The sequence below is a fragment of the Micromonospora sp. NBC_01392 genome (assembly GCF_045040125.1).
Taxonomy (GTDB): domain Bacteria; phylum Actinomycetota; class Actinomycetes; order Mycobacteriales; family Micromonosporaceae; genus Micromonospora.
Window position 1 is genome coordinate 3,974,025 of sequence record NZ_CP109549.1, and the last position, 54,967, is coordinate 4,028,991.

At 73.4% G+C, this 54,967-nt stretch carries 60 protein-coding genes, 1 tRNA gene and 1 pseudogene (2 of these 62 only partly in view); 17 read left to right on the plus strand and 45 right to left on the minus strand.

All coding sequences use genetic code 11. The features are described from left to right. The 14 genes from OG767_RS17215 to OG767_RS17280 form a co-directional block, all read right to left on the minus strand. A protein-coding gene (locus OG767_RS17215; RefSeq protein ID WP_405089485.1) for a globin domain-containing protein crosses the window boundary here: on the minus strand, positions 1-317 show its 5' portion. It extends 847 nt beyond the left edge of the window; the window shows 317 of its 1,164 coding nt (coding positions 1-317); it begins with the start codon at positions 315-317; its stop codon lies beyond the left edge, outside the window. Between the two features lie 8 nt (positions 318-325). Then, on the minus strand, positions 326-715 hold the full coding sequence (locus OG767_RS17220) for a group 1 truncated hemoglobin (RefSeq protein WP_405089486.1): 390 nt from the start codon (positions 713-715) through the stop codon (positions 326-328). A 392-nt stretch (positions 716-1,107) separates the two neighbouring features. Next, positions 1,108-1,698, minus strand: coding sequence for a MerR family transcriptional regulator (locus OG767_RS17225; protein WP_405089487.1), 591 nt, complete (start codon positions 1,696-1,698; stop codon positions 1,108-1,110). A 210-nt stretch (positions 1,699-1,908) separates the two neighbouring features. Further along, positions 1,909-2,373 carry a bifunctional nuclease family protein gene (locus OG767_RS17230; RefSeq protein WP_088647333.1) on the minus strand — a complete coding sequence of 155 codons (465 nt, stop codon included), beginning with the start codon at positions 2,371-2,373 and terminating at the stop codon, positions 1,909-1,911. Between the two features lie 215 nt (positions 2,374-2,588). Next, a complete protein-coding gene (locus OG767_RS17235) occupies positions 2,589-3,293 on the minus strand; it encodes a MerR family transcriptional regulator (RefSeq protein WP_405089488.1) in 705 nt (234 codons plus the stop codon). A 50-nt stretch (positions 3,294-3,343) separates the two neighbouring features. Beyond that, a complete protein-coding gene (locus OG767_RS17240) occupies positions 3,344-3,796 on the minus strand; it encodes an FHA domain-containing protein (protein ID WP_007071101.1) in 453 nt (150 codons plus the stop codon). 218 nt (positions 3,797-4,014) lie between these two features. Beyond that, positions 4,015-4,395 carry a glycine cleavage system protein GcvH gene (gene gcvH, locus OG767_RS17245; protein ID WP_107157839.1) on the minus strand — a complete coding sequence of 127 codons (381 nt, stop codon included), beginning with the start codon at positions 4,393-4,395 and terminating at the stop codon, positions 4,015-4,017. Between the two features lie 55 nt (positions 4,396-4,450). After that, positions 4,451-5,383: a DUF881 domain-containing protein gene (locus OG767_RS17250; RefSeq protein WP_405089489.1), complete on the minus strand. Its 933-nt coding sequence runs from the start codon at positions 5,381-5,383 to the stop codon at positions 4,451-4,453. Positions 5,384-5,393: 10 nt separating this feature from the next. Then, positions 5,394-5,726: a small basic family protein gene (locus OG767_RS17255; RefSeq protein ID WP_007071104.1), complete on the minus strand. Its 333-nt coding sequence runs from the start codon at positions 5,724-5,726 to the stop codon at positions 5,394-5,396. Beyond that, a complete protein-coding gene (locus OG767_RS17260) occupies positions 5,723-6,673 on the minus strand; it encodes a DUF881 domain-containing protein (protein ID WP_405089490.1) in 951 nt (316 codons plus the stop codon). The genes OG767_RS17255 and OG767_RS17260 overlap by 4 nt, the downstream gene beginning before the upstream one ends. Further along, a complete protein-coding gene (locus tag OG767_RS17265) occupies positions 6,670-7,305 on the minus strand; it encodes a CDP-alcohol phosphatidyltransferase family protein (RefSeq protein WP_405089491.1) in 636 nt (211 codons plus the stop codon). Before OG767_RS17265 ends, OG767_RS17260 begins: the two co-directional genes overlap by 4 nt. Before the next feature lie 298 nt (positions 7,306-7,603). Beyond that, positions 7,604-8,074, minus strand: a complete 471-nt coding sequence (locus tag OG767_RS17270; RefSeq protein ID WP_281941327.1) for a MarR family transcriptional regulator — start codon at positions 8,072-8,074, stop codon at positions 7,604-7,606. A 48-nt stretch (positions 8,075-8,122) separates the two neighbouring features. After that, a complete protein-coding gene (locus tag OG767_RS17275) occupies positions 8,123-9,310 on the minus strand; it encodes a PP2C family protein-serine/threonine phosphatase (RefSeq protein ID WP_281941329.1) in 1,188 nt (395 codons plus the stop codon). 87 nt (positions 9,311-9,397) lie between these two features. Beyond that, a complete protein-coding gene (locus tag OG767_RS17280; protein WP_405089492.1) occupies positions 9,398-10,144 on the minus strand; it encodes an SAM-dependent methyltransferase in 747 nt (248 codons plus the stop codon). A gap of 137 nt (positions 10,145-10,281) precedes the next feature. Between OG767_RS17280 and OG767_RS17285 the strand changes: the two genes are divergently transcribed. The 3 genes from OG767_RS17285 to OG767_RS17295 all read left to right on the plus strand — a co-directional run bounded on the left by OG767_RS17285 (position 10,282) and on the right by OG767_RS17295 (position 11,936). After that, complete coding sequence (locus OG767_RS17285) at positions 10,282-11,163, plus strand: universal stress protein (protein WP_405089493.1); 882 nt, start codon at positions 10,282-10,284, stop codon at positions 11,161-11,163. A gap of 93 nt (positions 11,164-11,256) precedes the next feature. Continuing rightward, positions 11,257-11,466, plus strand: a complete 210-nt coding sequence (locus OG767_RS17290) for a phosphatidylethanolamine-binding protein (protein ID WP_091056824.1) — start codon at positions 11,257-11,259, stop codon at positions 11,464-11,466. Beyond that, a complete protein-coding gene (locus OG767_RS17295; protein WP_405089494.1) occupies positions 11,463-11,936 on the plus strand; it encodes a hypothetical protein in 474 nt (157 codons plus the stop codon). Before OG767_RS17290 ends, OG767_RS17295 begins: the two co-directional genes overlap by 4 nt. On the opposite strand, the gene OG767_RS17300 is transcribed toward OG767_RS17295, so the two are convergent. Beyond that, the gene (locus tag OG767_RS17300) at positions 11,933-12,139 is read right to left on the minus strand and encodes a hypothetical protein (protein ID WP_405089495.1); all 207 of its coding nucleotides are present in this window, start codon (positions 12,137-12,139) and stop codon (positions 11,933-11,935) included. The two genes, OG767_RS17295 and OG767_RS17300, sit on opposite strands and share 4 nt — an antisense overlap. Before the next feature lie 129 nt (positions 12,140-12,268). Here OG767_RS17300 and OG767_RS17305 point away from each other — a divergent pair, with 129 nt between their 5' ends. Continuing rightward, positions 12,269-12,925 (plus strand): hypothetical protein, encoded by a 657-nt coding sequence (locus OG767_RS17305; protein WP_405089496.1) that lies wholly within the window; start codon positions 12,269-12,271, stop codon positions 12,923-12,925. 9 nt (positions 12,926-12,934) lie between these two features. On the opposite strand, the gene OG767_RS17310 is transcribed toward OG767_RS17305, so the two are convergent. The 9 genes from OG767_RS17310 to fdh form a co-directional block, all read right to left on the minus strand. Further along, positions 12,935-13,120, minus strand: coding sequence for a hypothetical protein (locus tag OG767_RS17310; protein WP_405089497.1), 186 nt, complete (start codon positions 13,118-13,120; stop codon positions 12,935-12,937). Positions 13,121-13,186: 66 nt separating this feature from the next. Next, the gene (locus OG767_RS17315) at positions 13,187-13,384 is read right to left on the minus strand and encodes a hypothetical protein (protein WP_107157830.1); all 198 of its coding nucleotides are present in this window, start codon (positions 13,382-13,384) and stop codon (positions 13,187-13,189) included. A 45-nt stretch (positions 13,385-13,429) separates the two neighbouring features. Then, positions 13,430-14,260: a hypothetical protein gene (locus tag OG767_RS17320; protein WP_405089498.1), complete on the minus strand. Its 831-nt coding sequence runs from the start codon at positions 14,258-14,260 to the stop codon at positions 13,430-13,432. A 30-nt stretch (positions 14,261-14,290) separates the two neighbouring features. Beyond that, a complete protein-coding gene (gene selB, locus OG767_RS17325; RefSeq protein ID WP_405089499.1) occupies positions 14,291-16,054 on the minus strand; it encodes a selenocysteine-specific translation elongation factor in 1,764 nt (587 codons plus the stop codon). 4 nt (positions 16,055-16,058) lie between these two features. After that, on the minus strand, positions 16,059-17,351 hold the full coding sequence (gene selA, locus OG767_RS17330; protein WP_405089500.1) for an L-seryl-tRNA(Sec) selenium transferase: 1,293 nt from the start codon (positions 17,349-17,351) through the stop codon (positions 16,059-16,061). 23 nt (positions 17,352-17,374) lie between these two features. Continuing rightward, a tRNA-Sec gene (locus OG767_RS17335) sits at positions 17,375-17,470 on the minus strand. A 46-nt stretch (positions 17,471-17,516) separates the two neighbouring features. Next, positions 17,517-18,677 (minus strand): NrfD/PsrC family molybdoenzyme membrane anchor subunit, encoded by a 1,161-nt coding sequence (gene nrfD / locus OG767_RS17340; protein WP_405089501.1) that lies wholly within the window; start codon positions 18,675-18,677, stop codon positions 17,517-17,519. Continuing rightward, the gene (locus OG767_RS17345) at positions 18,674-19,720 is read right to left on the minus strand and encodes a 4Fe-4S dicluster domain-containing protein (protein WP_405089502.1); all 1,047 of its coding nucleotides are present in this window, start codon (positions 19,718-19,720) and stop codon (positions 18,674-18,676) included. The genes nrfD and OG767_RS17345 overlap by 4 nt, the downstream gene beginning before the upstream one ends. Further along, positions 19,713-23,039, minus strand: a complete 3,327-nt coding sequence (fdh, locus tag OG767_RS17350; protein WP_405089503.1) for a formate dehydrogenase — start codon at positions 23,037-23,039, stop codon at positions 19,713-19,715. The genes OG767_RS17345 and fdh overlap by 8 nt, the downstream gene beginning before the upstream one ends. 332 nt (positions 23,040-23,371) lie before the next feature. On the opposite strand from fdh, the gene OG767_RS17355 reads away from it, so the two are divergent. From OG767_RS17355 to OG767_RS17365, 3 genes are all read left to right on the plus strand, one after another. Continuing rightward, positions 23,372-23,698, plus strand: a complete 327-nt coding sequence (locus OG767_RS17355; RefSeq protein WP_405089504.1) for a hypothetical protein — start codon at positions 23,372-23,374, stop codon at positions 23,696-23,698. Further along, complete coding sequence (locus OG767_RS17360) at positions 23,695-24,345, plus strand: nucleotidyl transferase AbiEii/AbiGii toxin family protein (protein ID WP_405089505.1); 651 nt, start codon at positions 23,695-23,697, stop codon at positions 24,343-24,345. The genes OG767_RS17355 and OG767_RS17360 overlap by 4 nt, the downstream gene beginning before the upstream one ends. Positions 24,346-24,481: 136 nt before the next feature. Continuing rightward, entirely contained in the window at positions 24,482-26,272 is a 1,791-nt protein-coding gene (locus OG767_RS17365; RefSeq protein WP_405089506.1) for a bifunctional metallophosphatase/5'-nucleotidase, read from the plus strand. Between the two features lie 31 nt (positions 26,273-26,303). Here OG767_RS17365 and OG767_RS17370 read toward each other — a convergent pair whose 3' ends face one another. Further along, the gene (locus tag OG767_RS17370) at positions 26,304-26,489 is read right to left on the minus strand and encodes a hypothetical protein (protein ID WP_343447184.1); all 186 of its coding nucleotides are present in this window, start codon (positions 26,487-26,489) and stop codon (positions 26,304-26,306) included. A gap of 210 nt (positions 26,490-26,699) precedes the next feature. On the opposite strand from OG767_RS17370, the gene OG767_RS17375 reads away from it, so the two are divergent. Beyond that, positions 26,700-27,734 carry an NAD(P)-dependent alcohol dehydrogenase gene (locus OG767_RS17375; protein WP_405089507.1) on the plus strand — a complete coding sequence of 345 codons (1,035 nt, stop codon included), beginning with the start codon at positions 26,700-26,702 and terminating at the stop codon, positions 27,732-27,734. Here the strand turns inward: OG767_RS17375 and OG767_RS17380 are convergent. Continuing rightward, complete coding sequence (locus tag OG767_RS17380; RefSeq protein WP_405089508.1) at positions 27,721-28,857, minus strand: geranylgeranyl reductase family protein; 1,137 nt, start codon at positions 28,855-28,857, stop codon at positions 27,721-27,723. The two genes, OG767_RS17375 and OG767_RS17380, sit on opposite strands and share 14 nt — an antisense overlap. A 137-nt stretch (positions 28,858-28,994) precedes the next feature. On the opposite strand from OG767_RS17380, the gene OG767_RS17385 reads away from it, so the two are divergent. Continuing rightward, positions 28,995-29,231 (plus strand): hypothetical protein, encoded by a 237-nt coding sequence (locus OG767_RS17385; RefSeq protein ID WP_405089509.1) that lies wholly within the window; start codon positions 28,995-28,997, stop codon positions 29,229-29,231. Between the two features lie 71 nt (positions 29,232-29,302). Continuing rightward, positions 29,303-30,763, plus strand: a complete 1,461-nt coding sequence (locus OG767_RS17390) for an MFS transporter (RefSeq protein WP_405089510.1) — start codon at positions 29,303-29,305, stop codon at positions 30,761-30,763. 91 nt (positions 30,764-30,854) lie between these two features. Here OG767_RS17390 and OG767_RS17395 read toward each other — a convergent pair whose 3' ends face one another. From OG767_RS17395 to rho, 4 genes and pseudogenes are all read right to left on the minus strand, one after another. Next, on the minus strand, positions 30,855-31,409 hold the full coding sequence (locus tag OG767_RS17395) for a hypothetical protein (protein WP_405089511.1): 555 nt from the start codon (positions 31,407-31,409) through the stop codon (positions 30,855-30,857). A 438-nt stretch (positions 31,410-31,847) separates the two neighbouring features. Beyond that, positions 31,848-32,573 carry a hypothetical protein gene (locus OG767_RS17400; protein ID WP_405089512.1) on the minus strand — a complete coding sequence of 242 codons (726 nt, stop codon included), beginning with the start codon at positions 32,571-32,573 and terminating at the stop codon, positions 31,848-31,850. 183 nt (positions 32,574-32,756) lie between these two features. Further along, entirely contained in the window at positions 32,757-33,842 is a 1,086-nt protein-coding gene (locus tag OG767_RS17405) for a DUF3626 domain-containing protein (RefSeq protein ID WP_405089513.1), read from the minus strand. A gap of 75 nt (positions 33,843-33,917) precedes the next feature. After that, positions 33,918-34,997 (minus strand): annotated as a pseudogene (gene rho, locus OG767_RS17410) (transcription termination factor Rho); the annotation flags it as partial. 361 nt (positions 34,998-35,358) lie between these two features. On the opposite strand from rho, the gene OG767_RS17415 reads away from it, so the two are divergent. Then, positions 35,359-36,198, plus strand: a complete 840-nt coding sequence (locus OG767_RS17415; RefSeq protein WP_405089514.1) for an MEDS domain-containing protein — start codon at positions 35,359-35,361, stop codon at positions 36,196-36,198. Between the two features lie 120 nt (positions 36,199-36,318). Here the strand turns inward: OG767_RS17415 and OG767_RS17420 are convergent, their stop codons facing one another. The 7 genes from OG767_RS17420 to OG767_RS17450 form a co-directional block, all read right to left on the minus strand. After that, positions 36,319-36,948: an MBL fold metallo-hydrolase gene (locus tag OG767_RS17420; RefSeq protein ID WP_405089515.1), complete on the minus strand. Its 630-nt coding sequence runs from the start codon at positions 36,946-36,948 to the stop codon at positions 36,319-36,321. Continuing rightward, complete coding sequence (locus tag OG767_RS17425) at positions 36,945-38,033, minus strand: S-(hydroxymethyl)mycothiol dehydrogenase (RefSeq protein ID WP_107157809.1); 1,089 nt, start codon at positions 38,031-38,033, stop codon at positions 36,945-36,947. The genes OG767_RS17420 and OG767_RS17425 overlap by 4 nt, the downstream gene beginning before the upstream one ends. A gap of 113 nt (positions 38,034-38,146) precedes the next feature. After that, entirely contained in the window at positions 38,147-39,424 is a 1,278-nt protein-coding gene (locus OG767_RS17430; RefSeq protein ID WP_405089516.1) for a nitrate/nitrite transporter, read from the minus strand. Continuing rightward, positions 39,421-40,074: a GntR family transcriptional regulator gene (locus OG767_RS17435; protein WP_405089517.1), complete on the minus strand. Its 654-nt coding sequence runs from the start codon at positions 40,072-40,074 to the stop codon at positions 39,421-39,423. Before OG767_RS17435 ends, OG767_RS17430 begins: the two co-directional genes overlap by 4 nt. A 79-nt stretch (positions 40,075-40,153) precedes the next feature. Next, positions 40,154-41,005, minus strand: coding sequence for an alpha/beta fold hydrolase (locus OG767_RS17440; protein WP_405089518.1), 852 nt, complete (start codon positions 41,003-41,005; stop codon positions 40,154-40,156). Beyond that, complete coding sequence (locus tag OG767_RS17445; protein WP_405089519.1) at positions 41,002-42,027, minus strand: SDR family NAD(P)-dependent oxidoreductase; 1,026 nt, start codon at positions 42,025-42,027, stop codon at positions 41,002-41,004. Before OG767_RS17445 ends, OG767_RS17440 begins: the two co-directional genes overlap by 4 nt. Next, a complete protein-coding gene (locus OG767_RS17450) occupies positions 42,020-43,519 on the minus strand; it encodes a flavin-containing monooxygenase (protein WP_405089520.1) in 1,500 nt (499 codons plus the stop codon). Before OG767_RS17450 ends, OG767_RS17445 begins: the two co-directional genes overlap by 8 nt. 112 nt (positions 43,520-43,631) lie before the next feature. Between OG767_RS17450 and OG767_RS17455 the strand changes: the two genes are divergently transcribed. Next, positions 43,632-44,300, plus strand: a complete 669-nt coding sequence (locus OG767_RS17455; RefSeq protein ID WP_405089521.1) for a TetR/AcrR family transcriptional regulator — start codon at positions 43,632-43,634, stop codon at positions 44,298-44,300. 15 nt (positions 44,301-44,315) lie between these two features. Here the strand turns inward: OG767_RS17455 and OG767_RS17460 are convergent, their stop codons facing one another. After that, positions 44,316-44,771 carry a hypothetical protein gene (locus OG767_RS17460; protein WP_405089522.1) on the minus strand — a complete coding sequence of 152 codons (456 nt, stop codon included), beginning with the start codon at positions 44,769-44,771 and terminating at the stop codon, positions 44,316-44,318. After that, the gene (locus tag OG767_RS17465) at positions 44,771-45,247 is read right to left on the minus strand and encodes a hypothetical protein (protein ID WP_405089523.1); all 477 of its coding nucleotides are present in this window, start codon (positions 45,245-45,247) and stop codon (positions 44,771-44,773) included. Before OG767_RS17465 ends, OG767_RS17460 begins: the two co-directional genes overlap by 1 nt. Before the next feature lie 44 nt (positions 45,248-45,291). Between OG767_RS17465 and OG767_RS17470 the strand changes: the two genes are divergently transcribed. Beyond that, positions 45,292-46,287 carry a helix-turn-helix transcriptional regulator gene (locus OG767_RS17470; protein ID WP_405089524.1) on the plus strand — a complete coding sequence of 332 codons (996 nt, stop codon included), beginning with the start codon at positions 45,292-45,294 and terminating at the stop codon, positions 46,285-46,287. A gap of 161 nt (positions 46,288-46,448) precedes the next feature. On the opposite strand, the gene OG767_RS17475 is transcribed toward OG767_RS17470, so the two are convergent. Genes OG767_RS17475 through OG767_RS17495 form a run of 5 tightly spaced genes read right to left on the minus strand, consistent with a single transcriptional unit; the run spans position 46,449 to position 52,391 of the window. Further along, positions 46,449-47,459 carry an ABC transporter ATP-binding protein gene (locus OG767_RS17475; protein ID WP_405089525.1) on the minus strand — a complete coding sequence of 337 codons (1,011 nt, stop codon included), beginning with the start codon at positions 47,457-47,459 and terminating at the stop codon, positions 46,449-46,451. Next, positions 47,456-48,502 (minus strand): ABC transporter ATP-binding protein, encoded by a 1,047-nt coding sequence (locus OG767_RS17480; RefSeq protein WP_405089526.1) that lies wholly within the window; start codon positions 48,500-48,502, stop codon positions 47,456-47,458. The genes OG767_RS17475 and OG767_RS17480 overlap by 4 nt, the downstream gene beginning before the upstream one ends. Before the next feature lie 15 nt (positions 48,503-48,517). After that, positions 48,518-49,507: an ABC transporter permease gene (locus tag OG767_RS17485; protein ID WP_405089527.1), complete on the minus strand. Its 990-nt coding sequence runs from the start codon at positions 49,505-49,507 to the stop codon at positions 48,518-48,520. A 58-nt stretch (positions 49,508-49,565) separates the two neighbouring features. Then, positions 49,566-51,311 (minus strand): ABC transporter substrate-binding protein, encoded by a 1,746-nt coding sequence (locus OG767_RS17490; RefSeq protein ID WP_405089528.1) that lies wholly within the window; start codon positions 51,309-51,311, stop codon positions 49,566-49,568. Positions 51,312-51,371: 60 nt separating this feature from the next. Beyond that, the gene (locus OG767_RS17495; RefSeq protein WP_405089529.1) at positions 51,372-52,391 is read right to left on the minus strand and encodes an ABC transporter permease; all 1,020 of its coding nucleotides are present in this window, start codon (positions 52,389-52,391) and stop codon (positions 51,372-51,374) included. Positions 52,392-52,787: 396 nt separating this feature from the next. Between OG767_RS17495 and OG767_RS17500 the strand changes: the two genes are divergently transcribed. From OG767_RS17500 to OG767_RS17510, 3 genes are all read left to right on the plus strand, one after another. Next, on the plus strand, positions 52,788-53,666 hold the full coding sequence (locus OG767_RS17500; protein WP_405089530.1) for a pentapeptide repeat-containing protein: 879 nt from the start codon (positions 52,788-52,790) through the stop codon (positions 53,664-53,666). A 125-nt stretch (positions 53,667-53,791) separates the two neighbouring features. Then, on the plus strand, positions 53,792-54,028 hold the full coding sequence (locus OG767_RS17505) for a preprotein translocase YidC (RefSeq protein WP_281941412.1): 237 nt from the start codon (positions 53,792-53,794) through the stop codon (positions 54,026-54,028). 36 nt (positions 54,029-54,064) lie between these two features. Then, positions 54,065-54,325, plus strand: coding sequence for a hypothetical protein (locus tag OG767_RS17510; protein WP_405089531.1), 261 nt, complete (start codon positions 54,065-54,067; stop codon positions 54,323-54,325). Here OG767_RS17510 and rnhA read toward each other — a convergent pair. After that, complete coding sequence (gene rnhA, locus OG767_RS17515) at positions 54,244-54,810, minus strand: ribonuclease HI (RefSeq protein WP_405089532.1); 567 nt, start codon at positions 54,808-54,810, stop codon at positions 54,244-54,246. The genes OG767_RS17510 and rnhA overlap by 82 nt on opposite strands. Positions 54,811-54,914: 104 nt before the next feature. Here rnhA and OG767_RS17520 point away from each other — a divergent pair, with 104 nt between their 5' ends. Further along, on the plus strand, positions 54,915-54,967 hold the beginning of the coding sequence (locus OG767_RS17520; RefSeq protein ID WP_405089533.1) for a tyrosine-protein phosphatase. It continues 718 nt past the right edge of the window; the window shows 53 of its 771 coding nt (coding positions 1-53); it begins with the start codon at positions 54,915-54,917; the stop codon falls past the right edge of the window.

Here is a 54,967-nt window from a genome sequence, read left to right on the forward strand (position 1 = left end):
GACCACCCGTCACCGCAGAAGTGCCGCAGCGTCTCCACCAGCGCCTCACCGACCGCCGGGTAATGCTCGGCACGCACCGCGAACTTACGGTGATCCGCGCCCAGCTGCCGCAGGAAACCGACCAGCCGATCCACCTGGTCCACGTGCGACACGATGTGCCCCAACGCCGACACCAACCGGTCCCGCTGCCCCGCCATGTTCGTGCCGAACATCTGCCGGGTCTCCGGATGCGCCAGGAACAACGTCGAATAGAAGTAGAGCGGCACCTGGTCACCGTGCGCGGCGACCACCGACCAGCTCTGCCTGAGCCGATCCACGTCCACGCTCAGGCGTTCCCCGCCGACACGATCTGACCCCGCACCTGCCCCAACACCACCTGCACGTCGGCGATCACCTCCGCCGGCACACCCAACTCCACCAACGTCGCGCTCAGGTGCTCACCGACCCTCGCGTAGTGCGCCCCCGGAATAGCCAACGGCTGATGCGCCTCCGCCAACCCCCGACCCGCGTAGTCGTCCGGCCCACCCAGCACCACCGTCAACATCAACGCCAGATGCCGCCGCTGCGCCACCATGTCCACGTCGGCGAAGTAGCCGACCAACTCCCGATCCGCCAACACCCGGTCGTAGAACAGCTCCACCGCCGCCTTCACCGCCGCCGCACCACCGATGCGGTCGTAGTGGGAGATCGGGGTGGCCTCATTCGTCACCGTCATGCTCGGTCCTTCCACCAAGGGGCCCCGCGGCGACGCCGCGGCACGGACAACGCCAGTCGACGCGACAACACGCACCGTGACATCGACGCGTCAACGACAGTGACGGACCATAGCGCGCCCGCCGCCACCGTTCACGCCTGCCCCAACCCCATCCCGACAACCCTCAACCACGGACAGTCAACAAAACCGCCCCAGGACACCCACCGGCCCGCCCACCGGACCACCCACGGTCCCTTTCGGACACCGCATCGCTACCCATCGCGACCTGCGCACACCCCACCCACCACCGAACCCGCCCCACCCCACCCAGCAGACTTACCCACCGTCACCAAACGAAAGATCGCGCCGGGCCGAAAAGCCACGACGCGATCCCAAAACCGAAACGCCGAGAATCACCCGGCACGACGCCGCGCACGACGCGCCGCCAACTCGTCCCCCACCGAATCCGCCTCCGGCTCCGGCTCCACCGGAACCTCCCGACCCGACCCACCCGCCGGCTCCGCCGGCAGATGCGACAACGAACCCTGGATCTCCTTGAACGCCCCACCGATCGCGATGCCGAACACGCCCTGGCCACCCTGCAACAGGTCGACCACCTCCTCCGGCGACCGGCACTCGTACACCGTCGTCCCATCGGAGATCAACGTGATGCCGGCCAGATCATCCACCCCACGCGACCGCAACGCATCGATCGCCCGACGGATGTTCTGCAACGACACCCCCGCGTCCAACAACCGCTTCACGACCTTCAACACCACCAGGTCGCGGAACGAATACAACCGGGACGTCCCCGAACCCGACGCGTCCCGAACACTCGGCACCACCAGCGACGTCCGCGCCCAGTAGTCCAACTGCCGGTAACTGATCCCCACCGCCGAACACGCGGTCACACCCCGATAACCCACCTCGCCGTCACCGAACGACTCGGGCCCCACACCCGCCTGCTGCTCCGAACTCGGACCAGGATCTCGCGGCTCGTGCATCCGGACCAACCTCCCCGCCCGTGCGGCGCCACGTCGACTTCCCCGTACGCGCACCCCTCGACACGGCAACCCTAACGCCGGACAGCCGACAACACCGGCAGGAGCACCCCGACACGCCGCGCCACCAACCCACAACAGCACACACGGCGGCCAGCCGCCACCACCGTGACAACCACCGCCGCGCACCCCGGCCAGCCGGCCGGCCACCAGTCAGCCCGCGAAATCCTCCGGCCGCACCTGCTCCAGGAACTCCCGGAACTTCTCCACCTCGTCCTCCTGCTCATCCGGAATCACGATCCCCGCCTCACTCAGGACCTGCTCCGCACAACGAATCGGCGCACCCACCCGCAACGCCAACGCGATGGAGTCACTCGGCCGCGCCGAGACCCGCACCCCGTCACCCAGCAGCAGATCCGCGTAGAAGACGTTCTCCTTCAACTCGGTGATCTCCACCGCCCGCAACGGCGCCTGCAACGCCGCCAACACATCCCGCAGAAGATCATGCGTCAACGGCCGCGCCGGCTTGACCCCCTGCTGCTCATAAGCAATGGCCGTCGCCTCGACCGCACCGATCCAGATCGGCAGATAGCGGTCCCCCTCGACCTCCCGCAGCAGGACGATCGGCTGGTTGCTCGGCAACTCCACCCGAACTCCGACCACGCTCAGCTCGCGCACCGCCGCCTCCGTGTCGTCGTCACCTGCGCACCGCGCCCTTCCCTGCACGGTACACGGACCAGGACACGAGAGTCCCACGCGCTACGTGCACCACGCCTCGACAGACGGGCTTACCCCGGCAAGCCTACGACACGCCCATCCCGGCCGATCTTTCCGCGCCCACCCACGACGAAGGGGGCCGGGCACCCACCGGCACCCGACCCCCACCGACAACCTCACCGACCCAACGTCGACCGCAGCCCTACCCGCACCAACGCCGCGTGCAACTGCTGCGACAACGCCATCAACTCCCGCGCCGTCTCCGCCGCCCGCGCCCGCGCCGCCGGATCACTCTGCCGCGCCAACGGTGCCACCAACTGCGCGAACAGGCCGACCTCCCGATCCGCCGCCGACCGGTACGCCCGCAGATGCCGCGGCTGGAACCCGTACGCCGCCAACCCCGCCACCGCACTCGCGATGATCAACGCATCCCCGTCGTACCACCCCGGCGGATCCGACACCAGCACACCGAGCCGCTCCAACTCGACCAACGTCGACTCGTCGACCCCGCTACGGGCAATCAACTCCGCCCGACCCAGCCGCACCTCCGGCGACTCCACCGGCTCCGGCGGCTCCCGACCCGGCACCACACCACCCGGACCGACCGCCACCAGATTCGGCCGCGCCCGCCCCGACGGCGACGCATCCGAGCCGTCCCACTGCGCCAACTGATCCCGGATCACCCGCAACGGCAGATACTGATCCCGCTGCGCGGACAACACGAACCGCAACCGCGCCACGTCGTCCCAGCCGTACTTCCGGTAACCCGCCGGCGTCCGCTGCGGCTCCACCAGGCCCTCGGCCTCCAGGAACCGCAACTTCGAGATCGTCACGTCCGGAAACTCCGCCCGCAACTGCGCCAGCACCTCGCCGATACTCATCAGCGCAGGCGCCCGCCCCGCCCCGGACGGCGTCGAAGCCGCAGGCTCGTTCACCCCCGGCCGGCCTCCTCCTCCGGGCGCGGACCAGCGATGAACACGACCCGGAACTTGCCGATCTGCACCTCGTCACCGTTGCTCAACGTCGCCGCCTCGACCCGCTCACGGTTCACATACGTGCCGTTCAGGCTGCCCACATCCCGCACCGTGAACGTGCCGCCGTCCCGATGGAACTCCGCGTGCCGCCGCGACACCGTCACATCATCGAGGAAGATGTCACTGTCCGGGTGCCGACCACTCGTCGTCACATCGTGATCCAACAGGAACCGGGCACCCGCATTCGGGCCCCGCCGAACCACCAGCAACGCCATTCCCGGCGGCAACGAACCGGACATGCGGCTCGGCACCACATCGGTGTCCGGCCCCTCCAGCACTTCGTCGAGCGAACCGAGATTGAGCGTCGAAGTGACGTCGAGCGGGGGGAACTCGTCGTCGGGCCGCGTCATGGGACCACCTCACGGATCTGTTCGGTCGGCGTCGGGGAATGGCGGGTCTGGCCGCCGGGCGAACCCACACCCGGCGGCTGGCTCCCCATGCCCGGGAAGGCGCATTCCGCAACGCTCAAACAATTGGTTCTCGGTCGACTGGGCGAGCCTAGCCAGCGCCGAAATGCAGGGCAACCGGACGCGCGGAACCAACTCCGCCCGCCCGGCACGACACGAACTCAGCTCTCGGTGAGCTCGCGGTACGCGTCAGCGGTCAACAGACCCTCGACCGCCGCCGGATCATCCGGAGTGATCTCCACCAACCAACCCGCACCGTACGGATCCGTGTTGATCACCTCCGGCGTGTCGGTCAACGCCTCATTGCGCGCCGACACCGTGCCACTCAACGGCGCGTAGATCTCCGACACGCTCTTCGTCGACTCGATCTCCCCCAGCGACTCACCGGCCGCCACCACCGCACCGGAGTCCGGCAGCTGCACGAACACGATGTCACCCAGGGCATCCTGCGCGAAGTGCGTGATACCGACGCGGACGACACCACCGTCACCACCGACCACCCACTCGTGCTCGGCGGTGTACCGCAGATCCTCAGGAATCACCAGCTGCGTCCTTCGTCATCGGTGCACCGGACGAACCGGCGCGGGCCGCGACCGGTCAGGAGACCGGCCGGGCGTGGTCCAGCTTGATCGGCGCGTGCAGCTGCGAAACCTCCACAACCTCACGATCCTCGGACGTCACGTTACCGGCGGCGTCCCGCACCGATGAGACCACCCCGCCCGGAATGTTCAACGCCGTACGCATCGTCGCCGGGTCACCGATCACCAGGATCGTGTACGGGCCACTCAACCGCCGCCCGTCCACCACCAGACCCCCACCCGACGCGTCCACGAAATACGTCGACGCGATGATCCGCACCGCGGTGCCGTCCGCGCCCTGGATCTGCATCGCCTCCGCGCCCGCACCCCGCAACTCCTGCACCGCGTCCAGGATCCGCGTCGACGACATCGCCTTCTCCGGCCCCGAGAACCGCACCTCAAGACCCGGCCCCACCGCCGGCAGCGTCCCCGCCAGGATGCCCAGCTCGTCCGCCCGCCGCGTCGCCTCCTCCAACGCCGCCTGCCGACCCAGCTCACCGGAGCGCAACTGACGCTGGCTCTCCTCCAACGCCTCGATGTCCTGCCGCAGCCGCCGCTCCCGCGAATCCAGATCCGACGAGATCCGCACCAGGTCCTCCTCCCGCGTCGCCGCGAGCGTCGGATCCGTCGACGTCGTCTTCAACTGCACCACCAGCGTGAAGCCCAACAACGCCAGCAACACCGCGATCATCGCGCCCGCCGACGTCAACCGGCGCGACACCGGCGCACGATCCGGCGCCGCCGCGGCCCCCGGCTCCTCCGCCGGCGCCGGCACGTCCTCCTGCTCCACCGGCGCCGCGGGCGATACCGGCTCCACCGGTGCCAACGGGCTCAACTCGTCCGGATCGGGCGCGTCCGGACGCGGATCCGGCTCACCCGCCGGACCCGACGGCCGCCCCGGCCCCACCGGCGACGGCCAGCCCGTACCCGTCTCCCTGTGTTCCTCGCTCATCCCCACCAACCTACGCCCGGAACAGGTGCCGGCGGATCGCCGCCACGTTCCCGAAGATGCGCACCCCGAGCACGACCACCACGCCGGTGGACAACTGACCGCCCACCCCCAACTGGTCACCCAGGTACACGATCAGGCCCGCCACCAGCACGTTCGAGATGAACGACACCACGAACTGCTTGTCGTCGAAGATCCGGTCCAGCTTCGCCCGCACCCCACCGAACACCGCGTCCAACGCGGCCACCACCGCGATCGGCAGATACGGCTGCAACGCCGCCGGCACCGTGGGATCCAGATACACCCCCAGCACCACCCCGGCGAGCAACGCCAGCACCGCGATCATCGGCCACCTCCGGAGGGACTGGGAGAAACACCCGAGCCGGACGGCCCGGGACTGGACGAGCCCCCGACACCCGAGCCCGACGGCACCGGACTCGGACTCGCCGGCGACTCGGCGTAGCGTAGCCGTGGCTCAGGAGCCGCCGGCAGGGTGAGGTCGTCGACCTCCTTCACCCCGAACGACAACCCCGTCGTCTTCGCCACCTCACGCATCAACGCCGCCGCCCGACCGTCGTCGAACCGGTCCCGCATCGACCCCGGCCCGATCGCCTGCACCTCGTACGGACTCGTCACCGGCCGGTAGTCCACCAGGATCGCCTCCCCGGCCTGCCGGATCGTCGACGTCGCCGTCAGCCGCTGCCCGTTGATCGACACCGCCTCCGCGCCCGCCGCCCACAGACCGTTCGCCACCTTCTGCAGATCCGAGTACAACACCTGCGACGGACCCGCCTCGGCACCCGTCACCGCGTCCTTGTCACGCGGCGCGTCCACCAACCGCACCACCACACCGTCGCCCCGCACCCGCCCCAGGCCCGTCCCCGCCTCAAGATTGCGCAACCGGGACGCCTGCGAGCCGCTCAACGCCGCGTCCCGCTGCCGACCGACCTCCACGCGCAACTGCTCCGCCCGCTGGGTCAACCGGTCGGTCTCCGCCTCCCGCTGCTTGATCTCCGCGATCAACCCGGCCCGCGCCGTCGCCCGGCTCGGCTCCTCCGCCATCGTCTCCCGGTACGCCACCGCGAACAGGAACCCGATCACCGCCAGGACCACCAGACTCACCGGCCGGGCCAGCACCTGCCGCACCCGCGACACCGGACCGACCGCACGCCGCGCCGCGGCGTCCCCGTACCCCGGATCCAACGGATTGCGGAACAACTCGGTCAGGAAGTCCGGCGCGTACACCCGCGCCGACGGGTCGCGTTCCCCGTCCCGCGGCGGCGCCGCCGTCACGCCGACACCCCCGCGCGCCGGGCCCGCATCGCCCGGACCAGCCGACGCGCCTGCACCACGTACATCGCCCCGGCGGCCCAGTAGAGGACCAACCCCCACCAGGCCAGGCCCCAGCCGATCGCCCCGGCGACGGTGGCCGCGCCCGGCGCGGCGTCGGCCAGCAGCAGGATCGGGAACGCCGCCAACAGCAGGAACGTCGCGGTCTTGCCCACGTAGTGCACCGGCGGCGGGCCGTAGCCGTACCGGCGCAGCACCCCCAGTGAGCCGAGCAGCAGCAGTTCCCGGGCCAACAGCGCCGCGGTGAACTGCCAGGGGACCACCTCGCGGGCGGTGAACGCGAGCAGCGTGGCGAGAATGTAGAGCCGGTCGGCAAGCGGGTCCAGCAACTCACCCAGCCGGCTCACCTGCTGCAGACGCCGGGCGATCCAGCCGTCCACCCAGTCGCTGGTGCCGCCCACCGCCAGCACCACGATGGCGACCACGTCGGCGCGGACCACGAGGAAGAGGTAGAGGAACAGCGGCACGCCCAGCAGCCGGACGAAGCTGATCAGGTTCGGCAACGTGAGGACGCGGTCCGCCGCGACCGTCGCCGTGTCCCCCGGGTGCTCCGCTGGAGCCGGCCGACGCGACACCCCTCACCCTCCCTCCGCAGCACGGTCCGGCGGCCGTCGAACGGCCGCCGGAGGAACGTACGCGTTGCCGGCCGGTCAGACGCCGGCAGCCTCTGCGATCCCGGGCTGGGACCTCCCCGTTGCGGCCCGCGGTCACAGCGACCCGGGCCGGCCAGTTGCGCTGCCACTATATCGGGCTTCCCGCGTTCTTCCGGCTGCCCTGCTGCGTGGCTGCTCAGCGTGGCGGTGGTGGGCAGCGTCACATCGCGTGAGGCATCCTAGGACACTGGTGGAGCGGCTGCGGCTTGCGCACCCGGGGTCACGCCGAGCGGGCGGTGGAGTCGGAACCCGACTGCGGCGCGGTCATGGTGGCCGCCTGACCGAACGCCAGCAACGCCAGCAACAACTCGTGCTGCACCCGGTTGGGCATCCGGTCGAGCACCGCCTGCACCGCCCGGTGCCGCCGCTCCTGCAACTCGCGCAGCAGCGACTCCGCCGCGTTCGTGGGCAGCAGCCGCACCTCGCGCCGGTCCCTCGGGTCGGCCACCCGGCGCAGCAACCCGACCGCCTCCAGCCGGTCGCAGAGCCGGCTGGCCGACGACGGCACCACGTCCAGCAGCTCGGCCAGCCGGTTCACGTTGGTGTCCGGGTGGGACATGATTAGCGACAGCACCCGCAACTGGGTGGGCGAGACGCTGAGGTTGTGCCGTGAGGTGGCCGAGTCGAGCACACCGATGAGCGCCTCGGCAGCCGCCTCGACGGCCGCGGCAAGATTCGGAGGTCGCTCCACTCGCTGTCCCCTGCGATCGTCCCGCTCGTGTTCGCCCCGCCGCCCCGGTCACCGCCGCGAGGCGTCGTCCGGCCGGCTGGAACCGCGCCAGTCCAGGCAGACGACGACCGCGTCGTCGCGGAGATCCGCGTCGGCATGGTACGCGTGCAGTTCGCGCATCACCGTACCAACTGCCTCGGTGGCCGGCTGCAGCCGAGTGGACCGCATCGCCCGCGCCATCGCCCGCGCGCCGTAGGGCTCCTGCTCGTCCGGCTCCGCCGCGTACACCCCGTCGCTGACGACGAAGAGCCGGTCGCCCGGCTCCAGGCCGAATTCCTGCACGTCGTACCGGGTCTCGGCGAACATGCCCAGCGGCAACTGCTGGTCCAGTGTGACCGGGGTGACCCGGCCGCCGCGCAGCCGCAGCACGTGCGGGGAACCCGCGTCCACCGCCCGGACCACGCCCCGCCGGCCGTCCAGCTCCAGCAGCAGCGTGGCCACGTGCCGGCTGCCCCGGTGCTGGTAGAAGATCGTGTCGGAGGCCAGCTCCGCCTGCTCCACCAGGCTGCCGCCGGAGCGGCGCGCGTTCCGCATCGCGTTGACGGTCACGGCGGTGAGCAGCGACGCGGACAACCCGTTGCCGGCGCCGTTGAGCACCGTGACGGTGAGCCGGTCCCCGTCGACGGACCAGTCGAAGTGGTCACCACCCACCGTGTACGCCGGCTCGAGCTGCCCGGCCAGCAGCACGTCACCGTGCCGGACGCTGCGCCCGGGCAGCAGGTCCCACTGCATCTCGGCGGCCATGCTGAGCCGCTCCCGGCGACGCGCCCGGCGGTAGCGGTCGGTCTCCCGGTCGGCCGCGCGGATCGCCACCGCCAGGTCGCCGGCGGCGTCCCGGGCCGCCGCCACCGTCGCCGCGTCCGGAACGGCCGGCAGCTCGACCATCAGCACCCCGAGCCGTTCGCCCCACACCGACAGCGGCAGGTAGGCCCGGCACCGGCCGTCGTCGGCGGTGTCCAGCACCGGCTCCTGGCTGCTGAAGCAGCGCTGGGCCACCCCGTGGGAGCGGAGCGGGCCGCCGTCGGGGCGCTCCGGGTCCAGCACCGGCCACAGGCCGCTGGACCGGTAGTCGGCGACGAACACCTCCGCACGCGCGGCGCCGAGCGTGTGGCGCAACACCGCGTCCGCGGTCTCCGCCAACTGGTCGGGGGGCGCCGTGCGCAGGGCACGCGACACCGATCCGGACGCCTCCGGCATGCTTCATCCTCCGATGACGACTATTGCTACAGAGCAAACATCATACGGAGGAGGACCGACACCGGACGCGCCACCTCGACCGGCGGCTCAGTCGGCCGGTCGACACGCCAGCGCGCCGTGAAACGCGTCCGGCACCGGCTCCGGTTCGCCCACCGGCCGCCACCGCGCGACCGGCACCACGCCCTCGGCCGTCGGACGCCACCGGCCGAGCAGCGGCGGGAACCGCTCGGGTTCGCGCATCCGGAACGCCGGCCCCATCATGGCCAGCGCCTCCGGGTACGCGGCGAGTTCCGGGCCGTCGAAGTCGATCGCCAGCCAACTACCCGGCGCCGCCGCCCGGCACAGCTCGTCGAGCGTCCGGGCGAGCGTGTCGTCGTCCAGGAACGCGGCCAGGCCCAGGAAGACCACCCCGACCGGTCCGCTCCCCCAGCCCGGCACGAAGCGACGCAGCTGGGCCGGATCGAGCGTACCGATGTCGCTGGCGTCACCGTGGCCGTAGCCGGCCCGGTCGCTGCCGGCCAGCAGGCGCTGGCCGAGCCGGACCGTCTCCGGGTCGGCGTCGGTGTAGAGCACGCTCGCCTCAGGTGCCACCTCGTGCACGTTTCCGCAGGTCGGCACGCCCGCGCCGAAGACGAGGAACTCGTCCACCCCGGCGGCGGCGACGGCCCGCACGGTGCGGCCGAGAAAGGCCCGCAACGAGCGGAAGATCGCCGCGCACGGCCCGTACGCCGCCTCGAACGCGGTCGCCGCGGCCACGTCCACCGGGCGGTGGTCCCGGCCGCCGAGCCAGTGGTCGATCATGCGGGCGGTGCTGGGCAGGTCCGGCTCGACCATCGACGGGGCTCCCTCCCGTGCGCGCTGGCGTCAGCGTACCGAGCGGGCGACTCACCCGGTATCGCCCCGGCGGGGCCGCGCCGGCCGCGATACTGGCGGCGCGGGCCGGCGGGGCGGCCGGCGGCGAGGAGGTACCGGTGAACTCGGCGAACGGCGCGGCGGTGGTGGTCGGCGTGGACGGCTCCGAGTCGGCGACGCGGGCCGTGCGGCTGGCCGCCCGGGAGGCCGCTCGCCGCAACCGTCCGCTGCGTGTGGTGCACGGCTTCATCTGGCCGCTGCTGCGGGTGCCGGTGTCGGCGCCCGCGCAGGCGCCACCCGGCGCCGGCCTGCGTCACCAGGCCGAACAACTGGTCGGCGACGCGGTCGCGACGGCCGAGGCGGAGTGCCCCGGGCTGCGGATCACCGGCGAGATCATCGACGGGGAGGCGGCCGCCGTGCTGCTCGGCGAGTCCCCCAGCGCCGCCCTGGTGGTGCTCGGCGACCGGGGCCTCGGCGGTTTTGCCGCGCTGGTGCTCGGCTCCGTCGCGGTACAGGTCGCCTCGTACGCCGACTGCCCGGTGCTGGTCGCCCGCGGCGCGGCCCGCGACGCCGGCCCGGTGGTGGTCGGCGTGGACGGCTCCCCGCTGTCGCGCGCCGCCGTCGAGTTCGCCGCCGGCACCGCGTCCTCGCGCGGGGCCCGCCTGCACGCGGTGCACGCCTACACCCACCCGGCCTCGACCGGGCCCGGCGACATGCAGCCCCTGGTGCACGACGAGGACCAGCTCCGCGGCGAGGAGGACCAGGTGCTGGCCGAGTCGCTGGCCGGCATCGCGGAACGCTGGCCGGACGTGCCGGTGACCCGCGAGGTGACGCACGCCCGGCCGGTCGCGGCGCTGGTCGCGGCCGCACGCGACGCCCAACTGGTCGTGGTGGGCCGGCGGGGTCGCGGCGAGCTGACCGGGCTGCTGCTCGGCTCGGTGAGCCAGGCCCTGCTGCACCGCGCCGACTGCCCGGTGGCGGTGGTCCGCGCCCCCGAGTGAGCGCCGGGCCAGGCGGCGCTGTCCGTTCCACGGTTGGCGCCGGCCGGGGCGGGTAGACGGGGCCGACAGCGACAGCGACCGGAGGAGGCAGCGATGCCAGGACCACGGCCGGGCAGCAACGCGTACGACAAGCAGCGGGCGCGGTTGCGCGACCGCGTCGAGCAGTCCGGGCGGGCCGCCGACCAGGAGGCGAACCAGGTGGCCAACCGGATCCTGCAGGACGACCGGGGTCAGCGCGGCGTCGTCCGGGGCGAACGGACCTACGGGCCCAAGGGCGAACGCGAACCGGGCGACCCGAAGTGAGAACGGCGCCCCTGGTCGACGGCGCCATCGCGGGCGCCGTCGGCAGCGCCGTGCTCAACGTGGTCAGCTACCTCGACATGACGCTGCGGGCCCGTCCGGCCAGCACCACGCCGGAGACCACCGCCGGCCGCCTCGCCGACGTGGCGCACGTCGACCTCGGGCCCGCCGAGGAGGCGGCGAACCGCCGCGCCGGCCTCGGGCCGGTGCTCGGGTACGCCACCGGCATCGCCGCCGGCGCGGTGTTCGGCCTGCTCGCCGCGCGCCGCCGGGTGCCGCTGCCGGTGGCCGTGACGCTGCTCGGCGGCGGCGTGATGGCCACCTCCGACAGCTCGATGACGCTGCTCGGCGTGACCGACCCGCGCACCTGGCGACGCGTCGACTGGGCGTCCGACCTGGTGCCGCACCTGGCGTACGGGCTGGCGGCCGCAGCCACCTGGCGGAGGCTGCGGCCGTCGTCGCCGCGCGGTTAGCGGTCGCTGGCGTCCTCGGCCACCGGCTCGCCGGCCGGGCCGTACGGCGACACCTGTCCCTTCGGCACCCGTCGACCGGCGTCGGCGTTGGACGTGCCCCCGCCCCGCGAGCGGTCACCGCCCGTGCCGGCGGACTTCCGGCTGTCCTGGCTGGTCGCGCCGAGATCGTTCCGGCGCAGTTCCTCCTGCTGGGGCTTGACCACAGGTCTCTCCCTTCCCGGTGGGAGCGCGCGGCCGTCGACCACGCACGTCGTCCGGGTACCCGCCGCCGACCGGCGCATTCCGATGCCGCCGACGGGTCTGGGCCGGCCCCGGGCGGGTAACCCGGTGGAATGCCTGACGATCGGAACGTGGCGCGGGCCCTGCTGGACCGACAGTCCCGCACGTACGCGGAAGAGGCCGGGATCACGCTCGCGGACCGGCCCGGGCCGCTCTACCAGTTGCTGGTGCTCACCACGCTGCTGAGCACCCGGATCCGGGCGAGCGTGGCGGTCGCCGCGGCCCGGGAGCTGTTCTCCGCCGGCTGGCGGACCCCGCAGGCGATGGAGGCGGCGAGCTGGCAGGACCGGGTCGACGCGTTGGGCCGGGGCCACTACCGGCGCTACGACGAGCGGACCGCCACCATGCTCGGCACCGGGGCCCGGCTGTGCCTGGACCGGTGGCACGGCGACCTGCGGCGGCTGCACCGGGAGGCCGGCGCGGACCGCGCGGTGCTGCGCCGGTTCCTCACCGAGTTCCCCGGCATCGGCCCGACCGGGGCGGACATCTTCCTGCGGGAGGCGCAGGCGGTCTGGCCCGACGTGCGCCCGTACGCGGACCGCCGCACCCTGGCCGGGGCGCGGCGGCTGGGTCTGCCGGCGAATCCGGGCAGCCTGGTCGGGTTGGTCGGGGAGGCCGACTTCGGGCGGCTGGCGTCGGCGCTGGTCCGGGTGGCGCTCGGCGAGGAGTCGGCCGGTGAGGTGAGCCGCTCCGCCGCGGCGGCCCGCTGAGCCGGCGGGCTACTTGGCCGGGCCGGGCCGGGTCAGGTGCCAGGCCAGCAGCGAGGCGAGCAGGGCGAGCAGCACCACGCCGCCGGAGATGCCACCGCCCTCCCCGCCGCTCGCGCGGTGCCCGGTGGCGCCGAAGTAGATCACGGCCAGCCCGGCGAGGACGGCGACGAACGTCCGCATGCCTCGGTCCTTCACGTCCCGGACGGTACGGCCGCCGACCGGCACGCAGTGCCGGTTCGCCCCGGTTGTCCCCCGTCCGGGTCAGTCCGTCTCCAGGTCGTCGAGGGAGACGGCGTGGGTCATCAACCAGCGGGCCAATGCGGCCATCCCGAACAGCCACAGCGGCGCCGACTCGGTGGTGCCGTTCGTGGCGAAGATGGCGAACCGCAGGTCCGGGGCCCGGTACGCCTCGATCCGCCACCTGTGGTTCTTGTCCCGCCAGACCGCGGAAGGGTCCATGGCGTCACGGTAGGTGACCGGGCCGGGCCGTCGTCGCCGGTTGGCTCACCCGCCCGGCACCACGTATCCGCCGAGCAGCATGCGCAGCGCCGCCACCGCGATCGACACCGCGATGCCGCCGACCAGCCACCAGCCCAGCCCGGCCCAGCCGGTGCGGCGTGCCCGGGCGGCCGGCACGTCCGCGCGCCACCGTTCCCGGTAGGCCCAGGCGAGCACGCCGAGGCCGAACGGCAGCAACCCGATCCAGAACCAGTACCAGCGTGTCCCTAGCACCGGTGGCGGGCCGGCGACCAGCGTGAGCAGCCAGCCGACGCCGATCGCCAGGGCGAACAGCGCGGCCGTGTTCGCGATCGTGTCGGCGCGGGTGTCGCCGCCGTGGGTGGTGGCGTCCCGGGCCCTCGGGTCGGCGAGCGGGTCGGGGCCCGGGTCGGGCCACCGGGCGTCGGCGTCGCCGGTCGGGTCGCCGCTCGCCGGGGTGGCGTCGCCGGTCGCCGGGCCGGGGTCGCCTGCGGCCGGGCCGGAGTCGCCGGTGGCCGGGCCGTCCGCGCCGGAGCCGCCGTCCGGGAGCGACGCGGGCGCGTAGGTGTAGCGGAACTGGCCGTCGGGACGGGCCCAGACCACCGTCGAGCCGCCCTGGGCGTACCGGGGCTCGGGACGGCGGGCCCACGGGCCGGAGTCGTCCCACCCGTCGGCACGCGCGATCGTCAGCACCCGGCCGGCGGCGAGGTCCCGTTCCAGTTCGGCGGCGTCGACCGAGCGCGGGGCCGACCACCAGGCGAGCGCCGCCCAGACCAGCCAGCAGACCAGCACCGCGAGCGGAACCACCCGGTTCGGCCACGCCCGGTCGGCCCGCACGGCGCGACGCACGTCGATCATGCGGCCAGCCTGCCACCGACGCGCAACCGCTCAGCCCGGCGGGCGGACCACCTCGCGGGCGTCGTCGGGCAGCCGGCGGGTGAGACCGCGCCGGTCCAGCAGCTCCAGCAGCGGCACCGCCACCCGACGGGTGGTGCCCAGCGCCTGCCGGGCCGCGCTGAGCGTGAACGGCTGCGGCAGGCCGGCCAGGACCCGCGCCGCGTCGTCCGGGGCGCCGGGCAGCAGCACCACGTTCTCGGCCAGCCGCACCAGCGCCCCGGCCCGCACCGCCGCACCGATCTCCTTCGGGCCCAGGCCGAGGCCGGCGAGGTGGTGCGCCTCGGGCGCCTGGAACGGCCGGTCGCCGTACTCGGCGCGCACCGTCGCCACCGCGCGGGCGACCGGGTCGGGCAGCGTCCCGGCCGGGGCGGCGGTGACCAGGCCGGCGTGCAGCCGCAGCGGCGGGCGCAGCAGCGCGGTCACCAGCGCCCGGTCGGGCAGGCCGAGGCGGTGGCGCAGCGCGTCGACCGGCACGCCGGCGGCGAGCGGGTGCGCGGCGGCGTACCGGGCGACCTCCTCGGTGAGCCGGCGGCCCAGGTCGCGCCAGTGGTCGGGGTCGGCCAGCCAGTCGCCGGCCACCGGCGTGACGGCCGGCGGCACGCCCATCCGGGTGAGCTGCCCGGCCCGGATCAGCCGCCGGCGGCGCAGCTCACCGGCCGGGTCGGGCCGCCCGTCCAGCCCGGCCAGCACGGCGGCGCGGGCAGCCGCCGCGCCGCGGCGACGCAGCGGCGGCGGGTCCACGTCCAGCACCGTCACGCCGCCGGCCACGTGGTGCCGGCCCGGGTCGCGCAGCAGCGCCCGGTCACCGATCAGCAGCGGCAGCGGGCGGGCCAGGCGCAGCCGGACCGTGTCCGGGCCCAGCGGCCGGACCCGGGCGGGCACCGCCGCGGAACCGACGTGCAGCGTGAGGGTGGCCGGCAGGTCGGCGGCCGGGTCGCCGGCCAGCCGCACGTCGAGCAGGTCGGTGCGGCCGAACCGGCCGGGACGCAGCAGCGCGTCGCCGCGCCCCACCCGGTCCCGGGGCAGGCCGCGCAGATTCACCGCCACCCGCGCCACCGCGTCGACCTCCGACCGCGCGACGCCCAGCGAGTGCAGGCCGCGCACCCGCACCGGCTCGCCGGTGGCGGCGAGTTCGAGTTCGTCGCCGACACGCAGCCGACCGCCGCCGAGCGTGCCGGTGACCACCGTGCCGCTGCCGCGCACCGTGAAGGACCGGTCCACCCAGAGCCGGACCGGGGCGTCGTGGGCCGGGTCGGGCAGCCGGGCGACCAGCCGGTCCAGCGCGGCGCGTAGCTCGGGCAGGCCCGCGCCGGTGACCGCCGAGACGGCCACCGCCTCCACCTCGCCGAGCGAGGTCGCGGCGATCTCCGCGCGGGCCCGCGCCGTGGCGGGCCCCGGATCGGCCAGGTCCGCGCGGGTCACCGCCAGCAGCCCGTACGACACTCCCAGCGCGTCCAGCGCGGCCAGGTGCTCGGCGGACTGCGGCATCCAGCCCTCGTCGGCGCCGACCACGATCAGCGCGGCCGGCACCGGGCCGACGCCGGCCAGCATGTTCGGCACGAACCGTTCGTGCCCGGGCACGTCGACGAACGCCAGCGTGCCGCCGGAGGGCAACGTGGTCCAGGCGAAGCCGAGGTCGATGGTCATGCCCCGGCGGCGTTCCTCCGCCCAGCGGTCCGGTTCCATCCCGGTCAGCGCCCGCACCAGCGTGGACTTGCCGTGGTCGACGTGCCCGGCGGTGGCCACCACCCACATGTGCTCAGCCCGCCACGCGCAGGATCGCGGCGTGCACGCGGTCGTCGTCGGCCTCCGGCACGGCGCGCAGGTCGAGCAGGAGCCGGCCGTGCAGCACCCGGCCGAGGACCGCCGGGTCGCCGGTGCGCAGCGGCACGGCGTAGCGCTCGGGCAGGCTCAGCGCCCAGGAGTCCAGCTCCACCCCGGGCGCGCCGCCCCCGCCGACGACCGCGGCGACCGGCACCACCTCCGCCTTGCACCCGTCGGCGCCGAGCCGGTCACGCAGCCGTTCGGTGCGGGCACGCAGCCGGCCCGCGTCGGCGTGCAGCGCCTCCCCGGTGGGGGTGGCCGGCGCGTGCAGCGTGGCGGCGAGCGCGGCGAGGGTGAGCTTGTCCACCCGCAACGCCCGGGCGAGGGGGTGCCGGCGCAGCCGCTCCACCAGGTCCGCGGCGCCGAGCAGCAGGCCGGCCTGCGGCCCACCGAGCAGCTTGTCGCCGCTGGCGGTGACCAGGTGCGCGCCGGCGCGCAGCGTGGTCGCGGCGTCCGGCTCGTCGGGCAGCAGCGGGTCCGGCCGGAGCAGACCGGAGCCGATGTCGGCGACCACCGGCACCCCGAGCGTGGCCAGCTCCCCCACCGGCACCGCCGAGGTGAAGCCGGTGACCACGAAGTTCGACGGGTGGACCTTGAGCACGAAGCCGGTGTCGGGGCCGATCGCGGCGGCGTAGTCGGCCCGGCTGGTGCGGTTGGTGGTGCCCACCTCGCGCAGCCGGGCTCCGGTGCTGGCCAGCAGGTCGGGCAGGCGGAACCCGTCGCCGATCTCGACCAGCTCACCGCGGCTGACCACGATCTCCCGGTCGGCGGCGAGCGCGGTGGCGGCCAGCACCAACGCGGCGGCGCCGTTGTTGACCACGTGCACGGCGGCGGCGTCGGGCACGGCGGCGGCGAGCGCGTCCAGCGCCTCCCGGCCGCGCCGGGCCCGCCGGCCGGTGGCCAGGTCGAGTTCCACGTCGGTGTGCCCGGCGGCGGCGACCAGCGCGTCCACGGCGGCCGGGGCGAGCGGGGCCCGACCCAGGTTGGTGTGCAGCACCACGCCGGTGGCGTTCAGCACCGGCCGGGGCGTCCGCCCGGGCAGGCCGGCCAGCGCGGCGTCGCGTACCTGATCGGGGGTGATCTCGCCGCGGCGGGCGCGGTGCTGGGCGGCGACGATCGCGGCCTTGACCCGGTCCCGGCCGACCGTGCCGGCGGCGGCCGTCAGCGCCGGGTCGGCGAGCAACGCGTCGGTGCGCGGCACCCGCCGACGCGGGTCCACCTCACGCATCGCACGCTCCCCCGGGGACGGTGTGGCGGAGACGGACGGGAATCGAACCCGCCTGGCCCGGATCCCGGACCACACCGGTTTTGAAGACCGGGAGGGGCACCAGCCGCCTGAACGCCTCCACGCAGCAGTCAACCACAGCGGCCCGCCGGCCGCCCGGGGGAGGCGTCAGGCCCGCCGGTCGAGGCGTTCGCGCTGCGGGACCACCGTGTACTTCGGGTCCCGCGCCGAGGCGACGCCGCCGTGGAAGATGCCGAAGCGGGTGCAGACGGCGGCGGCGAGCAGCGCGCCGCCGGAGGCCGCGGAGAGCAGCCGGCTGCGGCGGCCGACCAGCGCGCCGGCCACCCCGGCGGCGGTGAGCGCGCGCCCGGCACGCAGCAGCTTCCCGGGCGTGCCGTCGGCGTAGGGCTCGCTGAGCAGGCCGAGCCGGTTCTCCACCCGGTGCGCGCCCCACAGCTCCAGCGCCGCGCCGGCGACCGCCATCCGCCGTGCCGGGCCGGCCTGCCCGGGCGGCGCGGCCAGCAGCCCGACACCGGCGCCGCTGGCCAACGCGCTGCCCGCGAAGATGACCGGCAGTTCCGGGTACGCCTCGTGCCACGACGGCACCGCCGTGTCGGCCAGCAGCACCCCGGTGTACGTGGCCAACGCCGGCGCGGTGACGGCGGCGACGAGGCCGGCCGCGTGCCCGGTCGGGGGCAGCAGCCGACGACCCAGCCCGAGCAGCCCGCGCTCCGGCAGGCGGGGCGCGACCTCGGCGATCGCGGCCAGCCCGGCGGCCGGGCCGAACGCGCTGAGGATCCAGGTGCCCACCGACATCGGCGAGGTCACCTTCGCCACCCGCAACATGTGGTGGAAGCGGCTGGGCCGGCCCAGGTCGTTGATGAGGAAGTACGCGCTGGCGCTCACCGCCGCCAGCGACGTGACCCGGCCGGCGCGACGCAGCGCCGGTCGGCCGGTGAGCTGCCCGCCGGCGGCCAGCATCGAGGAGCCGGCGGCGAGCCCACCGGTGAAGAGGTACGCGGCGATGTCCCACCGCCACACCGGCGGCTTGAGCACCGGCCGGCCGTAGTAGGAGGTGAACTCCGCCGGGGGCACGGTGAGCTGCTCTCCGCCTCGGCCGCCCGTGCCGCCGCGTCGGCGACGGGCGGTGGGCGCGGTGTCGCGGGGCGGGTGCGGGGCCAGCCCCGCGTCGCGGGCGCCGGCGTCGGTGCGGCCGACGCCGGGTCCGGTGCCGGTGGCCCGGCTGCCGCTCTCGGCGGGTACGCCGTCGGCGGCCAGGCGGTCGCGGAAGCGGCGGAACAGGTCGCCCACCGGGCGGTCCGGGTTCACGACGATCCTCCGACGAACGCGGCGACGGTGGCCGCCGCCATGGCCAACGCGGCCAGGCCGGCACGCTTCCACATCTTCGGCAGGTCCCGGGTGGTGACCACCGGGTCCGGCGGCAGCCCGTACACCTCGGGCTCGTCGAGCAGCAGGAAGAACGCGCCGTCGCCGCCCACCCCGTCGGTCGGGTCGTGGCCGTAGAGCCGGGCCTCCGGCACGCCGCGCTCGTGCAGCGTGGCGACCCGCTGGGCGGCCCGGTCCCGCAGCTCGTCGAGCGGGCCGTACTGGATGGACTCGGTGGGGCACGCCTGCGCGCAGGCCGGCGTCATGCCGGCGCCCAGCCGGTCGTAGCAGAGCGTGCACTTCCACGCCCGGCCGTCGTCCTTGCGCTGGTCGATCACGCCGTACGGGCAGGCGGAGATGCAGTAGCCGCAGCCGTTGCAGATGTCCTCCTGCACCACGACGGTGCCGAACTCGGTGCGGAACAACGAACCGGTCGGGCAGACGTCCAGGCAGGCCGCGTGCGTGCAGTGCTTGCAGACGTCGGACATCATCAGCCAGCGGAAGTCGGTGCGGCTCTCCGCGCCGGTGCCCCGCCCCGGTGGCTGCGCGCCGGGCATGCCGAGGAACTCCGGGCCGGCCGCCATCCGCGCCGCCGGCTCGCCACGACCCGCCGGCAGGCCCGGGTTCGTGCCGGTGTCGGTGGCCGTGCCGGCGCCCACCGCCGCCGACGCCGGGCTGCTCGCCGTCGGGCCGGTCGGGTCGCCCGCGAACGGCGGCGTCCGGTGCCCGGCCGGGCGGGGCTGCTCGATGAACGCCACGTGCCGCCACGAGTTCGCGGTCAATGCGCCGGTGTTGTCGTACGACATGCCGAGCAGGTCGAAGCCCCCGTCCGGGACGCCGTTCCATTCCTTGCAGGCGACCTCGCACGCCTTGCAGCCGATGCAGACGCTGGTGTCGGTGAAGAAGCCCATCCGGGGCGGCGCGGCGACCCAGCCCGCGTCCGGGGCCGGGTCGAGCGGTCCGTACAGGCTGTTGGCGTCAGGCATGGTCTTCTCCGTCGCGCGCCGCGGCCTCGGGCGTCTGCTCGTCGGTGCTGCCGGCCGCGTTCTCCCCACCCAGCACGTCGGTGGTCACGATCGGCACCTTCCGGTCCGCGGTCATCCCGGCCCGCCGCTGGTAGTCGCCGACCAGGTCGAGCAACGCCGGCCCGGTGGGCCGCCGGCCCGGCCGGATGTCGCACGTGCCGATCTTGCTCTCCTGGATGAGCACGTTCGGGTCCAGCGTGATGCCGAACAGGTCGTTCGCCGAGTCGCCGGTGACCAGGCCCTCGCTGCCGAAGTGGTAGGGCAGCCACACCTGGTGGATGATCCGCCCGTCCACCCGCAGCGGGGTGAGCCGGTCGGTGACCAGCACCCGCGCCTCGATGGCGGCCCGTCCGCTGATCAGGTGGGCCCAGCCGAGATGCGCCAGCCCGACCTCGGCGGCCAGCTCCGGGGACACCTCCACGAACATCTCCGGTTGCAGCTCGGCCAGGCGCGGCACCGTCCGGCTCATCCCGCCGGCCGTGTGGTGCTCGGTGAGCCGGCTGACCGTGAACACGTACGGGAAGACCTCGCTGTGCGGCTCCGGCGGGCTCGGGTTGATCCGGTTCACCGGATGCTCGTAGATCTTGCGGGTCGGGTTGGCCTGCTGCCCGTAGAGCGGGTTGCGCATCGGCGACTCGGCCGGCTCGTAGTGCGTCGGCAGCGGGCCGTCGAGCACGCCGCTCGGCGCGTACAGCCAGGCCTTGCCGTCGCCCTGCATGACGAACGGGTCGTCACCGGCGAGCGCCTCCGGGCCGGCGGCGTCGTCCGGCGGCCGGTACGACGGCGGCTTGGTCTTCTCGAAGTCCGGCACGTCGTAGCCGGTCCACTCGCCGGCGTCCGGATCCCACCAGACGTACTTCTTGCGGTCGCTCCACGGCCGGCCCTCCGGGTCGGCGGACGCGCGGTTGTAGAGCGTGCGCCGGTTCGCCGGCCAGGCCCAGCCCCACTCGGCGGCCACCCAGTCCTGCTCGTGCCGGGACCTGCGGCGGGCCGCCTGGTTCACCCCGTCGGCGTAGACGCCGGTGTAGATCCAGCAGCCGATCGCGGTGGAGCCGTCGTCCTTCGCCTCGGCGAACGCGTTCAGCGGACGGCCGGTCGCGACGTCGTAGCCGTTGATCTCCTTGAGCACCGCCTCGGCGCTCGGCTCGGCGTGCGGGCCGTGCGTCGGATAGTCCCAGGTAAGATCCAGCAGCGCCCGGTCCCGGGGCGTGGTGGAGCCGGCCAGCTTCTCCCGCAGCACCCGGCCGAGGTGGTAGAAGAACCACAGCTCGGAGCGGGCGTCGCCGGGCGGGTTGACGGCCTTCTCCCGCCACTGCAACAGCCGCTGGGTCTGGGTGAAGGTGCCCTCCTTCTCCACGTGCGAGGCCGCCGGCAGGAAGAACACCTCGGTGCGGCACTCCTCCGGCACGATCTCCCCGGTGGCGATCTCCGGGCTGTTCTTCCAGAACGTGGCGCTCTCGATCAGGAACAGGTCGCGGACCACCAGCCAGTCCAGGTTGGCCATGCCGAGGCGCTGGGCCCGGCCGTGCGCGGAGCCGACCGCCGGGTTCTGGCCGAGCAGGAAGTACCCCTTCACGTGCCCGTCGATCATGTTGAGGACCTGCTGGTACGTTCCGTGGTCGCCGGTCATCCGGGGCAGGTAGCCGTAGCAGAAGTCGTTCTCCGGCGTGGCCGCGTCACCCCAGTACGCCTTGAGCAGGCTGGCCGCGAACGCGCCCGAGTTGCCCCAGAAACCCTTCTGGCCGGGGTGCCGGATGCTGTCCACCCACTTGTCGAACGTCGGGTGGTCGGCGTGGTGCGGCATCGGCAGGTAGCCGGGCAGCAGGTTGAACAACGTCGGGATGTCGGTGGAGCCCTGGATGCTGGCGTGCCCGCGCAGCGCCAGGATGCCGCCGCCCGGCCGGCCCATGTTGCCCAGCAGCGTCTGGATGATCGCCCCGGTGCGGATGTACTGCACGCCGACGCTGTGCTGCGTCCAGCCGACCGAGTAGACCAGGGCGCCGGTGCGCTCCCGGCCGGAGTTCTCCGTCCAGGCGCGGGCCAGCTCCAGGAACTTCTCCTCCGGAATGCCGCAGACCCGGGCCACCATCTCCGGCGTGTAGCGGGCGAAGTGCCGCTTGAGGATCTGGTAGACGCAGCGTGGGTGCCGCAACGTCTCGTCCCGCGGGGTCTGCGCCGGCACCGGCTCGCCGTGCGACTCGTGCTCCAGCCCGGAGGCCGAGTCACGTTCCTTGCCGGTGCCCCGGATCTTCGTGCTGCCCTCGTGCCCCTCGTACTGCCAGCTGGCGTGGTCGTAGGAGCCGGTCTCCGGGTTGTAGCCGGAGAAGAGCCCGTCCAGGTCCTCGGTGTCGGCGAACCGCTCGCTGACGATGGTCGCCGCGTTGGTGTACGCCAGCACGTACTCCCGGAAGTCCAGCTCGTTGTCCAGGATGTACCGCACCACACCGCCGAGCAGCGCGATGTCGGTGCCCGCCCGGATCGGCAGGTACGTGTCGGCGAGCGCGCTGGTGCGGGTGAACCGCGGGTCCACGTGGAAGACCTTCGCGCCGCGCTTCTTCGCCTCCATCACCCACTGGAAGCCCACCGGGTGGGCCTCGGCCATGTTCGAGCCCTGGATGACGATGACGTCAGCGTTGGCGAGGTCCTGCTGGAAGTCCGTCGCGCCGCCGCGACCGAAGCTGGTCCCCAGACCGGGGACGGTGGCGGAGTGTCAAATCCGCGCCTGGTTCTCGATCTGGAGCGCCCCCATCGCCGTGAACAGCTTCTTGATGAGGTAGTTCTCCTCGTTGTCCAGCGTCGCGCCACCCAGGCTGGAGATACCGAGCGTCCGGTTCAGCGGGCGCCCCTCGTCGTCGACGTCCTCCCAGGTCTCCGCGCGGGCGGCGAGGATCCGGTCGGCGATCATGTCGAGCGCGACGTCGAGGTCCAGGTCCTCCCAGTCGGTCGCGTACGGCCGGCGGTAGCGGACCTTGGTCTGGCGCAGCGGGCTGGTCACCAGGCTCTTGCTGGCGGAACCCTTCGGGCAGAGCCGGCCACGGGAGATCGGGCTGTCCGGGTCGCCCTCGATCTGGGTGACCCGGCCCTCGGAGTGGAAGACGCGCTGCCCGCAGCCGACCGCGCAGTAGGGGCAGACCGAGCGCGCCACGCCGTCGGCGGTCTCGGTGCGGGCGGTCAGCCCGGCGGAACGCGCCGACTGGGCGGCGGCGCCACGCCCCAGCGGGTCGGTGCCGGTGAGTTGCCGGTAGACCGGCCAGCCCTGGAGGAACGTCTTCAGACCCACCCGGGCACCCCCTCCCCGTCGAGAACGGCTGACGCCTAAGCACACTAGGCCAGCCGCACGACGCCCGCGAGTCGAGCGGGAAACAGCGCCGCCCCGGCCATGTCGGCCGGGGCGGCGCTGGGCGTCGGTGTGCAGGTCGCCTCTCGGCGAGTGGCGCGACGCGGCTCCAGCCGAACGGTATTCCGCGAAGGCAATTTAGGTGAGGCCCGGGGACACTGGTCACACCGACGCTCTGCACAACGGTACCGGGGCGGCCGTTCTTCCGCCGGTCGTCGTGACCCCGGTCACCGAGCTTGGCACTCGACACGCCGGTCAGGGGTTACCCTCATGGCATGTCGGCCACCGCCAGCGCGTACCTCGCCCGGCCCGGGCGTCCCGCCGTGGTCCCGCGCACGCTCGACGAGCTGGCCGGCCCCACCGGGGGCATCGTCGAGCTGCCGGTGCGCCTGATGTGGAACAACGAACGCGCCTTCGACCTCGCCGACCCCGACGAACTGCTCTGGATGTACGAGAACGTGCTGCGCGAGACCACCCGGGTGACGGACCTGCGGGAGCTGATCCACGCTCCGACGCTGCGCCGGGTGTGGCCGCTGCTCAACCTGCCCCGCGGCGTACGCCTGGCCTGGGAGGGCCGGCACCGGAGCCTGCGCACCGCGTGACGCATCCGCACGACTTCTACCGGGAGGTGGCCCGGGTGGCGCTCGCCGCCGCCGGCCCGCACCGGTTCGTGCTCGGCGGCGGGGTGGCCTGGGCCGCGCACGGCCTGGTCACCCGCCCGACCGAGGACGTGGACCTGTTCGCCGACGTGGAGGGCGCCGCCGCCGCGGCGGCGGCCGACGTGCGCGCCGCGCTGGAACGGGCCGGCTACCGGGTGGACGAGGCGGACCCGGACGGCCTGGGCGAGGTCTTCGACGGCTTCGACCGGGACCTGCGGGACTTCGTGGTGAGCCGCGGCGACCGGCAGATCCGGCTCAGCCTGGCCCGGCTGGACCGGCGCCGCAGCCCGGTGGTGATGGACTTCGGCCCGGTGATGGACGTGCGGGACCTGCTGGCCAACAAGACCGCCGCGCTGGTCAACCGTCGGGAGGTACGCGACTACATCGACGTGGCCGCCGCGCTGGACCGGTACCCGGTGGCCGAGCTGCTGGAGTTGGCCCACCAGGTGGACCCGGCGCTGGAGGACGTGGACGTCCGGGCGGCCGGCCGCTACCTCGACGGGCTGGCCGACCGCCGGTTCAGCCGCTACGGCCTGGACGCGGCCCGGATCGCCGAGGTGCGCCGCCGGATGTCCGTCTGGCCCCGCTGACTCGGCGGCTCCCCCGGAAAACAGCGGTGGGTGACGGGATCGGAAACATTTGGGGGCGTTGTGGCGCGTGTGACACCTGCTGGTTATGGTGCGCAGCGGCGCCCACGAGGCGCGTACCCCCATGGAAAGGCACCTCATGACCTCCTCCTCCGGCGCCTCGCGCCGCCAGGTGCTGGCCGTCGCCGCCGCCGCGGCGACCGCTCCGCTGCTCGCCGGCGCGCCCGCCGAGGCGAAGCCGAAGCAGCCGAAGACCTGGGACCTGACCGTCCTCGGCACCTCGGACACCCACGGCAACGTCTACAACTGGGACTACTACAAGGACGCCGAGTTCGACGACAGCAAGCACAACGACGTCGGCGTCGCGAAGCTGGCCACCCTGGTCAACCAGATCCGGACGGAGCGCACGGGCAGGGCGACGCTGGTCCTGGACGCCGGCGACACCATCCAGGGCACGCCGCTGGCCACCTACTACGCCAAGCAGGAGCCGATCACCAGCACCGGTGAGACGCACCCGATGGCCAACGCGATGAACGTGCTGCGGTACGACGCCGTCACGCTCGGCAACCACGAGTTCAACTACGGCCTGCCGCTGCTGGCCACCTGGATCAAGCAGCTCGGCTTCCCGGCGCTCGCCGCGAACGCGATCAATGAGAAGACCGGCAAGCCGGCCTTCCTGCCGTACGTGATCAAGGAGGTCCGGCTCGGCGGGCACGGCGCGCCGAAGCTGCGCGTCGGCATCCTCGGCCTGACCAACCCGGGCGTCGCCATCTGGGACAAGGCCAACGTCGAGGGCCGCCTGGTCTTCGCCGACATGGTCGCCACCGCCGCCAAGTGGGTGCCGGTGATGCGCCGGCGCGGCGCCGACGTGGTCATCATCTCCGCGCACGGCGGGGACAGCGGCACCTCCAGCTACGGCCCCGAGCTGCCGAACGAGAACCCGACCGCGCTGATCGCCGAGCAGGTGCCCGGCATCGACGCGATCCTGTTCGGTCACGCCCACAACGAGGTGCCGGAGAAGTTCGTCACCAACCTGAAGACCGGCAAGGCGGTGCTCACCTCCGAGCCGTCGAAGTGGGGCCAGCGGCTGACCCGGATGGACTTCACGCTGACCCGGGAGAAGGGCTGCTGGAAGGTCGTCGACTCGTCGGCCACCACGCTGAACACCAACACCGTCGTCGAGGACCCGGCGGTGCTCGCGGCCGTGCGCGGCCAGCACGCCAAGACGGTCGAGTACGTCAACCGGGTGGTCGCGCAGTCGAGCGTGGAGCTGTCCGCCGCCGAGTCGCGTTACAAGGACACCCCGATCCTGGACTTCATCAACCACGTCCAGACCGAGGTGGTCACCGAGGCGCTGGCCGGCGGCGCGTACGCGGGCCTGCCGGTGCTGTCGATCGCCGCGCCGTTCAGCCGCACCGCGGTCTTCCCGCAGGGCGACGTGCGGATCCGCGACGTGGCCGGCCTCTACGTGTTCGACAACACGCTCGAGGCGGTCGTGCTGACCGGCGCCGAGGTGAAGGCGTACCTGGAGTACTCGGCGAAGTACTTCGTCACGGTGCCGGTGGGCGCTGCGGTCGACCCGGAGACGATCAGCGACCCGGCCGTGCCGGACTACAACTACGACGTGTTCTCCGGCGTCGACTACGACATCGACATCTCGAAGCCGGTCGGCCAGCGGATCACCCGCCTGGTGCTGGCCGGCACCGGCACGCCGGTCGCGGCGGACGCGCAGTTCGTGGTGGCGGTGAACAACTACCGGCGCAGCGGCGGCGGCAACTTCCCCGGCATCGTGAAGACCCAGGTCTACAACGCGCAGCAGGAGATCCGCCAGCTGCTGATCGACTGGGCGCAGGCCAAGGGCACCATCGACCCGGCCGACTTCTTCGTGCCGAACTGGAAGCTGGTCCGCGAGGGCGTGCCGGTCTTCTGAGTCGCCCCGGCGGCTGGCGGGGTCCGCTCCGTCAGCCGCCGGCTCTCAGGTGCCACTCCGACTCGCCGCCGACCGGGTCGGGCCGGCCCGGGGGGACCTCGGTCTCGGCGGACTCCATTCGCTCCTCCGGACGCACCGGGGCGGGCAGCTCGCCGAAGCGGACATGCCGCAGGAACGCGTACTCCTCGTCGGTGAACGACGCGACCGGTTCGCTCATGCCCGCATTGTGCGCCACACGCGCGAAGACAGCCACAGCGTTCCACTCGCGGGTTGGGTGGAGCACGGGTGGAACGGTATGGGTGTCAAAACGGGCCGGAGACAGCCACCGTGCTCCACTCGTGCGCCCCGCCCGACCGGCGGCGGTATCAACCGAGACGGTGCGGGTATGCCGCCGCGACGGTCGTCGGCGACGAGGTGGGAGGTCGACATGCGCGCGGTACGGATGACCGCTCCGGGGGTGCTGGAGCTGACCGAGGTGCCCACCCCGGAGCCCGGCCCCGGTGAGGTGCTGCTGCGCGTCGGCGCGGTCGGCGCCTGCCACTCCGACCTGCACATCCTCGACGCCGAGGCGGGGATGTTCCCCACCCCGATGACGTTGGGCCACGAGATCGCCGGCACGGTGGAGGCCGCCGGTCCCGGCGTGGACGGCTGGTCGCCCGGGGACCGGGCCGCGGTCTACGGGATCATCGGCTGCGGCCGGTGCCGGGCCTGCCTGCGCGGCGAGGAGAACCGCTGCCGGGTCACCCCGGTCGGTGGCATCGGGCTCAGCCGCGACGGTGGGCTGGCCGAGCACGTCGTGGTGCCGGTGTCCCGGCTGCTGCACGTGGGCGAGATGGACCTGACCCAGGCCGCGCCGCTGACCGACGCCGGGCTGACCCCGTACCACGCGGTGGAGCTGGCCCGGTCCCGGCTGCGCCCCGGCACCACCTGCGTGGTGATCGGCATCGGCGGGCTGGGGCACATGGCGCTCCAGATTCTGGTCGCCACCACCGCGGTGCGGATCGTCGCGGTGGACACCAACGACGCCGCGCTGGACCTCGCCGACCGGCTCGGCGCCCACCACGTGGTGCGGGCCGGCGCGGACGCAGTGGAGAAGATCCGCGAACTGGTCGGACCGCCGCCGGACGGCGCGGACGTGGTGCTCGACTTCGTCGGCGCGCAGCCCACCCTGGACACCGCCCGGCAGGTCGTCGCCACCGGCGGTCAACTGCTGCTGGTCGGCCTGGCCGGGGGCACGTTGCCGGTCCGGCCGGTCGCCGACGCGCCGCCCCCGGTGCCGCTGGAGACCGGCGTGGTGGTGCCGTTCTGGGGCACCCGCGCCGAACTCCAGGAGGTCATCGCGCTGGCCCGGGACGGTCGGCTGCACGCCGACGTGCGGACGTTCCCGCTGGACGAGGCACCGGAGGCGTACGAGGCGCTGCGCCGGGGGGACATCCACGGCCGGGCGGTCATCGTCCCCTGACCGGGGGCAGGCGGTCGATCAGCGCCAGCCCGGCCCGTACCGGCCGCCGGTCGAGCGCCTCGGCGAAGCCGATCCGCCCCTGACAGAACCGGACGAACATCCGCCAGCCGAGCGGGCTGGCCAGCATCGCGTGGAACACGTCCGGTCGCCGCTCGAACGCGTCCAGCAGCCGGTGCCCGGCCCGCATCTCCGGCGTCAGCAGCCGTGCCACCTCCCGGGGGTACGCGTCCAGGTCACCGTCGGCGACCGCCGCGCCGGCCAGCCGGCCGGACCGCAACGCGTAGCTGATGCCCTCCCGGCTCCACGGCTCCAGCAGGCCGGCCGCGTCGCCGACGACGAGCACCCGGCCGTGGCGCAGCGGGGAGTCGTCGGCGCGGCAGCGGGTCAGATGGCCGGAGTCGTGGTCGGGCGCGATCCCGGACAGCCCCAGCCGGGCCACGAAGTCGCGCAGGTAGGCGCGGGTCCGCTCGCCGTCGCCGCGGGCGGAGATGACGCCCACGGTGAGCCGGTCGCCCTTCGGGAAGACCCAGGCGTACGAGCCGGGGACCCGGCCCCAGTCGAGCAGCACCCGGCCCCGCCAGCGGTCCCGCTCGACGGCGGGCACCGGCAGCTCCAGCTCCAGCCCCAGATCGACCTGGCGGAAGCGCACCCCGACGTGTCGGGCGGTCACCCCGGAGGAGCCGTCCGCGCCGACCACCGCACGGGCGCGCACCACCTCGCCGTCGGCCAGCCGCAGGCGTACCTCGTCGGGGTCCTGCTCCACGGCGCGGACCGCGACGCCCTCGCGGACCTCGGCGCCGGCGGACACCGCGGCGGCGCGCAGCCGGTCGTCGAACTCCTCGCGGCGGATCATCGTGATCACCGGCGCGCCGTGGCGGCGGGTGAACGCGCGTCGCCCGTCCCGGGTGAACGTGACCCGGTCGACCCGGTCCTGCGCGGGCACCTCGATCACGTCGCCGGCCTCGGCCAGCGAGGTGCCGATCAGGCCGCCGCCGCACGTCTTGTACCGGGGGTGGGTGGCCCGCTCGACCACCAACGTCCGCACGCCGGCCCGGGCCGCGGCACGCGCGGCGGAGAGGCCGGCGGGCCCGCCACCGACCACGACGAGATCCCAGATGATCACTGGTGCAGCCTAGGGCACCGGCGGGCCGGGTGGCCCGACACGACCCTCGATCGGGTGGGCATCATCGCCGGTCGCCCGGGTAAGCGCCGGTCGCCGACCGTCCGGCGGTCGGACGGTCCACGCCGAGGAGGGAAGCGATGCCTCAGGTCCAGTTGTCCGCGGTCGAGGAACGGGTGTACCAGGCGGTGTCCGCGCTGGAGGCGCGGGGAAACGTCCCCTACCCGGACCTGATCGCCGAGGAGACCCAGATGACCGAGGAGGAGCTGCGCGAGCCGCTGCACACGCTCACCGAGCGGGGACTGCTGCACCGCGAGGACTCACCGATGACGGGCCTGGACTTCGGGCCCCGCTGGTGCGCGCGCCAGACGGCCTGACCGCCTCGTTTGCCCCACCGGGGTCCGGGTAGCGATCGGGGATGCGTGATCGACGGTCTGTGGGGGGCACGATGAGTGGGGACCGGCCGTCGACGTCGTCGGCGGCGGACACCGGGTACGACGAGCGACGTCGCTGGCGGGCACTGAGCGTCGGCCTGGTCGCGGCGTTCATGACGCTGCTGGACGTCAGCATCGTCAACGTCGCCGTCCCGTCGATCGACCGGGCGCTGCACGCCACCCCGAGCGACCTGCAGTGGGTGCTGTCCGGGTACGCGTTGACGTTCGGCCTGGTGCTGGTGCCGGCCGGACGGTTCGGCGACGCGCGCGGCCGGCGGACCGCGTTCGTGGTCGGGGTGGGACTGTTCACGCTGACCAGCACGCTCGCCGGGCTGGCCACGTCGGCGACCTGGCTGATCGTCGCCCGGCTCGTCCAGGGCGCCGCCGCCGGCATCGTCAACCCACAGGTCAGCGGCATGATCCAGCAGCTCTTCCGGGGCGCCGACCGGGGGCGCGCGTTCGGGCTGCTCGGCGCCACCATCGGCATCTCCACCGCGGTCGGGCCGCTGCTGGGCGGGCTGCTCATCCAGCTCGGCGGCGCCGAGCACGGTTGGCGGTGGGTGTTCTTCGTCAACATCCCGGTGGGCATCGTCGCGATGGTGCTCGGCTGGCGGCTGATGCCCGCCCGGCCCGCCGGGCAGCCCGACCGGCACCGGCTCGACCCGGTCGGCGTGCTGCTGCTCGGCGCCGGGGTCACCGTGATCCTGCTGCCGCTGGTGCAGCGGGAGCAGTGGCAGGGGTCGACCAAGTGGCTGCTCATCCCGCTCGGCCTGCTGCTGCTCGCCGGCTTCGCGTTCTGGGAACGCCGGTACGCCCGGCACACCACACCCCTGTTCGACCTGCGGCTGTTCGGGCTGCGCTCGTACACGCTGGGTTCGCTGATCGGGCTGATCTACTTCGCCGGCTTCACCGCGATCTTCTTCATCTTCACGCTGTACCTCCAGATCGGGTTGGGCTACAGCGCGCTTGTCGCCGGCCTGGCGATCACCCCGTTCGCGCTCGGCTCGGCGGTCGCCTCCGCGCTGGGCGGGCGGGTGGTGACCCGGTACGGCCGGCCGCTGGTCGCGATCGGGCTGCTCGCCGTGGTGGTCGGGCTGGTCGCCACCGACCTGGTGCTGACCGGCGGACCGCACCAGCACGTGCCGCTGCGTACCGCGCTGCCGCTGCTCGTCGCCGGGCTGGGCAGCGGCCTGGTGATCGCGCCCAACCAGACGCTCACGCTGTCGGAGGTGCCGGTGCCGATGGCCGGCAGCGGCGCCGGCATGCTCCAGACCGGACAGCGGATCGGCTCGGCCGCCGGCATCGCGGCGGTGGGCGCGCTGTTCTTCTCCACGCTGGCCGACAACCGGGGCGACTGGTCGGTGGCGTTCCGGCACTCGCTGCTGCTCGCCGCCGGCATCATCGTGCTGGCGCTGGTCGCCGCCGTGGTCGACATCGCCGCCGGCCACCGGATGAAAGGCCGGGCCCCCCGTTAACGCCTCCGGTAGAGGAACGCGCCCCGCTTGACACCCACGGCGCACACGAAGGCCGGCACCCTCGGCGGGGTGCCGGCCTTCGCGCTCGGTCTTACTTGGTCCAGTGCTGGTTGACCAGGTCGGTGGCCTGCTTCTCCCACTGGGCGTACGCATCCGGGTAGGCGGACACCTGCACGGTCTGGGCGGCCTTGGTCAGCGGCATGTCCTGCCAGCCGTCGACCTGCTTCAGGCCCTTCAGGAACGCCAGGGTCGAGTACTCGGGGTCGGTGATCTGCTCGGGGGTGCCCCAGCCGGAGGAGGGGCGCTGCTGGAACAGGCCCAGCGAGTCGTGGTCGTTGCGGTCGCCGAGGTGGCCCAGGTTCTCCAGCTTCGACTCCTGCAACGCGGTGGCGATCGAGATGACCGCGGCCCGCTCGGGCAGCCCGGCCTTCTTCGTCGCGGCGATGATCGCCTTGACGTTGGCGGTCTGCTCGTCGTTGAGGTTGATCGTGGACTGCTCACCCTGCACGCTCGCGACCGCGACCGGCTTGCTGGCGGTGGCGGCGTGCGCGGACTCGACGTGACCGGCGATCGGACCGGCGAACACACCACCGGTGAAAGCCAGACCAGCAATACCCAGAACGCTCTTACGCAGCATCGTGTTCATCAGGGGGCTCCATTCGGGGGTCAACGCACCAGGGGGGGTGCGGGCACCGTCAGGCGCACAAGAAAAGTTCTGGCTGCTCGCGGGGCGGGGGCCTCGACGCGGGCGCCGGAAGACTGTGCAACGACCGGGGGTCCACCGTCATTCCCAGAGGGCTGGCGGGCGCTTGCCTTCCTCGGCCGTGCACCGGGATACAACGCCGCGACCCCCCGACCCATTCCACCGCCAGGGTGCCGCCCACCACCACCCAACCAGACAAACCGCGCTTCGGAAGCACACCACCGGCGCAACGGAGCGCCCGAGACCACACACGTAGCGTTCCACCCAAACGCCGCGAAGGGAACACCACGCGGCGTCCGAGCACTGTGCGGGCGTCGACCGGCCGCCGGACAGACGGACCGGCCGGCCCCGAATCGGGACCGGCCGGTCACGGGTGACGTCTCACCAGAGCTGCTGGACGATGTCCGCCGCCTGCTCCTCCCACTGCGCGTACGCGTACGGGTAGGCGGACACCTGGACGGTCTGCGCCGCGCTGGTCAGCGGCAGGTTCTGCCAGCCGCCGACGTTCTTCAGCGCGCCGAAGAACGCCTTGCTGGCGTACTCCGGATCGGTGATCTGCTCGGACGTGCCCCAACCGGACGACGGACGCTGCTGGAACAGGCCCTCCGAGTCGTGGTCGTTGTACGCGCCGAGGTGACCCAGGTTGTACAGCTTGGACTCCTGCAGGGACGTGGCGACGCCGATCACGGCGCCCCGCTCCCCCACGCCGGTCTCCTTGGCCGCCTGGACGATGGCCTTGGCGTTGTCGAGCTGCGCGTCGTCGAGCGGGATACGCGACTGCGCGCCCTCGACGCCGTGCGGCATGAGCTTCTCCCGCGCGGGCCGGTCGGCCTTGGTGGGCACCTTGTCGCTACCGGTGGTCAGGCCGGACGTGACCGCCTCGGTGGCGGTCTTCTTGCCGGTGGCCAGGTCGATGGCGGCCTTGGCGCCGGCGTGGGGTCCGCTGGTCACCGGCGCGGCGACGGCGGTGGGCGCGAAGGCCAGTCCGCCCAGGGCGGCCACGCCCGCGACGGTGAGTGCGGCGCGACGGTTCTGGGCGACGGCGGTGGTCCTCGCGACGGCGGTCTTCGCGATGGCGGGGAGCCATCGAGTGAGGTGCTGCTGCACGATGGTTGCCCTTTCGATCGTTACGACGCGCTCCGGGGTGAGCGCCCCTCGGGGGTGCCGGCACCGGTCGGGTGCCGGCATACCGGGGCACAACCAGGCCGGCCTGTCGGTCATTCCGGAGATGTCGGGTAGGCGCGGAGGCTGCGGTCCAGGTCACGCCACGAACACGGGGAAACGGGACGATCAGGCCGGCCCGCCGAAACGGACCAGGACGTGCCAGAGCTGCTTGAGGTGCTGCCAGGTCAGCTCCGCCGGGCCGCGGTCGGCCCAGCGGTGCGGCTCGCGTACCAGCGACGCGGCGGCCCGGCCGACCAGGGCGGCGTGCAGCGGCTCCCCCGGCCGGCCGAACTCGGCGTGCACGCGGACGGCAAGCGGCGGGATGTCCGGGCCGCGGAAGTCGGCGTCGACGCCGTCGACGGGCAGCTGGAAGCCGCAGTGCCAGCGCAGCGGAAAACCGTGCCGGCGGGCGAGCCCGGCGAGGCGGCGACCGGTCCCGGTGTCGCGGAACGACGGGTCGACCACCAGAGCCTCGACGTCACGGGCGAGGCTCAGCTCGCCGTGCACCTGGGCCTCGATGTAGTCGTCAAGCGCGCGACCGGCCCGCTCGGCGGCGCGCTCCCGGCGGGACAGCAGCGTCCGCAGCAGCGTGCCGGTGTCCATCCCGGACACGCCGAGGCTGACGCCGGTGCCGGCGGTGGCGACCAGCAGCGCGGCGAGGACCGGCTCGAAGACGGTGGCGGTGCCGACCTCGGTCGGCCCGAGATGACTGTCCCCGAAGGTGAACGTGGTCCGGGCCACCACCTCCGGACGCAGCCGCAGGTGGCAGGAGCCGAACCGGGGGCAGGCGCCGTCGGGATGGTCGAGCAGGTTGAGGCCGCCGTACTTCGGGCGCTCCGCGGCGGACACGCCCGGACGCTGGTACGCGCCGCCGAACATCGTCTCCTCCCAGCGGTCCCGGTCGCCGCCGGGGAACGCGGTGAGCCCGCCGTTGCCGATGCCGGTCTCGAACTGGCTGCGGTACACGCCCTCGTCGTCGAGCGCCTCGACCACCGTACGGCCGTCGCGCAGCAGCCGGTCGGGGTGGAAGTTGACGGTCAGCCGGCCGTACCCGGTGATCACCGCGCCGACCTCGTCGCAGCGGAGGTCGGCCCCGGAGCCGGCGAGGTGTTCCGCGATCACGGCGAGCGCGGCCGGGCGGTCCCGCAGCGCGACGCCGCGCACGTGTCGCAGGGCGGCGGACTGCGCGGCGGTCAGGGTCGGTCCGGGCATGCCGGCGAGTATCGCCGGGCCCGGTCCGGCGGGCCAGGGGAATTCCGCGAGGAAAGGGCTGGACCTGGGGTACGGCTACCGACCGGTCGTGCCGAGTCGGGCGAGCAGGTGCGCGTTGCCGCCGGTGGCGCCGAGCTGGCGCAGCAGGTGCTCCAGGGCGGCCTGCCGGTCCAGCGTGGACAACGCGGACCGCAACGCGCGAAGGCGTTGCCGTTCGAGGTCGGACAGCAGCGCCTCCTCCCGCCGGGTGCCGGAGGCGCGCACGTCGACCGCCGGAAACGTACGCCGGTCGGCGAGCCCTCGGTCCAGTTTCAGCTCCGCGTTGCCGGTGCTCTTGAACTCCTCGAAGATGAGCGTGTCGGCGGCCGAGCCGTTCTCCACCAGCGCGGAGGCCAGGATGGTCAGCGAGCCGCCCTCCTCGACCGCGCGAGCCGCCGCGAGCAGTTGTTTGGGCGGGGTGAGCGCGGCCACGTCGATGCCGCCGGAGAGCGTACGCCCGGCGGAGCGCACGGTGAGGTTGTAGGCGCGGCCGAGCCGGGTCAGCGAGTCGAGCAGCTCGACCAGGCGCTTCGCCCGCTCGATCGCCAGTTCCGCCACGGCGGTGTGGTCCCAGGGCGGGCGGTCGAACGTGGCGGCGACGACCTCGCCCTTGATCGACCGGGACATGTCGGTGACCTCCTCGGGTCGCTCGTCCACCAGCACCACCATCAGGTGGCAGTCGGGATGGTTGGTGGTGATCGCGTTCGCGATGGCCTGCAACACCATCGTCTTGCCGGCTTTCGGCGGTGACACGACCAACGCCCGCTGGCCCTTGCCGATCGGCATGACCAGGTCGATGACCCGGGTGGTCAGCACGTGCGGCTCGGTCTCCAGCCGTAGCCGCTCACGCGGGTGCACCGGGGTGAGCTGGTGGAAGTCGCGGCGCCGCCGGGCCGGCCCGGCGGCGAGGCCGTTGACGGTGTCCAGCCGGTCCAGCGGGACCGGCCGACCCGGGCGGGACTCGCCGGTCACCGTGCCGGTGACCAGGTCGCCGCGGCGCAGGCCGTGCCGGCGGACCTGGCCGGCGCTGAGAGTGACGTCGGCGGTGGACGGCAGGTATCCGTCCACCCGGAGCGTGTGGTGCCCGCCGACGATGTCGAGGACACCGCTGACGGGACGGTGCGCGGGGATCATGGGTGGCCTTTCGTCGGGAGTGGTGTCGGCGGACGCGGACACCGGGGAACGGCGCGGTTCGGGATCGGCCCGGCGCGGGCCGGGCGGTGTCACCGCGGCGGAGGAGCCGGCCGGTCGGACAGCCGAGCGGTGGAAAAGCCGGTCGGGCAGCCGAGCGGCGGAGAGGGCGGTCGGTGACCGGCCACAGGGGAGATGACGGACGACGGGCGGCTTCTGGCGCCGGCATCCGGGTCCACGAGCAGGCTAACCCGACCCGCCGCGGCGGGCAACCAGATCACCGGTGCCGCCGGGCCGGACGCTTCGTTAGAGTGAGGGCCCCCGCCGCATCGGGAAGGCCCGCACCGTGACTGCTACGACCGTGGTCGACCAGGTCGATCTGGGCGATCACGTCTGCTGGATCCACGACGACGACACCGACGCGCTGGAGGCCGTCGGTCGCTTCGCCGCAGCCGGTCTCCGCCGCGGCCACAAGGTGGTCTGTTTCACCGAGACGTCGACGCCCCAGGCGGTCCGGCTGCGGGTCGACGCCGTCGGGGTCCCCACCGAGACCGCCGTGGCGGCCGGGCAGCTGCGGATCCTGCCCGCCCTGGACGCGTTCCCGGGCGCCGGGCGACCCACCCCGGCCGCCCTGGCCGACACGGTCCGCCGCGAGGTCGACCGGGCCCGGCACGAGGGCTACCCCGGGGTACGCCTCAGCGGCGACATGGCGTGGGTGCTGCGGTCCGGCGTCAGCCTGGACGAGCTGCGACGCTACGAGCAGGCGCTGGCCCCGCTCTTTCCCGACGGCCGGGTCGCCGGCCTGTGCCTGTACGACCGCCGACGCTTCCCCGCCGAGCAGCTCCGCCTGCTCACCGCGGCCCACCCGGGCACCGCCGGGCCGCTCACGCCGCGCACCTGGTCGCCGCTGCTGCGTGCCTACCGGACCGGGGATCCGCCCGGGTTACGGCTGGTGGGGCAGGTGGATCGCAGCAACCGTGACGCGTTCGTGGCGCTGCTGGGTGAGCTGACCGCCCTGGCCGGCCCGGCCCCGGTGCTGGATCTGACGGAGCTGAGCTTCGCCGACGCCGGCGCGGCCACCGAGCTGGCGCGGGCCGGCCGGGCCAGCCGCACCGGCATCCGGCTGGTGGGATGCCAGCCGGCGCTGGACCGGCTGCTGCGCGTGTTGGACGGCGTGCCGGCCTGAGCGCCGCCACCGGCGCACCGCCCACCTGGACGAGCGGCACCGGTGGCCACCCGCCGGCCACGACCCGATGGTCAGGAGCCGGTGGCCACGCCGGTCGTCGAGGCCGGACGGGCGGGGTGCTCAGTGACCGCGCGCGATCCACTCGTCCAGGTGCGGCGCCTCCGCGCCGACGGTGGTGTCGTCGCCGTGCCCGGTGTGCACCACCGTCTCCGGCGGCAACGTGAGCAGGCGGGTGCGGATCGACTCGACGATCAGCCCGAAGTCGCTGTACGACCGGCCGGTCGCGCCCGGCCCGCCGGCGAAGAGCGTGTCGCCGGTGAAGACCACGCCCAGTTCCGGGGCGTACAGGCTGCACGCTCCCGGGCTGTGCCCGGGCGTGTGCAGGACCCGCAGCGTGGTGCCGCCGACGGTGACGGTCTGCCCGTCGGTGAGGTCGCCGTCCGGCGGCGTGTCCGGGTGGACCTGGTCCCACAGCACCCGGTCGGCGGGGTGCAGCAGCACCGGCGCCCCGGTGACGCGGGCCAGTTCGGGGGCGACCCGGACGTGGTCGTCGTGGGCGTGGGTGGCCAGCACCGCGAGCACCCGCCGGTCGCCGACCACCTTCCGGATGGCGGCCACGTCGTGCGGCGCGTCGACCACCACGCACTCGTGGTCGTCGCCGATCACCCACACGTTGTTGTCGACGTCGAACGTCTGCCCGTCCAGCGAGAACGTCCCGGACGTGACGGTGTGGTCCACGTGCGCGGTCACGGGAAGACCACCACCGAGCGGAGCACGTCGCCGTGGTGCATCCGGGCGAACGCGTCCTCGACCTGGTCGAGGGCGATCTCCTCGGTGACGAACGCGTCCAGGTCGAGCCGGCCCTGACGGTAGAGCTCGGTGAGCATCGGGAAGTCGCGGCTGGGCAGGCAGTCGCCGTACCAGCTCGACTTGAGCGCGCCACCGCGACCGAACACGTCGAGCAGCGGCAGCTCCAGCGTCATCTCCGGGGTCGGCACGCCGACCAGCACGACGGTGCCGGCGAGGTCGCGTGCGTAGAACGCCTGCTTCCAGGTCTCCGGGCGGCCGACCGCGTCGATCACCACGTCGGCGCCGAACCCGCCGGTGACCGCGCGGATCGCCTCGACCGGGTCGTCCTCGGAGGCGTTGACGGTGTGGGTGGCGCCGAACTTCCGCGCCCAGTCGAGCTTGCGGGAGTCGGTGTCGACCGCGACGATCGTCGTCGCGCCGGCCAGCGCCGCGCCGGCCACCGCCGCGTCGCCGACACCACCGCAGCCGATCACCGCGACGGAGTCGCCCCGGGTCACGTTGCCGGTGTTCATGGCCGCGCCGAGACCGGCCATGACGCCGCAGCCGAGCAGGCCGACGGCGGCGGGCCGCGCGGACGGGTCGACCTTGGTGCACTGCCCGGCGTGCACCAGCGTCTTCTCGGCGAACGCGCCGATGCCCAGCGCGGGCGTCAGCTCGGTGCCGTCGGTGAGCGTCATCTTCTGCGCCGCGTTGTGGGTGGCGAAGCAGTACCAGGGACGGCCGCGCCGGCAGGCCCGACACTGCCCGCACACGGCCCGCCAGTTGAGCACCACGAAGTCGCCGGGGGCCACGTCGGTGACGCCGTCGCCCACCTGCTCGACGACGCCGGCGGCCTCGTGGCCGAGCAGGAACGGGTAGTCGTCGTTGATGCCGCCCTCGCGGTAGTGCAGGTCGGTGTGGCAGACGCCGCAGGACTGGACGCGGACCACCGCCTCACCCGGCCCCGGGTCGGGCACCACGATGGTGGTGACCTCCACCGGCGCGCCCTTGCGCCGCGACACGACTCCCCGGACTTCCTGACTCACGGCAGTTCTCCTTCGTTCTCGGTCCCCCACCGAACCTACCGCCGATCATGACCGCCGGCGCAACGCCCGCCGATTGACGTGTCCGTTGGGCGGCGGCGGGGTCGTCGGCCCGCTCAGGCCGGCACCGCCACCGGCATCCGTTCGTCGGCCAACCGGCGGCGGGCGGCGTTGCGGTAGCGCAGCACCTGCACCGCCCCGAGCGCCCAGAGCAGGTACTGCACCGCGAACGCCCACCGGAACGCGGACAGCGGCGGGGTGTCCCGGCCGGTCGGGGTCGCCAGGTCGAGCACCACGCCGATGGCCAAAATCAGCAGGATGGAGGCGACGAACCCGCCGACGTTGACGATGCCGGTGGCGCTGCCGATGCGGTGCACCGGGTTGAACGTCCGGGCGTAGTCGAAGCCGATCACCGAGCCGGGGCCGTTGACCGCGAGCACCACGACCAGCGCGACCAGCAGCGCGTGCGGGGCACGGCCGGGCCAGAGCAGCACCACCGCCCAGACCGCGGCGGTGGCGGCGGTGATGCTGAAGACCAGCACCGAGCGGTGGAACGGGTGCCGGGCGCACAGGTGCGCGACCACCGGGCCGCAGACCAGCGTCACCACGGTCATCAGGGTGAGCAGCCCGGCCGCGGCGGTCGGCGTGAAGCCCTGCCCCTGCACCAGGAACGGGTAGCCCCAGAGCAGCGCGAACACCGAGCCGGAGAACTGGGCGACGAAGTGCGTCCACAGGCCCAGCCGGGTGCCGGGCTGCGCCCACGCGTCGGCGAGCTGCCGGCGTACCGCCGCCGGGCCGGGCGCCGGCGCGGCGACGTGCGCGGCGTGCGGGGTGTCCCGGACCACGACGAGGATCAGCAGCAGCACGGTGCCGCCGAGCGCCGCCGCGGTCAGGAACGCCGGGGCCCAGCCCGCGTGGTGCAGCAGCGCCACCAGGGGTACGGCGCCGAGCACCGCGCCGAGCTGGCCGATGGTGCCGGTGAGCTGCACCAGCAGCGGGTTGCGCCGGCCCGGGAACCAGAACGCCACGATCCGCAGCACGCTGATGAACGTCATCGCGTCCCCGAGGCCGACCAGCACCCGGGCGGCGACCGCGAGGCGGACGTCGGTGGCGACCGCGAACACGAGCTGCCCGGCGACCATGAGCGCGCCGCCGGCCAGCAGCAGCCGGCGTGACCCGTAGCGGTCCAGCAGCACCCCGACCGGGATCTGCATGGCCGCGTAGACGGCGAGCTGGGCGACCGAGAAGGTGGCCAGCGCGGCGGCGTTGATGCCGAAGCGGTCCGCCGCGTCGACCCCGGTGACGCCGAGCGAGCTGCGGTGGAACACGGCGGCCACGTACGCGGTCACGGCCACCGCGTAGATCAGCGCGGCGGGCCGGCGGGCGACGGTCACCGGAGCGTCCCGAGCATGGCGGCGGCGGAGTCGATGTGCCCGGCCACCGCGTCGCGCCACACCGCCGGGTCGTCGCCGTCGAGCGCGGCGAGCTGGGCGGCGTGCTCGGCGAGGGCGACCTCGGCCCAGCCGGGCGAGAGCCGGAAGCCGGCCTCGCCCATCCGCAGTTGCCGGTCACGCAGCCGGTGGTACAGCTCGGTCAGGATCTCGTTGCCGGCGGCCGCCACGACCGCCGCGTGGAAGGCCCGGTCGGCGGCCATCAGGGCGGTGAGGTCCCCGGCGGCGTGCGCCCGGCGCATCTCGTCGAGCCGGTCGGCCAGCTCGCCGCGGAGCGCGGCACGGCGCGGCCACACCCGCTCGGCGGCGTGCAGCTCCACCAGGCGGCGGGCCTCGATCACGTCGGCGGTCTCCCGGGCGGACACCGGCCGGATCAGCGCGCCGCGTTTCGGGTAGAGCTTGACCAGGCCCTCCGACTCCAGCCGCAGCAGCGCCTCCCGGACCGGGGTACGCGACACCCCGGTCGCCTCCGCGATCTCCCCCTCGCTCACCAGTTGGCCGCCGGGGTAGATCTGCTCCAGCACGGCGCGCTTGAGGTGGCGGTAGGCCCGCTCGGCCGCGGACCGGCCGGTCCCGGTGCTGGGATACGTCATGTATCTATGATGTGCCGGGCCGCTCCGGAGTCCCTGGCGGTGTGTCGGATGGTGGCCTGGACCACGCCGGGCCGGAGCGTCACCCGCCGGGCGACGCCCAGAAGTCGCGCAGCAGCGCCGCCACCTCGACGGTCCGCTCGATCTGCGGCATGTGCCCGGTGTCGCGGAACAGGTGGCTGCGCGCCCCGGGCAGCCGGGCCCGGGCGTACGCCAGGTGCACGGCCGGCAGGATCAGGTCGCGCTCGCCCCAGACCAGCAGCGTGGGCAGGTCGAGCGCGGCCACCGCGTCGAGCAGCTCGGCGCGCCAGCGGGGGCGTACCCCGCGCCATGTCCCCAGGTCGCGAACCAGCTCCCGCATCACCCGGGCCGCGTGCGGCTGCCGGGCCACCGCGAGCGCGGTGGCGATCCGCTCCTCGGTGACGTGGGCCGGGTCGACGAAGATGGCGCGCTCGGTGCGGCGGGCGATCGCCGGGTGCGGGCGCAGCAGCAGCCGCGCCAGCGGGGGCACCGCCAGCAGCCGCAGCGCCACGGTCACCTCCCGGCCGAAGCCGGCGCTGTTGAGCAGTGCCAGGCCGGCCGCCCGGTGCGGCGCGTCGGCGGCCAGGCGCATGGCCACCGCCCCGCCGAGTGAGTTGCCGACCAGTTGGGCCGGGCCGGTGATCCCGGCGGCGTCGAGGAACCCGGCGACCGCGCCGGCCAGGGCGGGCAGCGTGTGCGGTCCGGGCAGCGGCGCGGAGCCGCCGTGGCCGGGCAGGTCCACGGCGAGCACACGGTGGTCGCGGGCCAGCGCGGCGTGCAGCGCGGTGAAGTCGTCGAGGGTACGGCCGATGCCGTGCAACAGCACCACCGGCGGCCCGTCGCCGGTGATCCGGCAGCGCATCGGCAGACCGGCCACGGTGTGCTCGTCGGCCGGTGGCAGCCCGACCGTCACGCCAGGCGTCCCGGCTCCCGCCCGACCGCACCGTCGGCAACGGTCGACCCGGCCGCGTCGGCGGCAACGGTCGGCACGGGCGCGTCGGCGGCAACGGTCGGCACGGGCGCGTCGGCGGCAACGGTCGGCACGGGCGCGTCATGCGCACCGACCGGCGGGGCGGTCGGTGCCGGGCGGGGCGCGGGCACCCGGGCGGGTCGCGGGCGCATGCCCAGGGCCAGCACCCGGCCGTACCCGGCGGGGGCGAGGCGACCGAGCAGGTCGGGCAGCTTGGCCGACCAGCCGATCAGCACCCGGCCGCGCCGCCGCTGCGCGCCACGCAGGATGACCTCGGCGGCGACGGCCGGGTCGATGGTCAACAGCTTCTCGAACTGCCGGCGGCCGACCGCGTACTCCTCCAGGCAGACGCCGCTGCCCACCCGCGCGCTGGCGACGATGCGGGTCCGGATGCCGCCCGGGTGCACCGAGGTGACGCCGATCCCGTCGTCGACCAGCTCGTGCCGCAGCGCCTCGGTGAACCCGCGCACGGCGAACTTGCTGGCCGCGTACGCGGTCTGCCCGGCCGGGGCGATGAGACCGAAGAGGCTGGACACGTTCACCAGGTGGGAACCCGGCTCCGCCTTGAGCGAGGGCAGCAGCGCGTGGGTCAGCCGCACCACGGCCCGGAAGTTGATCTCGATGACCCAGAGGAACTCGTCCAGCGTCACCTGGTCGAACCGGCCGCCCAACGCGACGCCGGCGTTGTTGATCAGCAACCGGATCCGGGGATGCGCGTGGTGGATCTCGGCGGCGACCCGGTCGGTGGCCTCGGCGTCGGCGAGGTCGACCACGTAGGTGTGGATCTCCCGGGCCAGGTGCCGGGCCCGGATCGACGCGACCACCGCGGCCAGCCCGTCGGCGTCCCGGTCGAGCAGGACCAGGTCCGCGCCGCGTCGCGCCAGGCCTTCGGCCAGCGCCGCGCCGATGCCGCTGGCCGCGCCGGTGACGACCGCGGTGCCACCGGGAAAGTCGAGATCACGCATCGGTACCTCCGGAGGCGGCCACGGCCGCGGTGGCCGGCGCGCCGGCACGGGCGAACCGGACGCCGTCGGTCAGCGGCCCGTGCCGCATCAGGCGTACGTCGCGAGGATAGTTCTGGTGCAGCCGCCACGGCGCGCGCGGGCCCTGCTTCGGCAACTGGTCGACCGCGCGCAGCACGTACCCGGACTTCAGGTCGATGATCGGCACGAGATCGTCGGTGTCCGGGGCGAGCGGCGTGACGATCTGCTGGCCGGTGTCGTCGAGGTGGCGCAGCAGCCGGCAGACGTACGTGGCGACCAGGTCGGCCTTCAGCGTCCAGGACGCGTTGGTGTAGCCGATCGTCATGGCGAAGTTCGGCACGCCGGAGAGCATCATGCCCTTGTAGGCGATGGTGGCGGCGAGGTCGATGTCGACGCCGTCGACGGTCAGCGTCATGCCGCCGAGCGCCAGCAGGTTGAGGCCGGTGGCGGTGACCACGATGTCGGCCGGCAACTCGTCGCCGGAGGCGAGCCGCAGGCCGCGCTCGGTGAACGTGTCGATGGTGTCGGTGACCACCGACGCCCGGCCCTCGGCCAGCGCGGTGAACAGGTCGCCGTCCGGCACCACGCACAGCCGCTGGTCCCAGGGGTCGTAGCGGGGCGAGAAGTGCCTGTCGACGTCGTACCCGACCGGCAGTCGACCCTTCGCGGCGCGGCGCAGGAACCGCTTCACCAGGCCGGGCGCCCGGCGGCTGAGCTGGAAGTTCGCCACTCCCAGCGCGACGTTCTTCCCGCGCGCCACCGCGTACGCGGTGCGCGGGGGCAGCCAGCGCCGCGCGGCCTCGGCGAACCTGTCGCGCGACGGCAGCGCGATGACGTACGTCGGGGAGCGCTGGAGCATGGTGACGTGGGCGGCCCGCTCGGCCATGGCCGGGACCAGGGTCACCGCGGTGGCGCCGCTGCCGATCACCACCACCCGCTTGCCGGTGAAGTCGAGCCGCTCCGGCCAGTGCTGCGGGTGCACCAGCGTGCCGGCGTACCGCTCGACGCCCGGCAGCCGAGGCGTGTAGCCCTCGTCGTAGCGGTAGTAACCGGAGTTGGTGAACAGGAAGCCGCAGGTGATCGTGGTGTCCTCGCCGGTGTCGTCGCGGCGGGCGTACACGGTCCAGCGGGCGGTGGCGCTGTCCCACTCGGCGCGGGTGACCCGGTGGTGGAAGCGGATGTGCCGTTCCACGTCGTGCTCGCGGGCGGTCTGCCGGACGTACCGGCGGATCGACTCACCGTCGGCGATCGCCTTCGGGTCGGTCCACGGCTTGAACGAGTAGCCGAGCGTGTACATGTCCGAGTCGGAGCGGACGCCCGGGTAGCGGAACAGGTCCCACGTGCCGCCGATGGCGCCCCGGGCCTCCAGCACCGCGTAGGTCTTGCCGGGGCACTCGCGTCCCAGGTGGACGGCGGCGCCGATGCCGGACAGGCCGGCGCCGACGATGAGAACGTCGACGTGGTCGGAGGCCATGGCTTCTCCCGTTCTCCCGCGGTGACCGGACCCTATCCACCGCCCCGGACCCCGGTCAACACCCTGTCGAGTCCGATCGACAGGGTGTTGACCGGGTGTAGCATCGGCCGACATGACCACCGCCCGGACGCCGACCGGCACCACGCCGAACCGTGGGCGGCGGGCCGGCCGCTCCACCGGCGACGACCGGGAGGTGGCGATCCTGGCCACCGCCGAGCGGCTGCTACGGGAGCGCGCGTTCGGCGACATCTCCATCGACGACCTGGCGCGGGGCGCCGGCATCTCCCGGCCCACGTTCTACTTCTACTTCCCGTCCAAGGACGCGGTGCTGCTCACCCTGCTCGACCGGGTCACCGAGGAGGCCGACGCCGCCGCCGGCGACGTGCTGGACCGGCTCGCCGAGAATCCGCGCGCCCGGTGGCGGGAGCTGATCGCCCGGTTCCACGCCACCTTCGGTGGCCACCGCGACGTGGTGCTCGCCTGCGCCCAGGTGCGCGGCACCAACGCCGAGGTCCGGCGGCTCTGGGCCGAGGTGCTGGAACGCTGGGTCCGCGCGGTGCAGGCCGCGATCGAGATGGAACGCGCGCGCGGCGCGGCCCCGGACGGGCTGCCCGCCCGGGACCTGGCCATCGCGTTGAACTCGATGAACGAGCGGGTCTGGTACGCGACGTTCGCCGGCGACGGCCCGGCGGTGGCCGAGCGGGACGTGGTCGACGTGCTGCTCGACGTCTGGCTGACCGCGATCTACCGCACCACCGCGCCCCCGGTCGGGCCGCCCTGAGCCGCGGTACGCGCACTAGCCTCGCCGGGCGAACTCCATGATCCAGTTGGTTTCCCAGGTGCGTTCGCCGTCGGTGGAGAACGCCTGCTCCCAGCGGCAGGAGGCGGGGGTGATCGCCGACCAGATGAACCGGCAGCGCACCGGCCGTCCCTCGTCGGAGTCGTCGGCGTGGAACGTGCCGACGCCGTCGGTGAACCGACCCACCACCGGCGGCAGCTCCAGCACCCCGCGGCGGCTGTTCATCCAGTAGATCGACCAGAGGCCGGTCGCCGGGTCGAGGAGCCGCACGGTGGAGCCGGAGAAGCCCCGGCTCGGGCAGCGCATCTCGTCGAAACTGCCGGCGCCGTCGAAGAACGACCGCGCCTCGCTGACGCCGGCGAACTCGTCCCAGTCGTCGCTGCCCACGTGACGCTCGCGCAGCCGCCGGTTGGCCACGTCCCAGGCGCCGACGAGGAAGTCGAAGTCGCCCATCAGTGTCCCACCGGCCCCTCGGCGCGGGTGTCGGCCAGGTAGCCGGCCAGGTCGGGTTCGTCCGGCGCGAGCAGGTGCCGGACCCAGGCGGCGCGCTCGTGCTCCAGCACGCCCAGCTCCCAGACGCAGCCGACGCCGGGACGCGTCAGGTCGACGAAGTGTGCCGGGTCGTCGTCCGGACAGGCCAGCGCCGGTTGCCCGGCGATCGCGATGTGGCACTCGACGACGTTGTCGAAGAACCAGCTGTACGCCAGCAGGTACGCCCCGGTGTCCGCGCCCCGGTGCAGCACGGTCCAGCTCACCGGCGGCGTGGTGCCGTCCAGGCCGGGCAGCAGCGCCGGCAGGTACGCGTACGCGGCGGTGACCACCTCCGGTTCGAGACGGCGTTCGGGCTGGTCGATGTGATAGCGCTTGACGTGCCGGCCGGCGACCTCGACGGTCCCCGGCACGGTCAGCTCCTTGTCGTGGAAGGCCATGCGCGGACGGTAGGGCCACTTCCCTGACAGCTAGTGTCACCGGAATGCGGGCCAGTCGACTCCTGTCCATCCTGTTGCTGCTCCAGGCGCACGGCCGGCTCACCGCCGCCGACCTGGCCACCCGGCTCGACGTGTCGGCGCGCACCGTCTACCGGGACGTCGAGGCGCTGCACGCGGCCGGCATCCCGCTGTACGGCGAGGCCGGGCACGCCGGCGGCTACCGGCTCGTCGACGGCTGGCGGACCCGGCTGACCGGGCTCACCGCCGAGGAGGCCGACCGGCTGCTCTTCGCCGGGCTTCCCGGGCCGGCCGCCGAGCTGGGCTACCAGTCGGTCGCGGCGGCCGTGCAGCTCAAGCTGCGGGCCGCGCTTCCCGCCCCGCTGGCCGACCGGGCCGCCCGACTGGAGCAACGGTTCCACCTGGACACCCCGGGCTGGTACTCCGACGGGGACCCGTCGCCGCACCTGGCCGCCGTGGCCGAGGCGGTGTGGCGGGAACACCGGATCCGGGTCCGCTACCGGAGTTGGCGCGAGGAGGTCACCCGGGTGCTGGAGCCGTACGGCCTGGTGCTCAAGGGTGGCCGCTGGTATGTGGTCGCGGCCCGCCCGGATCGTGCCGGGCCGGCCACCTACCGGATCAACCAGATCCTCGACCTCGACCCGCTGGACGAGCCGTTCGAGCGGCCGGAGTTCGACCTGCCGGAATGGTGGCGGGCGCACGTGGTCGCGTTCCGGGCCGGGCTGCACCGGGACGAGGCCCACATCCGGCTCTCCCCGCGCGGGCGGGAGCGGTTGCACGAGATCGGCAGCGACGTGGTGGTCGGCGCCGTCGAGGCGAGCGCCGGCCCGCCCGACGCGGCGGGCTGGGTGCGGGCCGTGATTCCCATCGAGTCGCTCACCCACGCGCACGGTGACCTGCTGCGGCTCGGCGCCGACGTGGAGGTTCTCTCCCCCGCCGACCTGCGCGCCCGCCTGGCCGGGACCGCCGCCGCGCTGGCCGCCCTCTACTCCCCGGCCGCCCCCGCTCCGGCCGCCCGTTGACCAAGGAGTTCGCGTCCGGGGTCGAGACCGACCTCGACCCGAACTCCTTGATCGACCTTGGTCCCCGAAGCAGGGTGGACTTGCCGATCTCGGGCGGGCCGTTCAGACGGACGAGCCGCGTCACCCCCGTCCCGGCTGCCTCTGCGCGTCATCGTTGCAGGTCAGGTGCCCTCGTCGGTCGAGACGGTGATCGGGCCGCTCTCCGGGTGGTGGCAGGCGGTGAGTTGGGTGCCGCCGTCGCGGGTGGTCAGTGCGGGTGTCTCGGTGGCGCAGCGGTCGGTGGCTTTCCAGCAGCGGGTGCGGAAGCGGCAGCCCGATGGTGGGTTGAGGGGGGTGGGGACGTCGCCGGTGAGGCGGATGCGGCCGGCGGGGCCGAGGGTGGTGACGTCCGGGATGGCCGACAGCAACGCCCGGGTGTAGGGGTGCTGCGGTCGGGTGTAGATGGCGTTCCGGTCACCGATCTCGACGATTCTGCCGAGGTACATGACCGCGACGCGGTGGCAGAAGTGACGGATCACGGCGAGGTCGTGGGCGATGAACACGAACGCCAGGTCCAGGTCGCGTTGCAGGCCGCGTAGCAGGTTGATGACCTGCGCCTGGATGGAGACGTCGAGGGCGGAGACCGGCTCGTCGGCGACGATCAGCTTCGGTTTCAGCGCGAGGGCGCGGGCGATGCCGACGCGTTGACGTTGCCCGCCGGAGAACTCGTGCGGATACCTGTTGTAGTGCTCCGGGTTGAGCCCGACCAGCTCCAGCAACTCCTGCACCCGCCGCTTGACCCCGCCGGGTGGGGTGATGTTGTTGACCTGCAACGGCATCGCCACGATCCGCCCGACCGTGTGCCGCGGGTTCAACGACGCGTACGGGTCCTGGAAGATGATCTGCAAATCCTGCCGCAGGTCACGCAGATCCCGACGCCCCGCGTGGGTGATGTCCCGACCGGCGAACGTGATGCTGCCGGCGGTGGGCTCCAACAACCGCACCAACATCCGCCCGGTCGTGGTCTTCCCACACCCCGACTCCCCCACCAGACCGAGCGTCTCGCCCGGCCGCACGTCGAAGTCCAGGCCGTCGACCGCCCGCACCGCCCCCCTGCCACGCAGCCCGTCCCGCACCGGGAAATGCTTGGTCAGCCCCCGCACCGACAACAGCGGCTCGGTCTCGACGCTCATCGGGCCACCCCCACCCGGACGATCTCGTCGCGGTAGATCCGCTCCCGGTCCCCCGCCGACAGATGACAGGCGACCAGATGCCCCGACTCACCGGCGTCCCGCAACCCGGGCACCTCAAGGCGGGACCGGTCGTCGGCCCACCGGCACCGCGGATGGAACGCACACCCCGACGGCAGATTGATCAACGACGGCGGATTACCCGGGATCGGCACCAGGTCCGCGTCCGCGTCGCCGTGCAACGACGGCACACTCGACAACAACCCCCAGGTGTACGGATGCTGCGGCGTCCGCAACACCCGCGCCACGCTGCCGTGCTCCACGGCCCGCCCCCCGTACATCACCAGGACGTCATCAGCCACCTGCGACACCACACCCAGATCGTGGCTGATCAACACGATCGCCGATCGGAACTCCGCCTGGAGATCCGCGAGAAGATCCAGGATCTGCGCCTGCACCGTCACGTCCAATGCCGTCGTCGGCTCGTCGGCGATCAGCAGGTCGGGGTCGTTGACCAGCGCCATCGCGATCATCGCGCGTTGCCGCATCCCACCGGAGAACTCGTGCGGAAACTGCGCGAACCGCTTTGCCGGCTGCGGAATGCCGACCCGGTCCAACACGTCCACGGCCCGACTGCGGGCCTCCCGCCTCCCGGCCCTCGGGTGATGCACCCGGTACGCCTCCGCGATCTGCTTGCCCACCGAGTAGTACGGATGCAGCGCCGACAGCGGATCCTGGAAGATCATCGCCATGTCCCGACCCCGCAGCCGCCGCACCTCCTCATCGGGCAGGCCGACAAGCTGACGCCCGCCCACCGAGATCTCCCCGGAGATGACGGTCCGCCTCGCGTTGTGCAGACCCAGGATCGCCAGCGAGGTCACGCTCTTGCCGGAACCGGACTCCCCCACGATCCCGAGCGTGCGACCCCGCTCCACGGTGAACGACACCCCGTCCACGGCCTTGACCACACCGTCCTCGGTGTCGAACCGCACCCGCAGATCCGTGACGCGCAGGTACGGGTCCTGCGGCATCCGATGCTCGACCATGTCGACTCCTCCCGCTCAGCTCAACCGGACGCGCGGATCGATCACCGCGTACAGCACGTCGACGACGATGTTGGCGACCACGATGAACACGGCCGCCAGCAGCACGGTCGCCATCACCACCGGCAGGTTGAGGAACTGCACCGCCTCCACGGTGGCCTTGCCGAGGCCCTGGAGGCCGAAGATGGTCTCGGTGATGAAGGTGCCACCGAGGCTGGTGCCGATGTCCAGCCCGGCGATGGTGACGATCGGGGTGATCGCCGCGCGTAGCGCGTGCCGGGTGTGCACCTGCCGCGCCGACAGTCCCTTCGCCCGGGCGGTACGGACGAAGTCCTCCGACAGCGTCTCCAGCATCTGCGCGCGGGACAGGCGCGCGTAGAGCGCCGAGTTGAGGAAACCCAACGTCATCCAGGGCAGGATCAGTCCGGCCGCCCAGCGGACCGGGTTCTCGGTCAGCGGGGTGTAGCTGGGGAACGGCAGCAGCCCGGTGGAGTAGACGAGCAGGTAGAGCAGGATCAGGCCGAAGAAGTAGACCTGCATGGACGCCCCGGCGAGGGTGATGCCGATGGCGGCCCGGTCGAACGCGGTGCCGCGCCGCAGCGCCGACACCATGCCCAGCGAGATGCCGAGGGCCAGCCAGAGCACGGCGCCGCCGAGGACGATGCTGAACGTCACCGGGGCACGCTGGACGACGATCTCGGTGACCGGCTGGTTGTTGCGGAACGAGAAGCCCAGGCAGGGCGCCGGGCAGTCCTGCCGGAAGTCGCCCTCGCCGTAGCTGCGGCCGGCGAAGACGCCGTGGACGAAGTCGGCGTACTGGCGGGGCAGCGGCCGGTCGGTGCCGAGCCGCTGTTCGACCTGGGCGATGTCCGCGGCGGTGCAGTTCTTGCCGCACATCACCTTCGCCGGGCTGCTCGGCACCGCGAAGAACAGACCGAACGTGACCAGGCTGACGACGACCAGGGTCAGGACGGCGACGAGCAGTCGCCGGAGCACGAAACGGAGCACGGGAAACACCTCCCCCGGGTGGGGCGGGGGCGGCCGGCGTGGCCGCCCCCGCCGACGGTCACTGCTTCACGTGGATCCCGTTGAGCGAGATGATGCCGAACGCGTCGCTGAGGAAGGCGTTGCCGACCTTGGAGCCGTGCAGTTCGTAGGTGGCGTCGTAGTAGCAGGGCACGACCGGGGCGTACTCCTGCATGATGGTGCGGTCGAGGGCCATCCAGCCGGCGTCCTGCTCGGCGGCGGGCCGGCTGCGGACCCGGTCGATCTCCGCGCCGACCGACGGCTCGTTCAGGTACGACAGGTTCTGGTTGCCCTCGGCCACGATCTCCCGGCCGTCGTAGACCGGCGGGATGATCGTCGAGCCGGAGGGAAAGTCCGAGCCCCAGCCGCTGAGGTAGATGTCGTACGGGTTGTTCCGGCGGCCGACCTCGTCGTAGTAGCTGCTGTTGTCGATCGGCTTCATCACGATGTCGAAGCCCATGTCGGTGAGGTTCTTGCGCAACGCCTCGGCCTGCTGGGTGCGCAGCTCCAGGTTGGAGTGGGCGAGCACCAGCTTGGGACGCTTGCCGGCCAACAGCTCGGTGACCTTCGCCCGGTCGCCGGTGACCGGCGCGTTGAACAGGTCGTACTTCTGGAAGCCGGCGGTGGTCGGCGACATCAGGGTGGTGGCCGGGGAGCCGGCGGCCTGCCCGCCGAGCACCTTGAGCAGCGCGTCCTTGTCCACGGCGTAGTTGAGCGCCCGCCGGACGGCCAGGTCGGTGACCCGCTGGGTGTTGATGCTGAGCACCCAGGTGTACTGGGTGGGGCCCTTGACCACCCGGTCGGCGACGCCGGAGCCGGTGGTGCGGGGCAGCACGGACGGCGGCACGTCGGCCCAGCTCAGCGCCGTCTGGTCGGCGGGTCCGTCGGCGACCAGCCGTTCGGAGATCTGGGCCTGCTCCAGCCCGAACGTCACCCGGATCGCGTCCGGGTACGCGTTGCGGATCGGGTCGGTCGCCGCGTCCCAGTGCGGGTTGCGTTCCAGCTCCAGCGCCACGTCCCGCTGGTAGGACTTCACCCGGTACGGGCCGGAGGAGAACGGCCGCAGGTCGTAGTTGGCCCGGGTGTCCTTGGCGGCCGGCACCGGCGCGCTGGTGGGCAGCGCGGCGGCGTACGGCAGGTCGCAGTGCGGCTGCGGGAACGTGAACCGGATCGTCCTGTCGTCGGGGGTCTCGACGCCGTCGGGCATCGGCCGGCCCCCGTCGTACGGTCCCTGGTAGCTCGCGTTGTAGGTGCCGCCCGGGTAGAGCCACTGCTGGATGTAGTGCGGGCCCTCGTTGAGCGCCGGCGCGAACGACCGGGCGATGCCGTGGGCGACGTCCTTGCTGGTCACCGCCGAGCCGTCCTCGTACTTGACGCCGTCGCGGAGGGTGAACTCCCAGACCTTGCAGTCGTCGTTGACGTCCTTGCCGGGGTTGGTCGCCAGGTCGCCGACGAGCAGCAGCTTGCCGCTGCCGTCCTCCTTGTAGCCGTTGAGCGCCCGGTAGAGCTGCCCGCCGGTCACCTGCTGCGTGTTGACGTAGTTGCGGGCCGGGTCGAGGTGTTCGAAGTCGGCCGGCTGCATGACGGTCAGCGTGCCGCCCCGGGCGGCGCCGTCGACGGGTTTCGCCGGGCCCTGGTTGTCGGCGGCCCGGTAGGAGATCGAGCCGCTCTGGGTCTTGGCCTGCTGGTCCGCGCCGTCACCGCCGTCGGTGGTGGGGCTGCAACCGGCGGCGACCAGCGCCGCCGCGGCGAGGACACCGGTCAGTGTCCGGGTTCGGGTACGCACGGAGTGCTCCCTTCCTGCCCGGCGGCCCCCGCCGGCCGGGCATGTGGTGGCCGGGTGGGACTACCGGGTGGAGCGGGGATCCAGCGAGTCGCGCAGCGCGTCACCGAGCAGGTTGAACGCCAGGACCAGCAGGAAGATCGTCAACCCGGGGAACAGGGTGTACCAGGGGTCGCTCGCGACGTAGCCGATGCTGTTGAAGATCATGCGGCCGAGGTCGGGCGTGGGTTCGGTGACGCCGATGTTGACGAAGGCCAGCGCCGCCTCGATGGCGATGAACTGGGGCACCATCAGCGAGACGGTGACCAGGATCGGCGCCCAGATGTTCGGCAGGAGCTGCCGCAGCAGGACGTGCCCGGTGCCGGCGCCGGCGGCGCGGGCCGCCTCGACGAACTCCCGCTCCCGCAGCGAGATCACCTGCCCGCGGACCAGCCGCGCGGTGTACGTCCAGCTGAACAGCCCGAAGGTGGCGACGATCAGGGCCACCCGGAACGCCGGCGACGGGGACTCCCGGTCGGAGTAGAAGCGGTCCTGGAGGATCGGGATCACCGCGAGCGCGAAGATGAGGAACGGGAACGCCAACGTGAGGTCGACCAGCCAGTTGACGACACTGTCCAACCAGCCCCGGGCCCAGCCGGCCAGCACCCCGACCGCGACTCCGATGACCGAGGCCAGCAGCGCCGAGGCGAACGCGATGAACAGCGACGTACGCAGCCCGTACACCAACTGCAGCGCGATGTCGCGGCCACTGCCGGGTTCCAACCCGAGCCAATGGTCGGCGTTGATCCCGCCGGCATAGCCGATCGGCATTCCGAAATCGTTGAGCCGGTCGACGAACTTGTCCGTGGGATCGATTCCGGTGAGGTGGCCCAGCAGCGGCGCGCCGAGCGCGACCACGGCGGCGACGGCCAGCGTCACGGCGCTGGCCCGGGCCGTGCGGTCCCGCTTCAGCCGCAGCCAGGCGAGCTGGTTGGGCGACCGGCCGACGATCTCCGGGCGACCGGCGACGGTTCCGGCCACCGGTTCCGGAGCGGCCGGGTCGACGGGTGTGGCCACCGACGGCGGATGGGAAAGGTCGCTCATGAGGATCCTCCCGGTGGGCGGAAAACGTCCCTGCCACCTGACGGTAAAGCGTCTGGGAACGGGGAAAAGAATCGTTACGGTAACGGCCGTTCCGGTTGTCGGACATCGACAACGATCCGGCGTACGGAATGCATCGGCGCAATAACGGCGCTATCCGGTTGTCAACCGTTCAGCCATTCGTGCCGCTGATTCTGCAATGCGTTGCCACGGATCACGGCCACGGTTGTCACCCGTTCAGCCATTCCGCGCCCCGGCCGGCGCCGGTCATGACCGTGGCGGTGCCCGCCGTCCGGTTCGCCACCCCCACGGTCGTGATCACGAGGGGGTCGGTCCGGGCGGATGGGGGTGGGCGGACAATGGGCGCGGGCGGAGCGGGGGATTCGGGGAGGCGTGGCGATGACCGGAGGGTCGGACGCGGGTGTGGGCCGGGAGCTGCGGGCGGACTGCGCGCGCTGCGCCGGGGTCTGCTGCGTCGCGCCGGCGTTCGCCGCCTCGGCCGACTTCGCCGTCGACAAACCGGCCGGGCAGCCCTGCCCGAACCTGCGCGTCGACTCCCGCTGCGGCATCCACTCCGAGCTGCGCGAACGCGGGTTCCCCGGGTGCACCGTGTTCGACTGTTTCGGCGCCGGCCAGCACCTCACCCAGGGCACGTTCGCCGGCCGCGACTGGCGGACCGATCCGGCCACCGCGCGGCGGATGTTCGACACGTTCGCCGTGTTGCGGCCGTTGCACGAGCTGCTGTGGTACCTGACCGAGGCGGTGCGGATCACCCCACCCGGCCCGCTGCGCGACGACCTGGTCGCGACGCTCGACGAGACGGGCCGGCTCACCGACGGCACGCCCGACGACCTGCTCGCCGTCGACGTCGACGCCCACCGGGGCCGGGTCAACCGGCTGCTGTCGAGCGCCGGCGAGCGGGCCCGGGCCGGCCGCGCCGGCCCCGACCGGCGGGGCGCGACGCTGATCGGCGTCGACCTGCGCCGCGCCGAACTGGCCGGGGCGAACCTGCGCGGCGCCACGCTGATCGGCGCGGACCTGCGCGGCGTACGGCTCGGCGCCGCCGACCTGACCGGCGCCGACCTGCGCGGGGCGGATCTGCGCGGCACCGACCTGAGCGGGTGCCTGTTCGTGCACCAGTCCCAACTCGACGCCGCCCGCGGCGACCACCGCACGCTCCTGCCCGCCGGCCTGCACCGCCCCACCCACTGGTCCCCCACCCCGCTCCCCATCCCCACCCACCGATCCCGCCGCCGCACCCCCCGCCGCTCCCGGTGATCAAGGAGTTCGTGTCACCGGGCGCACGACGCCGACGCGAACTCCTTGATCACCGGGGTGGGGGTTTTGGTGGGGGTGGGGCGGGTAGGCGGCGGCACGGGTCGACGCGAGCGGGGGGCGGAGCGATGGGATATCGGGCACGCGACGGCGAGGAACCCGTCGACCCGGCGCACGCCGAGGACGCCGCCGGCCAGGCCCGCCTGGTGCAGGTGGCGGCGGACACGGACGTGCCGGCCCCCGCCCCGGACACGCCGGCGCCGGACGAGGTGACCGAGGACGACGGGTCCGGGATGGCCGGCGGAGCGTCCGGCAGCAGCTCGGGCGGCTCGTCGATGCCGACCCACCCCGACGCGGCCCGCTGAACGTTTGCCGTCACCGCGGGCGGGCAGGAGTGCGACATGACCAGTGACGAGTCCTTCGGCCGCGCCGTCGGCGACGAACCCGACGGCGCCACCGCCTACGAGGCGTCCCTACGCCCGCCGGGCGAATCCCTGCACACCACCAACGACACCGGCGACGACTTCGCCGACCTGCCCGCCGAGGACCGCCGCTCGGCGCAGGACACGAGCCGCGCCGGCTACGACGTCGACGCGGTCTCCGGCACCGGCGACCCGGCCGACGAGCCGGAAGAGATCGAGGAGGGCCGGCCGCTGCGCTGAGCCGCGCGCGGGGCGGCCGGTGCGCCGGCCGCCCGCGTCTCGGTCATCCCCCGGTTGGCCAGCGCGTCGGCGCGTTCGTTCTCCGGGTGCCCGTTGTGGCCCTTCACCCACAGCCAGGTGACGTCGTGGCGCGCGCAGGCGGCCTCCAGCCGCTGCCACAGGTCGGCGTTCTTCACCGGCTGTTTCGCGGCGGTGCGCCACCCGTTGCGCTTCCACCCGTCCACCCAGCCGGTGATGCCGTTACGCACGTAGGTGCTGTCGGTGTGCAGCCGCACCGTGACCGGCCGGGTCAGGCTCTCCAACGCCCGGATCGCGGCGGTCAGCTCCATCCGGTTGTTGGTCGTCGGCGTGGCCTCGCCGCCGCACAGCTCCCGCTCGTGCCCGCCCCAGCGCAGCAGCGCGCCCCAGCCGCCCGGCCCGGGGTTGCCGCTGCACGCGCCGTCGGTCCAGATCTCCACGACCCGGCCGCTCTCCGCCTCCACCATGCCGGCAACCTACCCGGTACGCCGCCCGACCCGACCGCCCGACCCGCGCGCCCGGGGCCCGGCGGGACCACCCGCGGCGGGTCGCCCGACTAGCGTGCGGAGCCATGACCGCACCCCTGGAGTTCAGCACCCTGTGCAACTTCCGAGACCTCGGCGG

Excerpts from the sequence above, each read along its gene's own strand:
- OG767_RS17220 (WP_405089486.1), bottom strand. The coding sequence starts at position 715 with ATGACGGTGACGAATGAGGCCACCCCGATCTCCCACTACGACCGCATC.
- OG767_RS17225 (WP_405089487.1), bottom strand. The coding sequence starts at position 1,698 with ATGCACGAGCCGCGAGATCCTGGTCCGAGTTCGGAGCAGCAGGCGGGT.
- OG767_RS17235 (WP_405089488.1), bottom strand. The coding sequence starts at position 3,293 with ATGAGTATCGGCGAGGTGCTGGCGCAGTTGCGGGCGGAGTTTCCGGAC.
- OG767_RS17240 (WP_007071101.1), bottom strand. The coding sequence starts at position 3,796 with ATGACGCGGCCCGACGACGAGTTCCCCCCGCTCGACGTCACTTCGACG.
- OG767_RS17250 (WP_405089489.1), bottom strand. The coding sequence starts at position 5,383 with ATGAGCGAGGAACACAGGGAGACGGGTACGGGCTGGCCGTCGCCGGTG.
- OG767_RS17255 (WP_007071104.1), bottom strand. The coding sequence starts at position 5,726 with ATGATCGCGGTGCTGGCGTTGCTCGCCGGGGTGGTGCTGGGGGTGTAT.
- OG767_RS17275 (WP_281941329.1), bottom strand. The coding sequence starts at position 9,310 with ATGCCGGAGGCGTCCGGATCGGTGTCGCGTGCCCTGCGCACGGCGCCC.
- OG767_RS17280 (WP_405089492.1), bottom strand. The coding sequence starts at position 10,144 with ATGGTCGAGCCGGACCTGCCCAGCACCGCCCGCATGATCGACCACTGG.
- OG767_RS17290 (WP_091056824.1), top strand. The coding sequence starts at position 11,257 with ATGCCAGGACCACGGCCGGGCAGCAACGCGTACGACAAGCAGCGGGCG.
- OG767_RS17305 (WP_405089496.1), top strand. The coding sequence starts at position 12,269 with ATGCCTGACGATCGGAACGTGGCGCGGGCCCTGCTGGACCGACAGTCC.
- OG767_RS17315 (WP_107157830.1), bottom strand. The coding sequence starts at position 13,384 with ATGGACCCTTCCGCGGTCTGGCGGGACAAGAACCACAGGTGGCGGATC.
- OG767_RS17320 (WP_405089498.1), bottom strand. The coding sequence starts at position 14,260 with ATGATCGACGTGCGTCGCGCCGTGCGGGCCGACCGGGCGTGGCCGAAC.
- selB (WP_405089499.1), bottom strand. The coding sequence starts at position 16,054 with ATGTGGGTGGTGGCCACCGCCGGGCACGTCGACCACGGCAAGTCCACG.
- selA (WP_405089500.1), bottom strand. The coding sequence starts at position 17,351 with ATGCGTGAGGTGGACCCGCGTCGGCGGGTGCCGCGCACCGACGCGTTG.
- OG767_RS17345 (WP_405089502.1), bottom strand. The coding sequence starts at position 19,720 with ATGCCTGACGCCAACAGCCTGTACGGACCGCTCGACCCGGCCCCGGAC.
- OG767_RS17355 (WP_405089504.1), top strand. The coding sequence starts at position 23,372 with ATGTCGGCCACCGCCAGCGCGTACCTCGCCCGGCCCGGGCGTCCCGCC.
- OG767_RS17365 (WP_405089506.1), top strand. The coding sequence starts at position 24,482 with ATGACCTCCTCCTCCGGCGCCTCGCGCCGCCAGGTGCTGGCCGTCGCC.
- OG767_RS17370 (WP_343447184.1), bottom strand. The coding sequence starts at position 26,489 with ATGAGCGAACCGGTCGCGTCGTTCACCGACGAGGAGTACGCGTTCCTG.
- OG767_RS17375 (WP_405089507.1), top strand. The coding sequence starts at position 26,700 with ATGCGCGCGGTACGGATGACCGCTCCGGGGGTGCTGGAGCTGACCGAG.
- OG767_RS17385 (WP_405089509.1), top strand. The coding sequence starts at position 28,995 with ATGCCTCAGGTCCAGTTGTCCGCGGTCGAGGAACGGGTGTACCAGGCG.
- OG767_RS17390 (WP_405089510.1), top strand. The coding sequence starts at position 29,303 with ATGAGTGGGGACCGGCCGTCGACGTCGTCGGCGGCGGACACCGGGTAC.
- OG767_RS17395 (WP_405089511.1), bottom strand. The coding sequence starts at position 31,409 with ATGAACACGATGCTGCGTAAGAGCGTTCTGGGTATTGCTGGTCTGGCT.
- OG767_RS17405 (WP_405089513.1), bottom strand. The coding sequence starts at position 33,842 with ATGCCCGGACCGACCCTGACCGCCGCGCAGTCCGCCGCCCTGCGACAC.
- OG767_RS17435 (WP_405089517.1), bottom strand. The coding sequence starts at position 40,074 with ATGACGTATCCCAGCACCGGGACCGGCCGGTCCGCGGCCGAGCGGGCC.
- OG767_RS17445 (WP_405089519.1), bottom strand. The coding sequence starts at position 42,027 with ATGCGTGATCTCGACTTTCCCGGTGGCACCGCGGTCGTCACCGGCGCG.
- OG767_RS17450 (WP_405089520.1), bottom strand. The coding sequence starts at position 43,519 with ATGGCCTCCGACCACGTCGACGTTCTCATCGTCGGCGCCGGCCTGTCC.
- OG767_RS17455 (WP_405089521.1), top strand. The coding sequence starts at position 43,632 with ATGACCACCGCCCGGACGCCGACCGGCACCACGCCGAACCGTGGGCGG.
- OG767_RS17460 (WP_405089522.1), bottom strand. The coding sequence starts at position 44,771 with ATGGGCGACTTCGACTTCCTCGTCGGCGCCTGGGACGTGGCCAACCGG.
- OG767_RS17465 (WP_405089523.1), bottom strand. The coding sequence starts at position 45,247 with ATGGCCTTCCACGACAAGGAGCTGACCGTGCCGGGGACCGTCGAGGTC.
- OG767_RS17470 (WP_405089524.1), top strand. The coding sequence starts at position 45,292 with ATGCGGGCCAGTCGACTCCTGTCCATCCTGTTGCTGCTCCAGGCGCAC.
- OG767_RS17475 (WP_405089525.1), bottom strand. The coding sequence starts at position 47,459 with ATGAGCGTCGAGACCGAGCCGCTGTTGTCGGTGCGGGGGCTGACCAAG.
- OG767_RS17480 (WP_405089526.1), bottom strand. The coding sequence starts at position 48,502 with ATGGTCGAGCATCGGATGCCGCAGGACCCGTACCTGCGCGTCACGGAT.
- OG767_RS17495 (WP_405089529.1), bottom strand. The coding sequence starts at position 52,391 with ATGAGCGACCTTTCCCATCCGCCGTCGGTGGCCACACCCGTCGACCCG.
- OG767_RS17500 (WP_405089530.1), top strand. The coding sequence starts at position 52,788 with ATGACCGGAGGGTCGGACGCGGGTGTGGGCCGGGAGCTGCGGGCGGAC.
- OG767_RS17505 (WP_281941412.1), top strand. The coding sequence starts at position 53,792 with ATGGGATATCGGGCACGCGACGGCGAGGAACCCGTCGACCCGGCGCAC.
- OG767_RS17510 (WP_405089531.1), top strand. The coding sequence starts at position 54,065 with ATGACCAGTGACGAGTCCTTCGGCCGCGCCGTCGGCGACGAACCCGAC.
- rnhA (WP_405089532.1), bottom strand. The coding sequence starts at position 54,810 with ATGGTGGAGGCGGAGAGCGGCCGGGTCGTGGAGATCTGGACCGACGGC.